This window comes from Arthrobacter sp. 05L428, assembly GCF_056397665.1.
Genome location: NZ_JBFTNW010000001.1, coordinates 165,840 through 221,804, shown reverse-complemented (window position 1 = coordinate 221,804; position 55,965 = coordinate 165,840). Strand labels below are relative to the sequence as shown.

Annotated in this window: 49 protein-coding genes and 1 pseudogene (1 of these 50 cut by a window edge); 13 read left to right on the top strand and 37 right to left on the bottom strand. The window is 68.3% G+C overall.

All coding sequences use genetic code 11. The features are described 5' to 3' along the window. Positions 1 to 508, bottom strand: partial view of a hypothetical protein gene (locus AC1DH3_RS01070; protein ID WP_441416928.1) — the 5' portion only. Its footprint begins 29 nt before the window's first position; 508 of the gene's 537 nt are visible here — the first part of the coding sequence; the start codon lies at positions 506 to 508; its stop codon lies beyond the left edge, outside the window. A gap of 171 nt (positions 509 to 679) precedes the next feature. Here AC1DH3_RS01070 and AC1DH3_RS01065 point away from each other — a divergent pair, with 171 nt between their 5' ends. Then, positions 680 to 1,546 carry a DUF1206 domain-containing protein gene (locus tag AC1DH3_RS01065; RefSeq protein WP_441416927.1) on the top strand — a complete coding sequence of 289 codons (867 nt, stop codon included), beginning with the start codon at positions 680 to 682 and terminating at the stop codon, positions 1,544 to 1,546. 126 nt (positions 1,547 to 1,672) lie between these two features. Then, on the top strand, positions 1,673 to 2,254 hold the full coding sequence (locus AC1DH3_RS01060; protein WP_476908422.1) for a hypothetical protein: 582 nt from the start codon (positions 1,673 to 1,675) through the stop codon (positions 2,252 to 2,254). Between the two features lie 27 nt (positions 2,255 to 2,281). Here AC1DH3_RS01060 and AC1DH3_RS01055 read toward each other — a convergent pair whose 3' ends face one another. The 4 genes from AC1DH3_RS01055 to AC1DH3_RS01040 all read right to left on the bottom strand — a co-directional run bounded on the left by AC1DH3_RS01055 (position 2,282) and on the right by AC1DH3_RS01040 (position 6,649). Further along, positions 2,282 to 3,271 (bottom strand): DNA topoisomerase IB, encoded by a 990-nt coding sequence (locus tag AC1DH3_RS01055; RefSeq protein WP_441416925.1) that lies wholly within the window; start codon positions 3,269 to 3,271, stop codon positions 2,282 to 2,284. A 159-nt stretch (positions 3,272 to 3,430) separates the two neighbouring features. Next, positions 3,431 to 4,885 (bottom strand): FAD-dependent oxidoreductase, encoded by a 1,455-nt coding sequence (locus AC1DH3_RS01050; protein ID WP_476908421.1) that lies wholly within the window; start codon positions 4,883 to 4,885, stop codon positions 3,431 to 3,433. A 41-nt stretch (positions 4,886 to 4,926) separates the two neighbouring features. Continuing rightward, complete coding sequence (cobA, locus tag AC1DH3_RS01045) at positions 4,927 to 6,204, bottom strand: uroporphyrinogen-III C-methyltransferase (protein ID WP_441416923.1); 1,278 nt, start codon at positions 6,202 to 6,204, stop codon at positions 4,927 to 4,929. Positions 6,205 to 6,352: 148 nt separating this feature from the next. Further along, a complete protein-coding gene (locus tag AC1DH3_RS01040) occupies positions 6,353 to 6,649 on the bottom strand; it encodes a putative quinol monooxygenase (RefSeq protein ID WP_476892059.1) in 297 nt (98 codons plus the stop codon). A 271-nt stretch (positions 6,650 to 6,920) separates the two neighbouring features. On the opposite strand from AC1DH3_RS01040, the gene AC1DH3_RS01035 reads away from it, so the two are divergent. Then, complete coding sequence (locus AC1DH3_RS01035; protein ID WP_476908420.1) at positions 6,921 to 8,981, top strand: hypothetical protein; 2,061 nt, start codon at positions 6,921 to 6,923, stop codon at positions 8,979 to 8,981. Positions 8,982 to 9,062: 81 nt separating this feature from the next. On the opposite strand, the gene AC1DH3_RS01030 is transcribed toward AC1DH3_RS01035, so the two are convergent. From AC1DH3_RS01030 to AC1DH3_RS01015, 4 genes are all read right to left on the bottom strand, one after another. Further along, a complete protein-coding gene (locus AC1DH3_RS01030) occupies positions 9,063 to 10,001 on the bottom strand; it encodes an ABC transporter permease (protein WP_476908419.1) in 939 nt (312 codons plus the stop codon). Further along, positions 9,991 to 10,716, bottom strand: coding sequence for an ABC transporter ATP-binding protein (locus tag AC1DH3_RS01025; RefSeq protein ID WP_441416920.1), 726 nt, complete (start codon positions 10,714 to 10,716; stop codon positions 9,991 to 9,993). The genes AC1DH3_RS01030 and AC1DH3_RS01025 overlap by 11 nt, the downstream gene beginning before the upstream one ends. A gap of 44 nt (positions 10,717 to 10,760) precedes the next feature. Then, the gene (locus AC1DH3_RS01020) at positions 10,761 to 11,924 is read right to left on the bottom strand and encodes an ABC transporter substrate-binding protein (protein WP_441416919.1); all 1,164 of its coding nucleotides are present in this window, start codon (positions 11,922 to 11,924) and stop codon (positions 10,761 to 10,763) included. 222 nt (positions 11,925 to 12,146) lie between these two features. Beyond that, the gene (locus AC1DH3_RS01015; protein ID WP_441416918.1) at positions 12,147 to 13,313 is read right to left on the bottom strand and encodes an RtcB family protein; all 1,167 of its coding nucleotides are present in this window, start codon (positions 13,311 to 13,313) and stop codon (positions 12,147 to 12,149) included. A gap of 161 nt (positions 13,314 to 13,474) precedes the next feature. On the opposite strand from AC1DH3_RS01015, the gene AC1DH3_RS01010 reads away from it, so the two are divergent. Continuing rightward, on the top strand, positions 13,475 to 13,801 hold the full coding sequence (locus tag AC1DH3_RS01010; protein WP_441416917.1) for a GYD domain-containing protein: 327 nt from the start codon (positions 13,475 to 13,477) through the stop codon (positions 13,799 to 13,801). A 20-nt stretch (positions 13,802 to 13,821) separates the two neighbouring features. Here AC1DH3_RS01010 and AC1DH3_RS01005 read toward each other — a convergent pair whose 3' ends face one another. The 6 genes from AC1DH3_RS01005 to AC1DH3_RS00980 all read right to left on the bottom strand — a co-directional run bounded on the left by AC1DH3_RS01005 (position 13,822) and on the right by AC1DH3_RS00980 (position 20,714). After that, entirely contained in the window at positions 13,822 to 14,829 is a 1,008-nt protein-coding gene (locus AC1DH3_RS01005) for a GTP pyrophosphokinase (RefSeq protein WP_476908418.1), read from the bottom strand. A 114-nt stretch (positions 14,830 to 14,943) separates the two neighbouring features. After that, entirely contained in the window at positions 14,944 to 16,383 is a 1,440-nt protein-coding gene (locus AC1DH3_RS01000) for a sulfate adenylyltransferase subunit 1 (protein ID WP_476908417.1), read from the bottom strand. Continuing rightward, positions 16,383 to 17,453: a sulfate adenylyltransferase subunit CysD gene (gene cysD, locus AC1DH3_RS00995; protein ID WP_476908416.1), complete on the bottom strand. Its 1,071-nt coding sequence runs from the start codon at positions 17,451 to 17,453 to the stop codon at positions 16,383 to 16,385. Before cysD ends, AC1DH3_RS01000 begins: the two co-directional genes overlap by 1 nt. After that, positions 17,450 to 18,160 carry a phosphoadenylyl-sulfate reductase gene (locus AC1DH3_RS00990; RefSeq protein ID WP_476908415.1) on the bottom strand — a complete coding sequence of 237 codons (711 nt, stop codon included), beginning with the start codon at positions 18,158 to 18,160 and terminating at the stop codon, positions 17,450 to 17,452. Before AC1DH3_RS00990 ends, cysD begins: the two co-directional genes overlap by 4 nt. Next, positions 18,157 to 19,902 carry a nitrite/sulfite reductase gene (locus tag AC1DH3_RS00985; protein WP_476908414.1) on the bottom strand — a complete coding sequence of 582 codons (1,746 nt, stop codon included), beginning with the start codon at positions 19,900 to 19,902 and terminating at the stop codon, positions 18,157 to 18,159. The genes AC1DH3_RS00990 and AC1DH3_RS00985 overlap by 4 nt, the downstream gene beginning before the upstream one ends. Positions 19,903 to 19,976: 74 nt before the next feature. Further along, positions 19,977 to 20,714: a sirohydrochlorin chelatase gene (locus tag AC1DH3_RS00980; RefSeq protein ID WP_476908413.1), complete on the bottom strand. Its 738-nt coding sequence runs from the start codon at positions 20,712 to 20,714 to the stop codon at positions 19,977 to 19,979. 60 nt (positions 20,715 to 20,774) lie between these two features. On the opposite strand from AC1DH3_RS00980, the gene AC1DH3_RS00975 reads away from it, so the two are divergent. Both AC1DH3_RS00975 and AC1DH3_RS00970 read left to right on the top strand, forming a co-directional pair. Beyond that, positions 20,775 to 21,446, top strand: coding sequence for a trimeric intracellular cation channel family protein (locus AC1DH3_RS00975; RefSeq protein ID WP_441416910.1), 672 nt, complete (start codon positions 20,775 to 20,777; stop codon positions 21,444 to 21,446). A 13-nt stretch (positions 21,447 to 21,459) separates the two neighbouring features. Further along, positions 21,460 to 21,888 carry a hypothetical protein gene (locus AC1DH3_RS00970; RefSeq protein ID WP_175321387.1) on the top strand — a complete coding sequence of 143 codons (429 nt, stop codon included), beginning with the start codon at positions 21,460 to 21,462 and terminating at the stop codon, positions 21,886 to 21,888. 122 nt (positions 21,889 to 22,010) lie between these two features. Here the strand turns inward: AC1DH3_RS00970 and AC1DH3_RS00965 are convergent, their stop codons facing one another. The 5 genes and pseudogenes from AC1DH3_RS00965 to AC1DH3_RS00945 all read right to left on the bottom strand — a co-directional run bounded on the left by AC1DH3_RS00965 (position 22,011) and on the right by AC1DH3_RS00945 (position 26,446). Further along, the gene (locus AC1DH3_RS00965) at positions 22,011 to 22,445 is read right to left on the bottom strand and encodes an endonuclease domain-containing protein (RefSeq protein WP_476908834.1); all 435 of its coding nucleotides are present in this window, start codon (positions 22,443 to 22,445) and stop codon (positions 22,011 to 22,013) included. Between the two features lie 252 nt (positions 22,446 to 22,697). Beyond that, positions 22,698 to 22,814, bottom strand: a pseudogene (locus AC1DH3_RS00960) (type IV toxin-antitoxin system AbiEi family antitoxin domain-containing protein); the annotation flags it as partial. 390 nt (positions 22,815 to 23,204) lie between these two features. After that, complete coding sequence (locus AC1DH3_RS00955) at positions 23,205 to 24,305, bottom strand: polyprenyl synthetase family protein (protein ID WP_441416909.1); 1,101 nt, start codon at positions 24,303 to 24,305, stop codon at positions 23,205 to 23,207. After that, positions 24,302 to 25,642, bottom strand: coding sequence for a geranylgeranyl reductase family protein (locus tag AC1DH3_RS00950; RefSeq protein ID WP_476908412.1), 1,341 nt, complete (start codon positions 25,640 to 25,642; stop codon positions 24,302 to 24,304). Before AC1DH3_RS00950 ends, AC1DH3_RS00955 begins: the two co-directional genes overlap by 4 nt. Before the next feature lie 12 nt (positions 25,643 to 25,654). Continuing rightward, positions 25,655 to 26,446, bottom strand: coding sequence for a demethylmenaquinone methyltransferase (locus tag AC1DH3_RS00945; protein ID WP_476908411.1), 792 nt, complete (start codon positions 26,444 to 26,446; stop codon positions 25,655 to 25,657). An 87-nt stretch (positions 26,447 to 26,533) separates the two neighbouring features. Here AC1DH3_RS00945 and AC1DH3_RS00940 point away from each other — a divergent pair, with 87 nt between their 5' ends. The 4 genes from AC1DH3_RS00940 to AC1DH3_RS00925 all read left to right on the top strand — a co-directional run bounded on the left by AC1DH3_RS00940 (position 26,534) and on the right by AC1DH3_RS00925 (position 30,620). Continuing rightward, entirely contained in the window at positions 26,534 to 27,859 is a 1,326-nt protein-coding gene (locus tag AC1DH3_RS00940) for an isochorismate synthase (protein WP_441416906.1), read from the top strand. Between the two features lie 257 nt (positions 27,860 to 28,116). After that, positions 28,117 to 28,923, top strand: a complete 807-nt coding sequence (locus AC1DH3_RS00935) for an ABC transporter substrate-binding protein (protein WP_441416905.1) — start codon at positions 28,117 to 28,119, stop codon at positions 28,921 to 28,923. 103 nt (positions 28,924 to 29,026) lie between these two features. Further along, the gene (locus AC1DH3_RS00930) at positions 29,027 to 29,818 is read left to right on the top strand and encodes an amino acid ABC transporter permease (protein ID WP_056737689.1); all 792 of its coding nucleotides are present in this window, start codon (positions 29,027 to 29,029) and stop codon (positions 29,816 to 29,818) included. Between the two features lie 4 nt (positions 29,819 to 29,822). Beyond that, complete coding sequence (locus AC1DH3_RS00925; RefSeq protein ID WP_175321393.1) at positions 29,823 to 30,620, top strand: amino acid ABC transporter ATP-binding protein; 798 nt, start codon at positions 29,823 to 29,825, stop codon at positions 30,618 to 30,620. A gap of 100 nt (positions 30,621 to 30,720) precedes the next feature. Here the strand turns inward: AC1DH3_RS00925 and AC1DH3_RS00920 are convergent, their stop codons facing one another. The 6 genes from AC1DH3_RS00920 to AC1DH3_RS00895 form a co-directional block, all read right to left on the bottom strand. Next, entirely contained in the window at positions 30,721 to 31,674 is a 954-nt protein-coding gene (locus tag AC1DH3_RS00920; RefSeq protein ID WP_476908833.1) for a hypothetical protein, read from the bottom strand. A gap of 214 nt (positions 31,675 to 31,888) precedes the next feature. Then, entirely contained in the window at positions 31,889 to 33,592 is a 1,704-nt protein-coding gene (menD, locus tag AC1DH3_RS00915) for a 2-succinyl-5-enolpyruvyl-6-hydroxy-3-cyclohexene-1-carboxylic-acid synthase (protein ID WP_476892044.1), read from the bottom strand. A 20-nt stretch (positions 33,593 to 33,612) separates the two neighbouring features. Next, on the bottom strand, positions 33,613 to 35,364 hold the full coding sequence (argS, locus tag AC1DH3_RS00910) for an arginine--tRNA ligase (protein ID WP_476892043.1): 1,752 nt from the start codon (positions 35,362 to 35,364) through the stop codon (positions 33,613 to 33,615). 139 nt (positions 35,365 to 35,503) lie between these two features. Then, positions 35,504 to 37,594 carry a PhoX family protein gene (locus AC1DH3_RS00905; protein ID WP_476892042.1) on the bottom strand — a complete coding sequence of 697 codons (2,091 nt, stop codon included), beginning with the start codon at positions 37,592 to 37,594 and terminating at the stop codon, positions 35,504 to 35,506. A 158-nt stretch (positions 37,595 to 37,752) separates the two neighbouring features. Continuing rightward, the gene (locus AC1DH3_RS00900) at positions 37,753 to 38,787 is read right to left on the bottom strand and encodes an o-succinylbenzoate synthase (protein ID WP_476892041.1); all 1,035 of its coding nucleotides are present in this window, start codon (positions 38,785 to 38,787) and stop codon (positions 37,753 to 37,755) included. A gap of 9 nt (positions 38,788 to 38,796) precedes the next feature. Continuing rightward, positions 38,797 to 40,077 (bottom strand): glycoside hydrolase family 32 protein, encoded by a 1,281-nt coding sequence (locus tag AC1DH3_RS00895; RefSeq protein WP_476892040.1) that lies wholly within the window; start codon positions 40,075 to 40,077, stop codon positions 38,797 to 38,799. A 131-nt stretch (positions 40,078 to 40,208) separates the two neighbouring features. Here AC1DH3_RS00895 and AC1DH3_RS00890 point away from each other — a divergent pair, with 131 nt between their 5' ends. Then, the gene (locus AC1DH3_RS00890; protein ID WP_476892039.1) at positions 40,209 to 41,132 is read left to right on the top strand and encodes a phosphatase PAP2 family protein; all 924 of its coding nucleotides are present in this window, start codon (positions 40,209 to 40,211) and stop codon (positions 41,130 to 41,132) included. A 182-nt stretch (positions 41,133 to 41,314) separates the two neighbouring features. Then, positions 41,315 to 42,553, top strand: coding sequence for an aminotransferase class I/II-fold pyridoxal phosphate-dependent enzyme (locus AC1DH3_RS00885; RefSeq protein ID WP_476908410.1), 1,239 nt, complete (start codon positions 41,315 to 41,317; stop codon positions 42,551 to 42,553). Between the two features lie 4 nt (positions 42,554 to 42,557). Here AC1DH3_RS00885 and AC1DH3_RS00880 read toward each other — a convergent pair whose 3' ends face one another. The 8 genes from AC1DH3_RS00880 to hisD form a co-directional block, all read right to left on the bottom strand. Further along, positions 42,558 to 43,772: an MFS transporter gene (locus AC1DH3_RS00880; RefSeq protein ID WP_441416895.1), complete on the bottom strand. Its 1,215-nt coding sequence runs from the start codon at positions 43,770 to 43,772 to the stop codon at positions 42,558 to 42,560. Positions 43,773 to 43,830: 58 nt separating this feature from the next. Then, on the bottom strand, positions 43,831 to 44,565 hold the full coding sequence (locus tag AC1DH3_RS00875) for a GAF and ANTAR domain-containing protein (RefSeq protein WP_476908409.1): 735 nt from the start codon (positions 44,563 to 44,565) through the stop codon (positions 43,831 to 43,833). Between the two features lie 16 nt (positions 44,566 to 44,581). Beyond that, positions 44,582 to 45,844: a MinD/ParA family ATP-binding protein gene (locus AC1DH3_RS00870; protein ID WP_476892037.1), complete on the bottom strand. Its 1,263-nt coding sequence runs from the start codon at positions 45,842 to 45,844 to the stop codon at positions 44,582 to 44,584. Positions 45,845 to 46,103: 259 nt separating this feature from the next. Continuing rightward, positions 46,104 to 46,919, bottom strand: a complete 816-nt coding sequence (locus AC1DH3_RS00865) for an MBL fold metallo-hydrolase (protein ID WP_441416892.1) — start codon at positions 46,917 to 46,919, stop codon at positions 46,104 to 46,106. Between the two features lie 136 nt (positions 46,920 to 47,055). Continuing rightward, on the bottom strand, positions 47,056 to 47,892 hold the full coding sequence (locus AC1DH3_RS00860; protein ID WP_441416891.1) for an amino acid ABC transporter ATP-binding protein: 837 nt from the start codon (positions 47,890 to 47,892) through the stop codon (positions 47,056 to 47,058). Then, complete coding sequence (locus AC1DH3_RS00855; RefSeq protein ID WP_476908408.1) at positions 47,885 to 48,538, bottom strand: amino acid ABC transporter permease; 654 nt, start codon at positions 48,536 to 48,538, stop codon at positions 47,885 to 47,887. Before AC1DH3_RS00855 ends, AC1DH3_RS00860 begins: the two co-directional genes overlap by 8 nt. An 87-nt stretch (positions 48,539 to 48,625) precedes the next feature. Then, a complete protein-coding gene (locus tag AC1DH3_RS00850) occupies positions 48,626 to 49,441 on the bottom strand; it encodes an ABC transporter substrate-binding protein (RefSeq protein WP_476892035.1) in 816 nt (271 codons plus the stop codon). 27 nt (positions 49,442 to 49,468) lie between these two features. After that, on the bottom strand, positions 49,469 to 50,788 hold the full coding sequence (gene hisD, locus AC1DH3_RS00845) for a histidinol dehydrogenase (RefSeq protein ID WP_441416888.1): 1,320 nt from the start codon (positions 50,786 to 50,788) through the stop codon (positions 49,469 to 49,471). A gap of 171 nt (positions 50,789 to 50,959) precedes the next feature. Here hisD and AC1DH3_RS00840 point away from each other — a divergent pair, with 171 nt between their 5' ends. Further along, a complete protein-coding gene (locus tag AC1DH3_RS00840) occupies positions 50,960 to 51,892 on the top strand; it encodes a LysR family transcriptional regulator (protein WP_441416887.1) in 933 nt (310 codons plus the stop codon). Positions 51,893 to 51,901: 9 nt separating this feature from the next. Here AC1DH3_RS00840 and AC1DH3_RS00835 read toward each other — a convergent pair whose 3' ends face one another. The 3 genes from AC1DH3_RS00835 to pdhA are packed head-to-tail and all read right to left on the bottom strand — an operon-like array spanning position 51,902 to position 55,916. Then, entirely contained in the window at positions 51,902 to 53,545 is a 1,644-nt protein-coding gene (locus AC1DH3_RS00835) for a dihydrolipoamide acetyltransferase family protein (protein ID WP_476908407.1), read from the bottom strand. 2 nt (positions 53,546 to 53,547) lie between these two features. Beyond that, positions 53,548 to 54,660 (bottom strand): alpha-ketoacid dehydrogenase subunit beta, encoded by a 1,113-nt coding sequence (locus AC1DH3_RS00830; RefSeq protein ID WP_476908406.1) that lies wholly within the window; start codon positions 54,658 to 54,660, stop codon positions 53,548 to 53,550. Continuing rightward, positions 54,657 to 55,916: a pyruvate dehydrogenase (acetyl-transferring) E1 component subunit alpha gene (gene pdhA / locus AC1DH3_RS00825; RefSeq protein WP_441416884.1), complete on the bottom strand. Its 1,260-nt coding sequence runs from the start codon at positions 55,914 to 55,916 to the stop codon at positions 54,657 to 54,659. The genes AC1DH3_RS00830 and pdhA overlap by 4 nt, the downstream gene beginning before the upstream one ends. Positions 55,917 to 55,965: the final 49 nt, after the last annotated feature.

Genomic DNA, 55,965 nt, shown 5'->3' with positions numbered 1-55,965 from the left:
TCGGCCGCTGCATTTCGCCGTGCTTGGCGCCCAGGACGATCACCCAGCCCGCGAAGACCGGGATGGCCCACTGCAGGATCTTCAGCTGCTGCTGGGCGGAGCGAAGTTCCTCCGAGGCGCCCGGCTTGGGCTCGGTGGCGCCCTCGGCACCCTCGGCGGCGAGCTTGTCCACCTTCGCGCCCTGCAGTCCGGCGTACAGGGTCACGGCTGCACCGGCCAGGGTGACGATCGACTTGTAGATGCTCAGCCGGGTCACGCCGTCCTGCTTGGTCATCCGGCCCTTGTTCTCCCACATGATGGCGAGGCCGGAAAGGAAGTGCGCGCCGAATGCGGCCGTCTGGTACGGGGCCCACTTCTTCCAGCCCAGGCTGGACAGACGGGTGCGCTCGGCGGGATCCTTGGCCTCCGCCGTCGCGCCGTTCAGCCCGATGGCGCCCATCAGCGAACCGCCAAACCACGCGCCGGCGGTCAGGTCGTGGATGGATCGGGCAACAAGATTACCTGCCATGGTGAGCTTCCTATCGTGTGAATTCGAATCCGGAATGGTGCGGCCACATGCGACGCCGCACCCCGGACATAGTAAGCACACTTACCAACAAGTTGGTAGTCCCGGTTTCGGGCCGCCGACCGCCGGACGGAGCTTCCAGGCAGCCGATCCGTTACGCGTAAGCTCGAAGCAATGGAAGAAATCAGCAGGGAGCTCCCGCAAGGGCAGGCCGTGCCGCGCCACGCGGCTGGCATCGGCGAAGCCGCCGATGCCGCAGAGGCCGCCTCAAACAGCAGGGTGCTCGACGTCGTCGCGCGGTGGGGGTTCGCCGTGATGGCGTTGCTCCACATTGTCATCGGCGTGATCGCCGTCGCGCTGGTCCTGGGGGCGCCGGGCCAGGCCGAACCCACCGGAGCGATCGAGCAGCTCGCCGCCAACCCCTGGGGTCCGGCGGTGTTGTGGCTCTGCTTCACCGGCTGCGCCGGACTCGCCCTGTGGCAGCTGAGCGAGGCGACCCTGCGGGCCAGGCACCTGCCCCGCGGCGAACGGCTGGGCAAGCTGGTCTCCTCGGGCTTCCTGGCCATCGCCTACGGCAGCGTCGGCTTCACCTTTGCCAGCTTCGCCCTGGGTTTCCGCAGCGACTCGGGGGATTCCACCGCGGCCTTCAGCGAAGCCCTGATGAACCGGCCGCTGGGCGCACCACTGCTGATCGGACTGGGACTGACCGTGGGTGGGATCGGCGTTTTCTTCGTGGTCAAGGGCCTGGGCAAGAAGTTCAAGGAGGAGCTGCGCCACTTCGAAGGCACGCACCGCGGCCACCTCATCAGCGGCCTGGGCGTGGCCGGCCACGTGGCCAAAGGCCTGGCGCTGGTCCTGACCGGTCTGCTGTTCGTGATGGCCGCGGCCACCAATGACCCCGGCTCGTCCACCGGGCTGGACGGAAGCCTCAAGGCGCTGCAGCACCACCCGTTCGGGCCATACCTGCTGCTGGCCATTGGCGCAGGGTTTATGGCCTACGGGGTTTTCGCCCTGATCCGCGCCCGGTTCGGCCGGATGTAGCGCAGGTTTCCTCCCTTGTTGCCGAGCGGAGCCGGGGATATCGTTTTAGCTACCCGGCACGGCGTTCCCTTCTCTTCCGACAGGTGCCGCGCACGCCCCCGGTGGTCGGTTCTTCGAGGTATGGCCATGAGCTACGTCCCAGTCAGCAGGCGCACCATCCGGCGCCACCGTGAGTCCGAGCGGTCCACCCGGCGCCTGGTGATCGTCCTGTCCGCGGCGGCGGCAGTGGCGTGGCTGCTTTCGGTCACGATGTCCACGGCGGTCCGGGTGGGCGGCTACGCCCACGGCCTGGCCGTCGTCCTGCACGTCCTGTCCCTGGTGGTGTCTTTCGGCGCCATCATCCTGGTCGACTGGCACGGCTTCCTGTGGCTTATCGGCCGCCGCAAACTGGCTGAAACCATCCGGCTCGACGGCGCTGCCACGCCGCTGATCTGGGCCGGTCTCGCCGGCCTGCTGGCCACCGGCGTGTTCCTGAACCCGCACCTGACCAACCCGATGACAGACGTCAAACTGGCCGCCGTGCTGGTTCTCAGTCTGAACGGCATCATGCTGATCCCGCTGATGCGGCGGCTGGTTCATCTTCCTCCGGAAACCCCGTTCCGGGGCCTAAGCGCCGGTCAGCGGACCCACCTGCTGGTCTGCCTGGTTATCTCGCAGGCGTGCTGGTGGACGGCGATCATCATCGGATTCATCAACGCCGAGTTCTGACGCGCCGGGTCCTGAGCGTCACACCGGTCAGCGCAGCGGGACGACCGCACCCTCCTGGTACAGCAGCGCCCGGATCTCCGATTCGGCCGAATCCAGCCGCTTCGGATCGATGGTCTCCCCCGCCGCGAAGTGGTCCAGCAGGCGCGGATCGACGTAGCTCTTTCGGGCGATCGACGGCGTGTTGCCCAGCACCGCCGCGGCGTCGACCATGGCGCGGCTCACGGCGCGCTTCCGGGCCGAGACCTTGGCCTGCGGGCCGCTCTTCGCCAGGCTCACGGCCGCCGCGACGGTGCCGCGCAGGGTGCGGAAGTCCTTCGCGGTGAAGTCCGCGCCGGTTCGTTCCTTGACGTACTCGTTGATCTCGGCGCTGGTGACCGGATGCCAGCTGCGGCCGTTCTTGTAGGCCAACAGCCGGGCGTTGCCGCCGCGGCGCTTGAGCGAGCGCACGACGGCGGCGAGGTCGGCGTCGTCGATCCGTGACTCCCAGGTCTTGCCGCTCTTGGCCGGGAAGCTGAGCCGGAGTTCGTCTTTGCGCACGTTCACGTGGGCGCAGAGCAGGGTGGCCAGTCCGTGGCTTCCGTTCTCGTTGGTGTACCGCTCGGAGCCCACGCGCAGCGATCCGCTGTCCAGCATCCTGAAGGCGGCCGCGAGCACGCGCTCCCGCGTGAGGCCTTCGGAGCGCAGGTCCAAGGTCACCAGGCGGCGGGCCGACGGCAGGGTTTCCGCGAGTTGGAGCGAACGGTCGAACTTCAGCCGGTCCTTCCGCTCCCGCCAGCTTGGGTGGTAGATGTACTGGCGCCGGCCGACGGCGTCGACGCCGGTGGCCTGGATATGCCCGTTCTCATACGGCGCGATCCAGACGTCGGTCCAGGCCGGCGGGATCCCGATGCTTTCCAGCCGCTCCCGCACCGGGCCGGCCGGCAGGGTCGACCCGTCCAGGTCCTTGTAGCTGAACCCGCTCCCGGCGGGAACCCGGCGGTAGCCGCGGCCGGACGCGTTGCTGTGACGGAGCCTCATCGGCCGGATCCTGGGTGCCTGGCAGTGTCCATGACGGTAAGCCTACTGACTACCCGCCGGGAATGCGCCGTTAACAACCAACGTGGGGTCACTTCGCGCCCGTCCCGGAGGGGATTTTGGGCGCGATGTGACCCCGCGTTGCAGTTGTGAGGCGGCCGCTTAGACCTCCGCAGCGACTCCGCCGCGGGAGATCTCCACCATGTCCTCGCGCGGGACCACCTTGATGCGTTCGCGCTGGACGCTGCCCGCGCCGGCGCTTGCCTTTTCGCCGAGGGACCGCTCGTGCGCGTCCAGGGCCAGCCAGCCCTCCCAGCTGGTGAACTGCACGCCCCGGTTTTCCAGCAGTCCGACGATCGCCTCCGGCGCGGGTGCCGCCGTCGGCGGCAGGCTGCCGCGGTCCTCCAGCAGGTAGGTCACGGTTTCCAGGGCGTCACCCTTGGTGTGCCCGATCAGGCCCACCGGGCCGCGCTTGATCCAGCCGGTCGCGTAGATGCCGGGCACGTGGGCTCCGGAGGCGTCCAGCACGCGGCCGCCGTCGTTCGGGACAACGCCCTTGCTGTGGTCGAACTCGACCTCGGGCAGGGCCGAACCGAAGTAGCCGATGGCGCGGTAGACGGCCTGGACCGGGTAGTCGATGAACTCGCCGGTGCCGCGGGCGTTGCCCGTGCCGTCCAGTTCGGTGCGCTCAAACTTGATGCCGGCGACGCGGCCGGGGGCGGCGGCGTCGTCGAAGATCTCGACCGGGCTGTGCAGGAAGTGCAAGTGCAGGCGGCGGGACGCGGTGAGCTCGGAGAGATCCTCCGGCTGCTCGGCGATCCAGTTGGTGAGCGTGCCCACCATGGTCTTGGTCTGGTTGTTGCTTTGGATCTGGCGGTCAGATTCGGCGTCGAACTCGAAGTCCTCCGGGTAGAGGACAATATCGACGTCCTTGGAGTGGGAGAGTTCGCGCAGTTCCAGCGGGGTGAACTTCACCTGCGCCGGGCCGCGGCGGCCGAAGACGTGCACGTCGGTGACCGGGGAGTCCTTCAGCGCGCGGTAGACGTTGTCCGGGATCTCGGAGACCAGCAGGTCATCGGCGTGCTTGGAGAGCATCCGGGCGACGTCCAGGGCCACGTTGCCGTTGCCGATCACCGCGATTTCCTTGGCCTCCAGCGGCCAGCCGCGGGACACGTCCGGGTGCCCGTCGTACCAGGAGACGAAGTCGGCCCCGCCGTAGGATCCCTCAAGCTCGATGCCCGGGATGTTCAGGTCCGCGTCCTTGATGGCGCCGGTGGCGAAGATGACGGCGTCGTAGTGGGTCCGGAGGTCCTCGAGCGTGAGGTCCGTGCCGTAGTCCACGTTGCCGAAGAACCGGATGTCGCCGCGGTCCAGGACCTTGTGCAGGGCGTTCACGATCCCCTTGATCCGCGGGTGGTCCGGCGCCACACCGTAGCGGATGAGCCCGTAGGGCGCCGGGTAGCGGTCGAAGAGGTCGATGCTGACGGTGAGCTCGCCGCTCTTGACGGCCTCGCTTTTGGTCAGGATGTCCGCGGCGTAGACGCCGGCGGGGCCGGAGCCGACGACGGCGACGCGCAGCGGGCGGGCGGCGGTTCCTACAGGGGTGTTCGTTGACACGGCTGTGTTCCTTTGGTTCGATCCGGGTGCTGCGGGTGAAACTAGCGGGCGGCGACGCGCGGGGCGTTCGGGGAGGTGGTGCTGTAGTCCGCGGTCTTAAAGTGCGACGGCGCGAACGGGCTGACGCGGACCACGTCGCCGATCACGATCACGGCAGGATTCGCGACGCCTGCTGCCTCCGCCTGGTCCGCGATGGTTTCGAGCGTTCCGATGGTCACCCGCTGGTTGGGCAGGTATCCATTCTCTACGATGCCAACAGGCGTCCCGGCTGGCAAACCGGCGCGTTCCAGCGAGGCCGCGGAATCGCGCAGTTGTGCCACGCCCATGAGCAGAATCACGGTGTGGTCGGAGCGGGCGGGCACCTCGGAAAGCTCCTCGTGGCCGGTGACTACGCTGAAGCCCTTGGCGAGGCCCCGGTGCGTGACCGGGATCCCGGCGGCGGCGGGGACGGAGATCGCCGAGGTGACGCCGGGCACCACTTCAACCTCGACGCCGTGCTGCCGGCAGAATTCCGCTTCCTCGCCGCCGCGGCCGAGGACGTAGGGGTCGCCGCCCTTTAGCCGGACCACCCGGTGGCCGGCGAGGGCTTCGTCGACGAGGATCCGGTTGATTTCGGACTGCGGGACCGGGTGGTGGCCGGGGGTTTTGCCGACTTCGATCACGCGGACGTCGGGGGCCAGTTCGCCCAGGAGCTCACGCGGGCCGAGCCGGTCGGCGACGACGACGTCGGCCTGGCCCAGGAGCCGCCGGCCGCGGACGGTGATGAGTCCGGTATCGCCCGGCCCGCCGCCCACGAGCGCCACCGTACCGTCCCCGGCGCCTGGGCCCGTGCCCGAAGCGCGGTGTCGGCGCAGCGGCAGGTCTCCGGCCGCCAGGGCGGTGGCGACGGCGTCGCGCAGGGCCATCGCCCGGCGCGGGTCTCCCCCGGCGTTGACGGCGATCTTGACGTCATCCACGACGGCGACGGCCGGCGTCCAGGCGGCGGAGGCCTCGTGGTCGGAGGCGTTGACGCACCAGATCCGCTGCGCCTCGGCGTCGGCGGCGACCTGCGCGTCCACGCCGGCGTCACCGGTGGCGGTCTGGACGAACCAGACGCCGTCGACGTCGGAGCTGCGGTAAGGGCGGGGCTGCCAGCTGAGGAGCCCGGCGTCGGCCAGGTCGTTCAGGGCCGGGCAGGCAAGCGGCGCCACGACGGTGACTCGGGCGCCGGCGTCGAGCAGTCCCCTGGCGCGGCGTGCGGCGACGGGTCCGCCGCCTACGACCAGCACGGGCCGGCCGAGCAGGCGCAGCGCGGTGGGGTAAATGTCCTGAATTGCCATGCATCGACGATAGGGCGGCGTCCGAGAGCGGAACAACGGTGCGGAAACACCCGTTCACGCAGGGTAACGGGGCGTAACCTGGGGCTCCGCCGGCTGGCAGTCCGGCCGATGTTTGGGTGAGGCGACGAGTTCTGAATAGCCCTCGTCCCTACTTCACCGCAATGACTTCGACCAGTTTGATGTCAGGATCCTTGGCCAGCAGCTCCGGGCCGTGTTGGCCGAGGGCAGCAGGAATGGCCCCGTTGAGGTGGGCCTGCCGGTCCTCCTCGGTGTCAAAAGTGTCGAAAATGCCGAAGGTGTTCTCGTTGACCCGGAACGCGTACCAGGTCCTAGTGCCCGGCTCGGTGAGCACGATCTCCCTGCCGCCGTTGAGGAAGTCCCAGACTTCCTGTTCCTTCCCCGCTTTCGCTTCGACCAGTGCCAGCACTCCAAATTTCGGTGCCACGGCTACCTCCTTGGAATTGGGATGGTTTGGCCGGCAGCCCGGCCTATAGCCGTGAGTGTAGGCACGCGGTCGGGGCGGAGCAAGGGGGTGGCGGCGTTAGAGCGATGTATCGGTCCAGGGCAGGCAGTGGCTGCCCTCTGCGGGTGCATCCGCTCATTGTCGCCACTCCCCAATACAATTGCTCCGACCGGGCTAGCCGGTCCCGAAATGGGGGAAGGGGACTTAGTTGTCTCTGCACGAAAACGTCCGTACTCGGACGCGCCCTGGCCGAATGACCAGGGCAGTAGCCACAGCCGGGAGCATCGCACTGCTTGCCGGTCTTCTGATGGCTCCGGCAGCGCAGGCGCTGCCGATGGAAACTGACATCATCGCCGAACAGCCGACACCCGCACCGGCACCTGCGGACACGCCTGCCGAAACACCGCCGGCGGAAATAACACCCGTCGAAACACCGCCGGCGGAAGTAACGCCCGCCGCTCCGCAAAACGTCAGCCCGCCGGTTATCGAGGGTGACCCTGTCGCGGGAGGCACACTCACCTCGACAGGCGGCCAGTGGAACGGCGCCGGCTGGATCAAGTACAGCTGGATCGTCGAAGGTGTCACAGTTCAAGCCGCCGACCACGCGGTTGGTGAAGCTGACGTGCTGCACCTTGACCCGTCCATGGCAGGCAAATCGGTCCAACTGACGGTGATGGCCTCACTGGAGGCCCAGGGACCCGGCACCGAGCTGGCGGCGACGCCGGTAACGGTTCGTCCGGGAACTTTCGCGGGGGTCAGCTGGAACAACGCCGTAGCCGGCAAACCCGTCGTCGGGCAAGCGCTGTCGCTGAGCGCACCGACGTGGAGCGACGCCGCCGTCCAAGGTGCAGCAATCGGCTACCAGTGGTACCGCGGACTTGACCCCATCACTGGTGCGACGGGGCCGAGCTACACTGTCGCGGCCGCCGATGTCGCACAGAAGCTGTGGGCCAAGGTGATGCTCTCCGCACCGGGCTTCACCTCAGTGGAACTCACTTCCGCCCAAGTCACCGCCGGCAACGGAAGCTTTGTGGCCGCGCCGGTTCCGACAGTCAGCGGTGTAGCGAAAGTGGGCCAGTTGCAGAGCGCCAATGCCGGCACGTGGGCGCCGACCGGGGCCACGCTGTCCTATCAGTGGTATCGCGGAACGGGAGCCATCGTTGGCGCAGTCGGCCGCACCTACGCCACAACTGCACTCGACTACAGGAAGACGCTCAAGGTCAGGGTGCGTGCAGCCAAGCCTGGCTTCACAACGCTGGACCGCTACTCCGCCGCCCGGTCGATTGCTGCCGGAACCATCGCGGCCACCCGGTCGCTCACGGTAACCGGAACCCACCGCTATGGGCAGACGGTGAGAGTTTCTCAGGGTTGGACTGCCGGTTCGACCATCCGATACCAGTGGTACCGGAACGGCGTCGCTCTCAGGGGAGCTACGGGGTCCGCCCTGCGACTCGGCGGCGGCCACGTCGGCGCTCGGGTCGCTGTGAAGGTGACCGTCACGAAACCGGGCTATGCCGCCCGCACCGCCGTCACCAAATCCGTGGTGGTTGGTAAGGCGCTCATGACGGTCAGGTCCGTCCCGAGAATCAGTGGCGGGCGCGGGCTGGGCGGCACGCTGACAGCGGCGCCTGGTAGCTTTGCTCCGGCTCCGACGTCCTTCGCATACCAGTGGTACCGCAATGGAGCTTCCATCCCCGGCGCCAGGTACCGCACCTACAGGGTGGCTGCAGCGGACAACGGTCGGTCCATTTCCGTGAAAGTCTGGGCGGCCAGGCCTTATTACGAAACCCGGGCCGCCTCTAGTGCAGCAATAAAGCTTCCCGTCTGGGCTGTCACCGTGCTTCGCGGCGACGGCACGTACCGTGTCGGAGTCAACATCAGGCCAGGCCTGTACAAAGCTACGGGGACGGGCAGTGGATGCTACTGGGAGAGGCTCAGCGGCTTCTCCGGAAAACTCAGCCAGATCAAGGCCAACAACTATGGATCGGCGCGGACTTACGTCCAGATCGTTCCAGGAGATGTTGGATTCAGCTCGGACGGCTGCGGCTCCTGGACGACCGTCCCGTCCACCGGCGCCCGGTCCAGCCGGATCACTACCGACGGCACCTACCGCGTCGGCATCGATATCCTGCCGGGCACCTACTACGGCTACGGGGCAGGGAAGTCCTGCTACTGGGCCACGCTCCGCGGTTTCCGGGGTACGTTGAGCGATATCATCGACAATTACTACGGTGCGGCCAGAACGATCGTCACCGTCCCCGCCGGAACTAGTGGCTTCGAAGTCAGCGGCTGCGGCACGTTGACGCGTCGCTAGTACCTCACCACCACGACACCAGAAAGCCCGACGGCGAGTATCGCCGTCGGGCTTTCTTGTTCAGTCTGGGGCGCCAGAGACCTAACGGGTGCTGCCGGCGAGGAGGCCGCGGCGGCGGAGCAGGCGCTTCTCGATCGGGGCGAACACCAGCAGTTCGATCAGGATCCCGACGCCGAGGATCAGCAGGATGGCGGACATGACGATGGTCATGTCGGAGAGGACGCGGCCCTGGTCCAGCATCGAGCCGAGGCCGAAGCCGATGGTGCCGCCAACGGCGATGATTTCCGCGGCCATGAGCGAGCGCCAGGAGAACGCCCATCCCTGTTTGAGGCCGCCGAGGTAGCCCGGCAGGGCCGCCGGCAGGATGATCTGCAGGGCCAACTGGAGTCGGGAAGCCCCCAGTACTTTTCCGACGCTGCGGTACTGCGGTGGAATCTGGTCGACGCCCGAGACCAGCCCGTTGATGATCGACGGGATGGCACCCATGAACACCACGAAATACACGGTGGCATCAGTGATCCCAAACCAAAGAATGGCGGCCGGCACCCAGGCCACAGACGGCAGGACTTGCAGGCCCGAGATCAGCGGCCCGAAGGCGCGCCGCAAGGGTGCCACCTGCGCCAGCACGAGCCCCACCGGCGTGGCAATGACCACGCTGATCAGGAAGCCCAGCACGCCGCGCTGCAGCGAGGTCCAGACAGCCTCCTGCAGCTTGCCTTCGCTCCAGAGGGTGCCGACCTGGCCGATGACATCCAGCGGCCCGGGCACGACGTCGCGCCGCTTGAAACCGAGGGATACGTACAACTGCCAGAGGATCACCAGCACCGCGAGCGCAGCCACCGGCAGCAGGATCCGGCCCCAGTCGATACGGGCCCTGCGGAGGGCGTCGGACTGCAGGGAATCGAGGCCTGCTTCGAGCTCGCGCAGGTCTTCCTTTCCGCTGGAGGAACGGGTCAGGGCGGCGGTGACCTTGCGGGTCTCGGCCGGAGCTTCCGCCACGGGAAGTTGGCTATTTGGCATGGCGACGGATTTCCTCTCGCAGCCGGGCGGTAATTTCGCCGGTGAGCTGGCCGGCCAGGCCGGCGTCGGTGCGGTGTTCCTCGCTGACCTGCCATTCGCGCACCACGCGGCCGGGCCGGGAGGAGAGCAGCAGCACGCGCTGGCCCAGGCGGACGGCTTCCCGGACGTTGTGCGTGACAAAGACGATGGTGCGGCCGGTTTCCTTCCAGATCCGTTCCAGTTCGTCGTGGAGCAGGTCGCGGGTTATCGCGTCCAGGGCCGCGAAGGGCTCGTCCATGAGGAGCAGTTGCCGGTCCTGGGCCAGGGAACGGGCCAGGGATACCCGCTGGCGCATCCCGCCGGAGAGTTCGTGGGGCCGTTTGCCGCCGGCGCCGCCCAGGTGCACCAGGTCCAGCAGCTCCCCCGCCCGGATCCTGCGCTCGGCTTTCCCGATGCCTCGCAGCTTCAGGGCCAGCTCGATGTTTTCCCGCGCGGTCAGCCACGGGAAGAGTGCCGCGTCCTGGAACATGAACGCCGCGCCGTCGCTGGGCACTTCGAGCGCGCCCGACGTCGGGGCTTCCAGTCCCGCCATGATGTTGAGCAGGGTGGACTTGCCGCAGCCGGACGCACCGAGCAGGGCGACGAATTCGCCCTGCCCGATGGCGGCATTGACGTCGTCCAGTACCGGGGCGCCGTCGCCGAAGCGCTTGCCCAGGTTTTCCAGTACGACTGGCATGGTCGGGTCCTTACTGTTGTGGCGGGTGGCTGGAGGCTAGGGAGCTAGTCCTTGCCTAGCCCTCCGGCGGAGATCTTTTTGCCGGCCGCAGTCTCGCCCAGGACACTGTTGAGCGACGTGAGGTCGAAGATGCCGTTAATGTCAGCCTGCTTGGTGGTTCCGGCGTCGACGCCGTCCTGGAGCAGTTTCTTGTAGGTCCCGGCGAGCGGGTCGGTGGTGAAGACGATGTTTTTCAGGGACCGGTCGATGACGTCGGCCGGCAGCGCCTTGCCGGCGGCTGCCTTGAGTGCGTCGTTGAGGACGGTGGCTTTCTCGGCGGCGGGAGCCGCGTTCAGCCAGTCGACGGATTCAACATGGCCCTTGAGGAGCGCCTGCACGGTGGCCGGGTGCTCGGCCGCGAACGTCTTGTTGACGATCAGGACGGTGGTGACGAACTCGCCCTTCTCCCACAGGTCCTTCTCATCGACCAGGACCGTCGCGCCGGCCTGGAGCACCAGGCGTGACGCCCACGGCTCCGGCAGCCAGGCGCCGTCGAGCTTGCCGTCCTGGAAGAGTTTGAGGGTCTGGGCGTTCTCGGTTGGGTTGATCGTGACGTCGCCGCTGCCGTCTGTGGAGGTCTTGAACCCCTGATGGCCGAGCCAGGCGCGCAGGGCCACGTCCTGGGTGCCGCCGAGCTGCGGCGAGGCGAGCGTCTTGCCTTTGAGGTCGGCGGCCGAGTTGATGCCGGGTTTGACCACCAGTTGCGCACCGCCGGCCGTGGCGCCGGCGATGATGCTGATGGATTCGCCTTTGCTCTTCACGTAGGAGTTGATCGCCGGGTTGGGGCCGATGTAGGTCGCGTCGATCGCGCCGGCGTTGAGCGCTTCGATCGCGGCGGGGCCGGCGTTGAAGACCTGTGTGCTGAGTTTGGTTTGGCCCAGTTCCTTGGCGATGAACCCCTTGGTGACGCCAATCAGGGCCGGGCCGTGGGTGATGTTGCCGAAGTAGCCGAGCCGCAGTTCCGCCGCCGGGGCGGTGCCGGCGGCCGGTGCTGCACCGGCGTCGTTGGTGCGGGACACCGTCGAGGCGACGGCTGCGCCGGCGCCGATCAGCAGGGCGAGGCCGACGGCGACGCCGATTTCGACGGTGCGCCTGCGTTTCGGCTTGGCCGATTCGCCGGCGACGATCCGGGTGGTGCCGGGGGTGGGGTTCTTGGGCGTGGATGACATGGGAGGATCCTGTTCGTGGGGTGCGGGTGGGCCGGGCGGGTGGTCAGCGCCGGCGACATCGCCCCTGGAGTGCCCTGAGGAAGGGGCTGTTGAACCGTTCCGGAGTAGTCATGGACTCACCCTAGGGAGGGTCACGAACCGGGTTCAATGGTGCGGAAACCCGGGGTCACGCAAGTTCATGCAGCGTCATATGCGGAGCCTGCATTCGCACCCGGCCGGGGCTCAGTCGCCTTTGATGTTCACGAGCTGCTGGAGCTTGTGCCGCACCCTGACCAGGTCAGTAGAGTCGCGCATCACCAGGTCGATGGGCTTGTATGCGGCCGGGATCTCGTCGATGAAGGCCTCGCGGGGCCGGAATTCGATGCCCTGCATGGCGGTCTTCAGCTGCGCGAGCGAAAACGCTTTCCGCGCGGCGGTGCGGGAATACTCCCGGCCGGCGCCGTGCGGTGCGGAGTTCAGCGACGCCTGGTTCCCCCGCCCGACGACGATGTAGGACGCCGTGCCCATGGACCCGGGAATCAGCCCGGGATCCCCGGCCTGGGCTCTGATCGCGCCCTTGCGCGAGACCCAGACGGACTTACCGTAATGCGTTTCCTGCGCGGTGAAGTTGTGGTGGCAGTTGATCCGTTCGAGTTCCCGGACCGGGCCGCCGACCCAGGACTCGAATTGCTGGACCACCCGGTCCATCATTTCCTCACGGTTCAGCAAGGCGAAGTGCTGCGCCCAACGCAGTTCCCGGAGGTACCGGACGAACTCGGGGGTGCCTTCCTCGAGGTAGGCCAGGTCCCGGTCCGGCAGGGCGATGTGCCGGCGCAGGGCCATGCTCCGGGCTTCGGCGATGTGCCGCTGCGCGATCTTGTTGCCCACCCCGCGGGAGCCCGAATGCAGGAACAGCCACACCGCGGCGTTCTCATCCACGCACACCTCGATGAAGTGGTTGCCCGAGCCCAGCGAGCCAAGCTGCAGCTCCCAGTTCGCCGCGTACTTGGCCGGGTCAAAGCCCGCTTTCGCCGCCAGCCGCCGCAACTCGGCGAGCCGGGGTCCGGCGGTGGCGGAGATCCTGCGGTTGAAGTGGCCGGCGGACAAGGGAATGGCGCGCTCGATTGCCTCGCGCAGCCGCTGCAGGTCCCTGGGCAGCTCCTTGTGCGCATACTGGGTGCGGACGGCGATCATGCCGCAACCGATGTCCACGCCCACGGCGGCCGGGATGATCGCGCCCACGGTGGGGATGACGGAGCCCACGGTGGCCCCCTTGCCCAGGTGGGCGTCCGGCATCAGCGCCAGGTGCGGGTAGATGATGGGCAACTGGGCCGTGGCGAGGGCCTGCCTGCGGGTCTCGTCGTCCAGGATCGATGCCCAGCTGAAGAGACGGCTGTTGATGGCTTCCAACGCTCTGCCCTCCCACGACGATGATGGTCCGCCGGGGGCCGGGTGGCAAGGGACGACCGTTGCGGCGACTTGGCCGGCTTTGACGAGCCCCGCGGCCATTGCTGGCCACGCAGCCGACTGCCATTCTTACTGAACCGGGACACGCAGGAAAGGACGAGACGATGCCCCTCTATCTGTCGAAGTTCAGCTACACACCCGAGACTTGGGCGAGACTGATCAGCAAACCGGAGGACCGCAGGAAGGCCGCCCAGGCCTACATCGAATCGGTGGGCGGGAAGCTCCACGGCTTCTGGTATGCCTTTGGCTCCCACGACGGCTACAACCTGTGGGAGGCGCCGGACAACGTATCCATGGCCGCCGTTGCACTCGCAATCAGCGGAGGCGGCGCACTTAGCTCCTTCGAGACGACCGTGCTCCTGACGGTCGACGAAACAATGGAAGCACTGGCCAAGGCCGAGCAGATCAAGTACCGGCCGCCGGGCACCTGATTGTTTCGGGTGCGGCAGGCTCAGTCCTGCATCCGCTCCAGCCGGTACGTCAGCTTCGCCTCCCGTTTGGGGTCGCCGCCCAGGGACTTGGTCCGCGCAATGTAGTCCGTTCCCCACGTCTTGAGCAGGAAGTCGTCGGCAATCCGGACGTGGCCGGCGGGGAATTTATAGTCCATCCGCTTCGCCACGCCGGACCAGTCGGCGGCACCGAACAGCTCCTCGGCGTCGGCCACGGTCCGCACCCCATTGGCCGCCAGCACGTCCCCCAGCCAGCCGTACTGCCGGGCCTGGCTTCGGGGGTGTTCGGGGAGCAGCCGCGCAAGCATGTCGTGGAGGATGTCCCCGGTGAGCTCGGTGGCGGGATTCGCGGCGAACTCGGCCGTGCTTTCGGCCTGGCGGCGTTTGACGATGTCGTTGATTGCCGAGAACTGGGCGTCGGCGAGTTCGATCAGGGTCGACGCCATGGTGAACGCCCGGTCCACTTCCGCGTTGGCCTCCGCGAGTCCCTTGTACCGGATGTCATGCTCGAAGGCCGCCCAGGCGTGCTGCAGCACCGTCCGGATCTGGACTTCGAAGCGCTCCCCGATGAACGTGTGGCAGCCCACCGGCACGTTGCCGGCAGGGACTTCGAGGACGAGGTGCCGGCCGGCGTAACCGATCTGGCCGTTCCGCCGCTGGGAGCTGGTCTTGTCGTCGTCCTCGCGGCAGTCGAATTGCCCCTTCAGCGCCGTGGCAACGTCCGCGATGTCGGGTTCCAGGAACATGATGATCCGGACACCGATGAGGTCATCGAGCTGCTCGAGCCCGCGCTCGTATTTGAATCTGCCGTCGGCGGTGAGGCGGTCCAGCTTTTCCTTGACCGAGCCTGGGTCCTTGACCCGGGCCTGCACGGTGTGGTGGTTGAGACCATCGTCGCGGAGCCGGGCGCGGATGGCATCCCCGATCGCGTCCGAAGCCGCATTCAGCCGGGGCAGCAGAACACTGTACTGCTCCAGGGACCTGGCAACAACGGAATCATGGTCTTCCAACCGCTCCCCCTCGGATCAACGCGCAGCGCCTCTACTCAGCAGGGTATCCAAGGGCGCCGGTTTGAGCTATCGCAAAGCCTAGAACAGCAGGACGGCGTCCCGGACCGGTCAGCCTCAGATCGAGTAGCGCTCGTCCTCGTGGTCGCCCGGGTGGTCCTTGACGAGCCCGGCGGCAAGCGTGTTGCCGTCCTGCGGGTCGATCACCAGGAAGGCCCCGGTCCGCCGGTGGTGCAGATAGTTTTCCAGCGGCAGCGGCGCTGCGAGCCGGAGCTGGGCGTGGCCGATGTCATTGAGCTCCAGCGTGCTGGTGGGCTCAAGCTGGAAGTTGGCGAGGTCCACCTTGCCCGTCACGTTGCGGACCAAGGCCTGGACCGTGCGGGTGCCGTGCTTCACCAAGACCTTCGCGCCCTCGCGGAGCGGCTTGGGCGAGAGCCAGCACAGCGCCGCGTACAGGTCGGCGGAGGAGCCCGGTATTTCGCCCCCGGCGGGCCCCGCGGCCGCGATCGTGTCGCCGCGGGCGACGTCGAACTCGTCCGCGAGCCGGAGCGCTACGGACTGCGGTGCCACGGCCTCGGTAAGTCCGCGGCCCGCAAAGTCGATCCCGGTGACGGTGGTGGTGCGCGGCGCCTGGCCCGGGGTCAGGACACTGACCTGATCCCCCACCTGTACCGAGCCTTCGGTGATTTGTCCGGCGTAGGCCCGGTAGTCACGGTAATTCTCGACGTCGAGTCCGCCGGCGACGGCGTCGGGCGCCAGTGCACCCTGCGGCCGAATGACCAGCTGGACCGGGAAACGGAAGCTCTCCAGGTGGCTTTCGAGTTCGTCGGCGGCGGGCAGCGTCTCGAGGACCTCCAGCAGCGCCGGGCCCCGGTACCAGGGGGTGCGGTCCGAGCGGTCGACGACGTTGTCGCCGTCGAGCGCGGAAACGGGGATGACCAGGAGGTCGGTGATGCCATCGGCGCCGAGCCCCAGTTCGCGGCCGACCTTCTGCACGTCGGCCTCGATCCCGCGGAACACGTCCTCGCTGAAATCCACCAGGTCGATCTTGTTCACGGCCACGACCACGTGGGCCACACGCAGCAGTTGCAGCACGGACAGATGCCGCCGGGTCTGCTCCAGGACACCCTTGCGGGCGTCGATGAGCACGACGACGGCGTCCGCGGTGGACGCGCCCGTGACGGTGTTCTTGGTGTACTGCACGTGCCCGGGGCAGTCCGCGAGGATAAAACTGCGCCGGTCCGTGGCGAAATAGCGGTAGGCGACGTCGATGGTGATGCCCTGTTCCCGCTCGGCCCGCAGGCCGTCGGTCAGCAGCGCCAGGTCAATCGCTTGAACACCGACTGCGCCGGCCCCGCCGAAGCCACGGTCCGCGGAGGTGCGGGCAACGGCGTCGAGCTGGTCGGAAAGGATCGCCTTCGAGTCGTGCAGCAGCCGGCCCACCAGGGTGGACTTGCCGTCGTCGACCGAGCCGGCAGTCGCGAACCTAAACAGTGAAGCGGATGAGAGCCCGAGGCTTGCTGCGGCGGATTCAGGCACAGTTGCGGTGGTGCTCATTAGAAATAGCCGTCCTTCTTGCGGTCTTCCATGGCGGCCTCGGAGATCCGGTCATCGGCCCGAGTGGCCCCACGTTCGGTGATGGTGGAGGCTGCGACTTCAATGACGACGTCGCGAACGGTGGCGGCCGCGGATTCCACGGCGCCGGTGCAGGACATGTCGCCGACGGTCCGGTAGCGGACCGTCTTGGTGATGACTTGCTCATTCTCGCGCGGCCGGGAGACCTCGCCGACCGCGCGCCACATGCCGTCGCGGGCGAAGACCTCGCGCTGGTGGGCGTAGTACAGGCCCGGCAGCTCGATGTTCTCGCGCTCGATGTAGCGCCACACATCCAGTTCGGTCCAGTTGCTGATCGGGAACGCGCGGACGTGCTGGCCCACGGTGTGCCGGCCGTTGTAGAGGTTCCACAGCTCGGGGCGCTGGTTGCGGGGGTCCCACTGGCCGAACTCGTCGCGCAGGCTCAGGATCCGTTCCTTGGCCCGGGCCTTGTCCTCGTCCCGGCGGCCGCCGCCGAAGACGGCGTCGAACTTGTTGCGCTGGATCGCGTCCAGCAACGGCACGGTCTGCAGCGGGTTGCGGGTTCCGTCCGCGCGTTCGGCCAGCTCGCCCGAGTCGATGAACTCCTGGACACTGCCGACGACGAGCCTGAGGCCCAGCCGTTCCACCGTCCGGTCACGGAACGCGATCACCTCCGGGAAGTTATGCCCGGTGTCCACATGCAGCACCGGGAACGGCACCTTCCCGGGCCAAAACGCCTTCGTAGCCAGGTGCAGCATCACCACAGAATCCTTGCCGCCGGAGAAAAGCAGCGCCGGCTTCTCAAACTCGGCAACCACCTCGCGGATGATGTGAATGGCCTCGGACTCGAGCGTGTCCAGGGACGAGAGGCGGGCCGGCGCTGCGACGCCGATTGCCGCCCCCGCCCCTGCGCCGCGCGGCTGATCTTCGATCAGCCCAGCGCGCGGCTCCGACAGGACCGATGCCACTCCCGGGGCGGCAATCGGCGTCTCAGTAGCGTCATGGTCCATCCCGGACAGCTCCAGGTCCTCGTTGGTGATTTGAGTGCTCATACGTGTAGTCCGCATTCTGTCTTGTCGGTTCCTGCCCAGCGTCCGGCGCGGGGGTCCTCGCCGGGCGCCACCTTGCGGGTGCAGGGCTGGCAGCCAATGGACGGGTAGCCCTGGGGAAGCAGCGGGTTGACGGGCAGGAGATTGTCATCGGAGTACTGCACCAGCTGGTCGAAGCTCCAGGCCGCCACCGGGTTGACCTTGACCAGGCCGTTGGCTTCGTCCCAGGTGACCAGCGGGGTGTTGGTGCGGGTGGGGGCCTCGTCGCGGCGGACTCCGGTGAACCAGAGCTCGTAGCCGGCGAGGGTGCGGCGCAACGGCGCCACCTTGCGCAGGGCGCAGCACTGGGCGGGGTCGCGGGCGAAGAGGTCCTTGCCCAGGAGCCGGTCCTGCTGCTCCACGGTGGTCTCCGGCAGCACGTCGACGACGTTGACGCGCAGGCTCGCGGCCACTTCGTCGCGGGTGGCGTGGGTTTCCGGGAAGTGGTAGCCGGTTTCGAGGAACAGTACGTCGACGCCGGGGAGCTGGTCCGCGACCAGCGCCGGGAGGACCGCGTCCGCCATGGAGCAGGCGACGGCGACAGCGGGCAGCTCGAAGTTGCGGGCCACCCAGGCGATGACCTCGCCAGCCGGGGCGTCCCAGCCGAGCTCGGCGGCACCCGTCGTGGCGAGGGCCTTGAGCTCGTCGCGGGAACGGAGGGCCGCCGTCATTGCAGATCACCCTCATCGGCGGCGAAGGCCCACTCGGCGAAGGTCTGGCCCTCGACGTGGTCGGACACGAATTTCCGGACCACACGCTCCACATAGTCGGGCAGCTCTTCGGCTGTGACCTTGAGACCGCGCACCGTGCGTCCCAGACCCGCTTCCTCGCGGCTGTCCGAAGCCAGCCCGCCGCCCAGGTGGACCTGGAAACCCGGGGTGGGGTCGCCGTCGGGCGTGGGAAGCATCATGCCCTTGAGGCCGATGTCCGCGGTCTGGATCCGGGCGCAGGAGTTGGGGCAGCCGTTGATGTGGAGCGACAGGGCCTGCGGAAGCTGTCCGGTTTCGACCAGGTCGGCGAGGCGGCGTTCCAGCTCGGCCACGGCGGTGGCGGCGGTGACCTTGGTTTCCACGATGGCGAGTTTGCAGAACTCGATGCCGGTGCAGGCGATGGTGCCGCGGCGGAACACCGACGGCCGGGCGGAGAGGCCGAGGGCGTCAAGTTCGGCCACGAGCGGTTCCACCTCGTCCTTGGGCACGTCGAGGACCACGAGCTTCTGGTGCGGCGTGGTGCGCAGCCGCTGCGAGCCGCGGGCCTCCAGGGTGTCGGCGAGTCTCACAAGCTGGCTGCCGGAGAGCCGGCCGGCCACCGGGGTGGCGCCAATGAAGAACTTCCCGTCTTTCTGCTCGTGCACACCGACGTGGTCGCCGGGGGTGGCGGGCTTAGGCGCCGCGGGACCGTCGGAGAGTTTGTAGCCGAGGTATTCGTCTTCGAGGACCCGGCGGAACTTCTCCGTCCCCCAGTCGGCCAGCAGGAACTTCAGCCGGGCCTTGGTGCGCATCCGCCGGTACCCGTAGTCGCGGAAGATGCTGGTGACTCCGAGCCAGACGTCGGCGGCCTGGTCCGGCCGGACGAAGGCGCCGAGCCGCTTGCCCAGCATCGGATTGGTGGAGAGGGCGCCGCCCACCCAGAGGTCGTAGCCGGCACCGAGCTCGGGGTGGACCAGTCCCACCAGGGCGACGTCGTTGATCTCATGGACCACGTCCTGGCTGGGGTGGCCGGTGATGGCGGTTTTGAATTTGCGCGGCAGGTTGGCGAGCTCCGGGTCGCCAATGAACCGTTCGGCGAGCTCGTGGATCAGCGGCGTCGGGTCGATGATCTCGTCCTTGGCGATGCCGGCGACCGGGGAGCCAAGGATGACGCGGGGCACGTCACCGCAGGCCTCCGTGGTGGACAGACCCACGGATTCGAGGCGGCGCCAGATTTCCGGCACGTCCTCGACCCGGATCCAGTGCAGCTGGATGTTCTGCCGGTCGGTGAGGTCGGCCGAGCCGCGGGCGAAGTCCACGGAGATCTGGCCGATAACGCGCAGCTGTTCGGTGCTGAGGGCGCCGCCGTCGATCCTGACGCGGAGCATGAAGTACTTGTCCTCGAGCTCGTGCGGCTCGAGCGTGGCGGTCTTGCCGCCGTCGATGCCGGGTTTGCGCTGGGTGTAGAGGCCCCACCAGCGGAAGCGCCCGTGCAGGTCGGTGCCGTCGATCGAGTCGAAGCCGTGCTTGGCGTAGACGGACTCGATACGCTCGCGGACGTTGAGGCCGTTGTCTTCCTGTTTCCAGGTTTCGTTGGCATTCAGTGGGGCGGTGCCGTCCACTTTCCACTGCCCGTGCGGCTTGGCCGCGGGGCGGGCGGGTCGTCTGGCGCGGCCTGCGTCAGCCTGGTCCGGGGACGCTCCGGCTAGAGCTGTATCAGTCATGGATCGACTGTAGGGGTGGCCGCAATGGCGTCACAAAGGGTCAGAAACGCGGGGTCACCTAGGGCAACATTTCGTCATGAAGCGCTGCCGGCGACGGCCGCGTCATAACGCGCCAGAGCAATCTCGGCGAGCACCGGGGAGGGCAGCAGCGGTGCGGTGATCAGGTCGGCACCGGCCTTGGCGAGCTGGTCGTGGAAGAACCCCGGGGCGAGCAGGTAGGAGGCGATGACCACGCGGCCGCCCAGGTCCACCGCTCCGGCGGACAGCCCCGCGCCGGCGCCTCCCGCCGCCTCCTCGCGGAGCATGGCGACGGCGTCCGGCACCGACGGCGTCGCCGAGGCGCCGTATGCGGCCACGATCCGGTTGGAACGGAGCGAGCGCAGTTGGCCCGCGAGTTCCTCGACGTTTTCCGCGGCGGTGGCGTCGGAAGATCCCGCGGCAGCGAGGATCACGGCGTCGTTGTCGGTCACTCCGGCCTCGCGCAGCCGCTGGTCCAGTAGCGCGGCGAGCCGCGGGTCGGGGCCCAGCGGCGCCGCGGCGAGGGTGCCCGGCCGGCTCTTCACGGCCCGGGCGATGTCCACCTTGACGTGGTACCCCACGCTCAGCAGCAGCGGCACGACGACGGCGGTTTCCCCCGCCGGGAGCCCCGCCACCACGGCCGGCAGCTCGGGGTCCTGAACATCGACGTAGGCTTCGCGGACGTCGAGCCCGGGGCGCAGCGCGGCGATCCCGGCCCGCAGGGCATTGACCTCCGCGGCCCCCTGGGTGCTGGAGGTGCCGTGGGCGCAGGCGATCATGATGGGGCTATTCATAGCCGTTAGCGTAACCTTGGAGCCGCCCCATCCGCCCCCTGCAACCGACCGGGACGCTCCATGACCTTCTCCTTTAGCCTCGTTATGGTCTGGCTGGACCTGGCCGGCGTTTTCTTCTTCGCGGTCTCCGGTTCGCTGCTCGCGGCGCGGAAGCAGTTCGACATTGTCGGGTCCCTGCTGCTGGCCTCCGTGGTGAGTCTGGGCGGCGGCGTCATCCGCGACATCATCATCAACGCGGGCCCGCCGGCGGCCTTTACCAACCCGGCGTACCTCGCTCCCCCGCTGCTGGCCACGGTGTTGGTGTATTTCCTGTTCTCCAGTGTCCAGCGCTTCACCTCGCTGCTGGTCCTGTTCGACGCCGGCGGGCTGGCCCTGTTCTGCATCACCGGAAGCCTGAAGGCCCTCGCCGCGGGCATGCACCCGGTGGCGGCGGTGCTCCTGGGGGTCACGACGGCGGTTGGCGGAGGCTTGCTGCGGGACATCACCGCCAACGAAGTGCCGCAGCTCTTCGACCCCAAGGACATCTACGCCCTGCCGGCGTTTGCGGGGGCCGCGTTGACGGTGGCGTTGTCCGTCTCCGGGGTGTTCACCGCGGTGACGGCGAGTGCGGTGGCGGCCGTGGTTTTCGCCTTCCGCGTAACCGCCTGGCGGCGCCACTGGTACGTGCCGCTGGCGGTCCGCGGCTGGCACCGTCTGGGCCTGGACGCGGCCGAAAGTGGACCCCGGGATTAGCTAGGATAAGAGCATGACTGACATGTTCCTCGAGAAGTTCCGCGCGCTTGTTCCGAAGTATCTCGAAGACGAATGGCAGGAAGAGGACGGGCTGCCGGCAGACGAGCTGGATGCGGCCCTGGCCGAGCACCAGTTCCAGGTTCCGCTGGTCCTCCGGGAGTTCTACCTGGCCCTCGGCGGCTGCGAGGACCTGATGGAGGCCTACCACTACTTCTGGGACCCCGAGGAACTTGAGGTCGACGACGAGGGCTTCCTGATGTTCCTCGAGGATGAGGAAGAACAATTCACCTGGGGCTTCCGTGTGGGCGATCTCAGCGTCCCGGACCCGATCGTGTACCGCCGCAACAACGCCCGCGGCCAGTGGAAGAGCGAGGAAGGCACCTTCTCCGAGTTTGTCTTCGACATGTTCGAGTGGGCCTTCAACGAAGAGGACGAGGACTAGAGCCCCCTCCCGGCTGCCCACGCCCCGGGGCGCCGAGTTTCCCCAGGTTTGAGCCGGCCGGCCGGCGTGTTGCGCAGAACCGCCGGTCCATTGCGGCCCTTGCTGACCAAACATGGGGAGATTCAGCGGACGACCCTGCCGCGCAGCACCTGCCGCACTTCCGCGACGATCTTCTCCGGGTTGAAAACGACGTCCTGGTAGCCATACCTCAACACCGCGTACCCGGTAAGGGTGCTGGCGTTGTTGCGCCGACGGTCTTTCTTGACCTGCGCCGGTTCCAAATGCGTGCCGCCATCGATCTCCACAATGAGGAACCCTTCCAGCAGGAAGTCAACGATCCCGATCCCCGGGAGATCGACCTGGGTCTGCGTGAAGATCCCTTCGCTCCGGAACAGGAGCCTGGCTACAACTTCGATCGCGGATCCTGCCGAACCGTCCACCAATTCCAGCGCCGCCCGGGCCGAACCGTTGCGGTTGCCGGGAAGATGCCCTCTGAGATATTCGAGAGTGGTTCGACCCTGCAGGAGGGCGCTTTCCACCATGACCACGGATTCCATGGGCGGCCGACATCGCAGGGCGTGCAGCAGAGTATCCGTCAGCCCAGCCACGGGCCGCGGGAACTCCGGCGGGACCACACTGCCCCGGTGGACAACCACCCCGAAGGCCGAACCATGGCGGCAGAAAAGGTGCAGCTGCGCCGGTTCGTGGAGTCTCCAGATCCTGTGGTGTCCCGCCGCCGAGACACAGGACAGCAAGCCATTAGCCAAGACTGCGGCCACCAGGTCCGGCGCCGCACCCGGCAACGCAACGACACCATGGCGCAACCGCAGTATTTCCCCGGAGGTAAGCAAGTTGCGGATACTCCGTTCCGAGAACCCAGCCTGAAGCAGCGTTCCGGTCCGTGCGACCGAGCCGGCAAATTTCATGTAGGTCGTGACATCCATGCGTCCAGCAGACCTGCCCACACCCACAGCGGGGAGGCTGCCCGGCTGCTATGTGGACAACTGGCGGGCTGCTTCTCCCCAACTTCGGAGACGCCCGACGGCGGGTCGTCGCGACTTGCCGGTAATCCGAGGTCCGCGGCGCCCAAAACCGGGGAGAGTCCCCCGCCCCGGCCACCCAGCAAATCCGTGACAGGCAATTTACAGAATCACTAGACAATATGACACGACTGTCATAAAGTTGTTCATGGGTCACCAAATGCCTCCGGTGAATCTGATGCGAACGGAGAAATGGCCCCGGTTCCGCACAACGGACGACTCGTAACGTTGTGAGGAACCGGGGCCATTCCGGTTTAAGACCCAGGCGGGATACCGCTAGCTGCTGCGGTCCACCACGGCGTGCGCGAAGCTGGTCAGCGAATCCTTTACCACGCCCGCGGGCAGCGGCGCGAGGGCGGCAATGGCCTCGTCGGCCCAGGCCCGCGCCACAACCCAGGACTCGGCGGTGACGGGGTGTTCGCGCAGCCCGGCGACGGCGGCGGCGAGGGCCTCGTCGGAGCTGAGGTCGCCATCGATGAGCTGCAGCAGCTCCACGGCGGACTGGTCGCCGTCGGCCGCGGCCTTGCGCAGCAGCAGGACAGGCAGCGTCGGCACGCCCTCGCGCAGGTCGGTGCCCGGGGACTTGCCGGACTTGACCTTGACGCCGGTGACGTCGATGACGTCGTCGGCGAGCTGGAAGGCGACGCCGACCTTTTCGCCGTACTCCACCAGCAGCGCCTCGTAGGATTCATCCGCTCCCGAGAAGATCGCACCGAGCTGGCCGGAGGCCGCCACCAGCGAACCGGTCTTGTCCGCGATCACCGAGAGGTAGTGCGCCACCGGGTCCTCGTCCGGGCGCGGCCCCACGGTCTCGTGCAACTGGCCCAGGCAGAGCCGCTCGAAGGTGCGGGCCTGGATGCCGAGCGCCCGCGAACCGAGCTCGGAGACCAGGATGGAGGCCCGGGCGAAGATGAGGTCGCCGGTCAGCACGGCAACGGAGTTGCCCCAGACCTCGTGCGCGGTGGGGGCGCCGCGGCGGAACGGGGCGGAGTCCATCACGTCGTCGTGGTACAGGGTGGCCAGGTGCGTCAGTTCGACGACGACGGCGGCCTGCACCACGGCCGGCAGCGAGGCATCACCCAGGTGGGCGCAGAGCAGGGTCAGCAGCGGCCGGATGCGTTTGCCGCCGGCTTCCACGAGGTGGCGCGACGTTGCGTCAGCCAGCGGATCCGAGTTGGCGATGGCCTCGCGCAGTTTCTTCTCCACGCGCGCGAGGTTCGTGGTGATGGCCGGGCCGAGTTCCGGGTCCCCGGCGATGGCCGCAAAACCGGCCGGCAGCTGCAGTCCGGTGGCGATGGCGGTGGTGTTGAGGCTGGGTTCGGAGCCCGGCAGGCCGTGTCCGGCGTGCGTCCAGCTTTGGTCTGCAGAGTTGGTCACGGGTTAACCCTAACTTTTTGTTGCGGAATCCGCGGATTTGAGTCTGGAACGGGCCGGGTATTGGAGGTGGCCGGGACCAGGGCTTCCAGGACCCGGATCATCCGGTCCTCGATCCCCTTGGCCGAGGGGTCGGTCAGGTTGGCCAGCAGCCGGACGACGAACTTCATCAGCACCGGAAGGGGCATGCCCGTCCGGAGCGCCAGTTTCATCACGGCCGGCCTGCCGATCACGGCAGCAAAGGCCCGGCCCAGGGTGAAGTGCGAACCCCACTGATCCCTTACGAAGTCGGCGTAGCCGGCGAGGTGGGCGTCGGCGTCGGCCCCGTTCCAGGCCGCCGAGGCGGAGCGCGCCGCGGTGTCGATGATGAACTCGGCCGCGAAACGGGCCGATTCCATGGCGTAGGAGATGCCCTCGCCGTTGAACGGGGAGACCATGCCGCCGGCGTCGCCCAGCAGCAGCAGGCCCGGCGAATAGTGCGGGGTGCGGTTGAAGCCCATCGGCAGCGCGGCGCCGCGGATCTCGCCCACCTGGTTCTCCGGCGTGAAACCCCAGTCCGCGGGCATCGCGGCGGTCCACTCGCGCAGCACCTGCTTGTAGTCCAGCTTGCCGAATTCCTTGGACGAGTTCAGGATGCCCAGGCCCACGTTGGAGGTGCCGTCGCCGACGCCGAATACCCAGCCGTAGCCGGGCAGCAGCTTGCCGTCGCGGCCCGGAAGCTCCAGCCAGCCTTCCATCCAGTCGTCGTCGTGCCGCGGGCTCGTAAAGTAGGTGCGGACGGCCACACCCAGGGGGCGGTCATCGCGCTTGTGGATGCCGAGCGAGACGGCGGTGCGGGTCGAGTTCCCGTCCGCGGCGAGGACGACGTCCGCATTAAAGTCCCGCGTTTCGCCGGTCTTGCGGCCAGCGTCGTCAAGCAGCGCGGCGCGGACGCCGGTGACCCGGCCGTCCTCGGAGCGCAGCGCCTCGGTGACGCTGTGGCGTTCCAGCACGACGGCGCCGGCCGACTGCGCGTGCCGGGCCAGCTCCTCGTCGAAGCCGAGGCGGGTGCGGATCAGGCCGTACTGCGGGAAGTCGGAGACCTCGGGCCAGGGAAGTTCGATGGTGCGGCCGCCGGCAATGAGCCGCAGGCCCTTGTTCCGCCGCCAGCCCTCGCTTTCGGGGTGCGGCAGGCCAAGCTTCTGGATCTCCCGGACCGCGCGCGGGGTCAGCCCGTCGCCGCAGACCTTTTCCCGCGGAAAGCTTGTCTTCTCCAGCACCGTGACGTCGAGGCCGGCCTGGGCAAGGTAGAACGCGGCGGTGGATCCTGCCGGACCAGCGCCGACGATCAGTACTTTCACGGCAGCTGTCGGCTAACGTTCGGGCCGGGTGATGTTGCGGCGCAGCTTGGCCACGGGGCCGGTGTGGTTGGCAAGCGCGGAGGCGCCCGCAGCGGGTCCGGCAGCCGGGCCCGCGGGCTTCTGGGCGCGGTGGACGGCGACGATGCCGCCGCTGAGGTTGCGGTACGTGACGGACTCCCAGCCGGCTTCCTGCAACCAGGCGGCGAGGTGGTCTTGGTCCGGCCAGGCGCGGATGGATTCGGCAAGGTAGACGTAGGCGTCCGGGTTGGAGGAGACCTTGACGGCGATCGCGGGCAGCGCGCGCATCAGGTACTCGGTGTACATGGTGCGCCAGAGCGGCACCACCGGCTGGGAGAACTCGGCGATGACCAGGCGGCCGCCGGGCTTGGTGACCCGGAGCATCTCGGCAAGGGCCTTCTTGGGCTCGTTGACGTTGCGCAGGCCAAAGGAGATGGTGCTGGCGTCGAAGGTGTTGTCCGCGAACGGCAGGCGGGTGGCGTCACCGGCGATGAAATCGATGTCCGGGCGGCGGCGCTTGCCGACCTTGAGCATGCCGAGGGAGAAATCGCAGGCGATCACGTCGATGCCGGCGTCGGCGTACGGCTCGCTGGACGTGCCGGTTCCGGCGGCCAGGTCCAGCACGCGCTGGCCGGGCTTCACATCCATGGCTTCAACGACGACCCTGCGCCAACGGCGCGTCTGTCCCATGGACAGGACGTCATTGACGACGTCGTATTTGGGGGCGACGTCGTCAAACATCGTGGCTACTTCGTCCGGACGCTTATCCAAGGATGCTCGGTTCACCCCGTTATTGTCTCAAATCTTCGACGCACCCCCTAACCACGGGCCGGGCCGGGGCGCGGCGCGAGGCGGGAGTAGTGTTATCTCATCATGACGAGCGCGTTCCATACCAGAATTATCAGGACCCTGACAGTCCCCCTCGATGCCGATTCGTTCCCCGGGGGGCTGCCGTCGTTTCTGGTCCGTGACGACGTACTCTGCTGGACGCGACGCGAGGCCGGCCTGGTCGGCTTCGGCGAGGTGGCCCGGTTCAGCGCCACCGGCCCCGAGCGGTTCCTCGAGGCGGACATCTGGTGGCGGCACCTGGTCCTCGAGGCGGACATCACCGACGCCGTCGGCTGCCCCGGCACCGGCCCGGTCGCCTTCGGCTCCTTCGCCTTCTCCAAAGTTTCCGAACACGCCTCCCGGCTGATCGTCCCCGAAATCGTGGTGGGCCTGCGCGACGGGAAAGCCTGGCTCACCCAGCTCACGTTCGACGACGGCGAGCTCACCGAGGCGGGCGCCCGCGCCGCCCTGCGGCGCTGGCTCGACGTGGACGGCGCAGCGGCGCCGGGGCAGACGCCGTCGCGGGAAGCCAAGCTCAGCACCGGGTCCCTCACCGAGGCCGACTGGATGGCCGCCGTTGCCGAGGGCGTCGCCGAAATCCGCACCGGGGCGCTGGAGAAGCTGGTCCTGGCGAGGGACATTGTGGCCACCCTGCCCGACGGCGTGGACGCCGCCGAGATCCTGCGCCAGCTCGCGGTCCGGTACCGCGAATGCTGGACCTATGGCGTGGACGGGCTGGTGGGATCCACCCCCGAAATGCTGATCCAGGTCGAGGGCCGCACGGCTCAGGCGCGCGTCCTGGCCGGGACCCTGGACCGGCGCGACGCCGAGGGGATGGCCGGCTCGCCGATGGAGTTTGCCGAGCGCGTGCTGGCCGGGTCCGAGAAGCAGCGGCATGAGCACGACATTGCCATCCAGTCGCTCACCACGCAGCTGGCGCCCTTCTCCGAGGCCATGAATGCGCACAGCGAGCCGTTCATCCTGGAACTGCCGAACGTCTGGCATCTGGCCTCGGACGTGAAGGCCGAACTGACCGAGGTGGAAGGCCATGTGCCCACCTGCCTGGCCCTGATCAACGCCCTGCACCCCACGGCCGCGGTCTGCGGCACCCCCACCACCGTGGCCGGAGCCCTCATCCGCAAACTTGAGCACCTGGACCGCGGCCCGTACGCCGGCCCAGTCGGCTGGCTCGACGCCGCCGGCAACGGCGAGTGGGGCATCGCGCTGCGCGGCGCGGTCATCGAGGGGCCGGACACCGTCCGGCTCTATGCCGGCTGCGGCGTCGTCGAGGGCTCCGTCCCCGAGGCCGAACTGGCAGAGACGTGGGCCAAGTTCCGGCCGATGCTGGAATCCCTCGGCATCAGCAGCTAGCCATCAGCAGCTGGCCCTGGGCCCCGACGGGCCGCTTGGCCCGCTTGGGCCGCCTCGGCGGGGCCGCCCCGGCCCGCGCGCCCCGGCCCGCGCGGGAATCCGTAATCACAGACAACCGCCGGGTGCGGCCCCTTGATATTTGGCGGCAATTAGTTATCCAATAGTGAAACTAAGTTTCCTGTGATGCACATCTCTTATTCGGCGATAGACTACAAGTCGTTTTGGACTCGCATGCCCCTGCAACAAAAGGTAAAGAAATGCTGATCTCCCGTTCCTTCCTGGCCGGCTCCGCGGCCAAGGCGGCTGCCCTCGTGGCCGTCGGCGCCCTTGCCCTGACCGGCTGCAGCTCTTCCGGCGGCTCGACGACCACCGATTCCGGCGTCAAGCTGATTGAATCCGGCAAGCTCACGGTCTGCTCGGACATCCCCTACGAGCCGTTCGAGTTCGTCAAGGACGGCAAGAACGTCGGCTTCGACATGGATCTGGCATCCGAGATCGCCAAGGATCTCAAGGTCGAGCCGAACGTCCTGACCGTGGCCTTCGAGGGCATCCAGTCGGGCCAGGCCTTGAACACCAACCAGTGCGACGTCGCCATCTCGGGCATCTCCATCACCGATGCTCGCAAGACCGTCATGGACTTCTCCACCCCGTACCTCGACGACGACCTCTCGCTGCTCGTGACGAAGGCGTCCGGGCTCAAGACCCTGGCCGACCTCAAGGGTAAGAAAGTCGGCGTCCAGCAGGGCACCACCGGCGAAGAATACGCCAAGTCCAAGGGTCTGGAGACGATCCAGTACGAGAACACCGGCCTGCTGATCCAGGCGATCAAGACCGGCGGCGTGGACGCTGCCATCAACAACCAGTCCGTTCTGGGCTTCGCCGCCAAGGGCGACAACAGCCTGGTCTTCGCAGAGACCTACAAGACCGGCGAGAAGCTGGGCGTCGCGATCAAGAAGGACAACAAGGCCATGACCGAGTCCGTGGACAAGACGCTCAAGCGCCTTGCCGACGACGGCACCATGACCAAGCTCAAGACCACCTGGTTCGGCGAAGCCGCCAAGTAACCCACCCGCCCGGACCGACCACAGCAGGGCGGTTCCGGATCAGTCGTTGGCTCCGGCCGACTCCTGGCCCGGAACCGCCCCGCAACATGTAAAAGGCAATCACATGGCAATGACTGTTCGCCAACGGGCCCGCGTCAGCCGGTCCGTTCAGTACGGACTGCTGGCACTCGCCGTCGTCCTGTTCATCCTCTTCGCCGACTGGGCCTCCATCGGCAAGGCGTTCTTCAACTGGGATTCCGCGGTCAAGCAGTTCCCGGAGATCATCACCCTGGCGCTGAAGAACACGCTGATCTACACCGCCTTGAGCTTTGTGGTGGGTCTCTCCGGCGGCCTGCTGCTGGCGCTGATGAAGCTCTCCTCGGTGGCCGTTTGGCGCTGGATCGCCACGCTGTACATCGAGTTCTTCCGCGGCGTCCCGGCCCTGCTGGTCTTCATTGCCTTCGGCTTCGGCATTCCGACGGCGTTCGGCGTCCGCTTCGACATCTACGTCACCGTGATGCTCGCACTGGGCATGGTCGCCGCGGCGTACATCGCCGAAACCCTGCGGGCCGGGCTGCAGGCCGTGCCGAAGGGGCAGCTCGAGGCCGCCCGCTCGCTGGGCATGCCCCACTGGCGCGCCATGGTTTCGATTGTCATCCCGCAGGCGTTCAAGATCGTCCTGCCGCCGCTGACCAACGAGGTCATCCTGCTCACCAAGGACTCCTCCCTGGTCTACCTCCTGGGCCTGGCAGCGTCGCAGTACGAACTCACCAAGTTCGGCCGCGACGGCATCACGCAGCCCAACGCCGGCCTGACCCCGCTGGTGATCGCCGGCGCCTGCTACCTGATCATCACCGTTCCGCTCGGAATTCTGGCCCGCCGCTTTGAATCCCGCACCGCCAAGACGAAGGGCTAGGACCATGACTGAATCAACGTCATCGGCTGCCGCGAAGCAGATCCAGGCCGCCGGGGTCTCCATCAAGGACCTCCGCAAGTCGTACGGCGCCAACGAGGTCCTGAAGGGCATCGACCTCGAGGTCGCTCCCGGCGAAGTCGTGTGCCTGATCGGGCCTTCGGGCTCCGGCAAGTCCACCCTGCTGCGCTGTGTCAACCTGCTGGAGAAGCCCAACGTGGGCACCATCCACGTCGGCGGATTCGAGTCGACCGACCCGGACGTGGACATCGACAAGATGCGCCGCAAGGTCGGCATGGTGTTCCAGCAGTTCAACCTCTTCCCGCACCTGAGCGCGCTGCAGAACTGCACGATCGCGCAGACCAAGGTGCTCAAGCGCAGCCAGGCCGACGCCTCCGACGTGGCCCGGAAGAACCTGGCCCGCGTGGGCCTGGACCACCTCGCGGACAGGTTCCCGGACCAGCTTTCCGGCGGCCAGCAGCAGCGGGTGGCCATTGCACGGGCGCTGAGCATGGACCCCGAACTGATGCTGTTCGACGAGCCCACCTCGGCCCTGGACCCGGAGACCGTGGGCGATGTGCTCGCCGTCATGCGGAACCTGGCCAAGGAAGGCATGACCATGCTGGTGGTGACCCACGAGATGGGCTTCGCCCGCGAAGTCGCCGACCGGGTGGTCTTCATGGACGGCGGCGTTGTGGTGGAGGAAGGCGCAGCCGAGCAGGTCGTCAGTGCCCCCACCCAGCCGCGCACCAAGGAATTCCTCCGGCGCGTGCTCGACCCGACGCACATCGACATCGCGGAGTAAAGCGGCGGAATCCGCTGGGCGACGCGCAAAAGCCCCTGCGCTACCGGAATTCGGTAGCGCAGGGGCTTTTGCGCGTCGTGGAATGGTTTGCGCATCACCTTCAGCATGCGGAGCGCGCACGACGGCGGGGCACGCCGGCGGCTGCCAGCTTTCGTTCCAGCCGGGCTGGCTCCATCAGGTCCGACCAGACCCACCGGACCACGCCGTTTCCCTGTGCCCGGATCCGGTTCTCCCTGTCTTTCTCGGCGACGACGGCCTGCGACGGGGTCCGGCCCAACAGAAACTCGGGCTTGACGTACTTCTCGACGCCGTCGAACTCGCCGGCAACCCGGACTCCGCCCCAGAAGTAGTCCGCGTAGCCCACGAGGCCCGCACCATCGCGAATCGCATACTGGAGTTCCGGCGCCTGGAACCCGGCTATCCGCATGAGCGCCCGGCTATATGATTCGCCTGCGGATCCGGATCTCGGATCCGCAAAATCCAGTGCCGTCAGGATCCGCCGCCGTGCCGCGGCCGAGTAATTTCCCTCGATTCCGGCCGAAAGCTGCTCCTTCGTCAAGGCTGGCAGGCGCTGCTCGACCTCAGGCCTAAGCACGTGGTCAAGCGGCACCACTGCCTCGGCAAACGGTGTAAAGGCGGCAATGTCCAGCACTGTGCGCACCCTTCCGGTCACCAATAGCCCGTCCCGTTCGACGTACTCCAATCCGGCCGGCGGCGCATAGTGCCGCAGCACGCCGGCCCGGGAGCGGCCGCCGTCGTTCTGCAGGGTTAAGGCGTGAACGGGGTGCCGGAGTCCAATAGTCGGAATCCTCCATACTGAAGCGGCGGAATGCCGGGCAAAGATCGTCGGCGCAATAAACGTCTCCGCGGCCGCACTGACCCGGACCCGGTATTGGTCCCAGGGACTCAACGCCCGCCAGGCACCCCCATCAACGTAGACGCCCTGGCGCACCCGGACCAACGCACCCGACCGGCAGCGGCTAGCCAACTCCTTGGGAGCCATTCCCCGCTGGATGTGATCGCGGGTGAGGATCAGCCTGGGCAATTCATTCATGGATCGACGGTCCCAGTCCTGCGGCGGCCGCACCATCCCGCGGCGCCAGCATGTGGACAACACGACGCGCTTCTCGTTCCGCGCTGCGCAAAGCAACTGGCGCTGCTGGTATTCGGGCCTCGCAAGGTATTTCGCGCGTCGCCATGCTCGGTGCGCGTCGCCAGGCTCGGGGCGCCGCGCCGGGCCGACGGCGAGTCGTAGCGAAAACCGGGTGCTACCGGCCCAGGACCCCGGCCACGGCGGCGGAGACGGCAGTGCGGATGCGCCCGTGCAGCTCGCGGAGGCCGTGGCGGTCCGTCCGCACTTCGATGATGCTGCGGCCCACCACGGGCTCCCCGAGTGCCGCCGCAAGGTCCGCCGTCGTACTGACCGCGCGGTGCGCGACCCCGTACGCGGCGGCGAGGGCGGCAAGGTCAACCGTGTGCGGGGTGCCAAAAAGGCGCTCGACGGCGGTGCCGTAGCGCCCGGTCCGTTCGACGGCGCCGTGCTCCAGGAGCCCGAAGATGGCCCCGCCGGCGTCGTTCAGGACCACGATCCGCAGCGCCGGCACGGTCTCCCCCGCGCCCAGCAGCAGCCCGCCGGCGTCGTGCAGGAAGGTCACATCGCCCAGCAGCACGGTGGTTTCCTGCCGGCCGCCGACGGCGATGCCGGTGGCTGTGGCGAGGGTGCCGTCAATCCCGGCCAGGCCCCGGTTGGCGAACACCGTGGCCTGGGGCTCCTGGGGCGGGGCGCCTGCGAGGTCGACGTCGCGGATCCCGTTGGAGGAGCCCAGCACGAGCTGCCCGCGGACGTGTTCCCAGACCAGGGCGCCGACCGCCGGGCCGGTGGCGGCGGGACCGGTGAGCACCAGGTCCAGGGTGTGCTGGGCGGCGGCGCCGGCCAGCAGCCAGGCATCGAGCCAGGACGCCGGGCCCCGGCCGGCGAAGTCGGCCAGGTCGGCGAGGGTCTCCAGCGGCAGTTCGGTGCGGCGGCCGGGCTCGTACCAGGCCACCGGAACGGGCTGGTAGAGGGCGGACGGGACGTCGGCGCGGGCGAGCAGGGCCGACACCGGCCGGGACAGCGTGGGGCGCCCGAACAGTACAACCCGTTCGATCGGCTGGGCGGACTCCGGGCCGAAGTGCTCCAGCAGCAGCCGGTAGGGGCCCACCGCGTTCGGACCAAACCTGGCGTTGGAGGAGGGCTCGGCGAGCAGCGGCAGGCCATGGGCGCGGGCGAACGCCTCGGCGACCGGGCCGGCGTCGTGCCCGGCCAGGACCACGGTGCGCCGCTCGGGCAGCGCCGCGGACGCGGCCGGGAAATCCAGGGCGAGCGGATGCCGCGCGGCCTGGTGGATCCTGCGGCCGGACGCTTCCCCCAGGCCGTCGCCGGCGGCCGGGACCAGCGGGTCACGGAACGCCAGGTTCAGCTGCACCGGCCCGGGCGGGATGTCCTCGAAGGCTCCGGTGGCGGCGCTCAGCGCGGTCTCGACGGCGCGGAGCGGATTGTCGCCCGCGGGCACGTCGGCGGCGAAGCGCACATGCTCGCCGAAGAGGTCCGGCTGGACGGTGGTCTGGTTGGCCCCGGTGCCGCGGAGTTCCTCGGGCCGGTCGGCGGAAAGGACCACCAGGGGCACGGCGGCGTGGTTGGCCTCCATCACGGCCGGCAGCAGGTTCCCGACCGCCGTGCCGGAGGTGGTCAGCACGGCCGCGGGGGCGCCGGTGGACAGGGCCAGGCCCAACGCGGTGAAGCCTGCGTCGCGTTCGTCGATCCGGACCAGCAGCTCCACCCGGCCGGCGGCATCGGCCTCTGCCAGGGCATAGGCCATCGGCGCCGACCGGGACCCCGGGGCCACCACGACGTAGCGCACCCCCGAGCCGATCAGGGCCGCGACGGCCACCCGTGCGGCCTCGACCGCCCCCAGCCCGCCGCCCGCAGGCACGGCCGGTTCCCCGGCCGGGCTCACATGTTCTCCGGCGTCTCGATGCCCAGCAGCTCCAGGCCGCTGGAGAGCCGCCGCAGGACCAGTCCGCACAGGGCCAGCCGCGATTCCCGGACCGTTTCGTCGGCCTTGAGCACGGGGCATTGGTCGTAGAAAGAGGTGAAAAGCTGCGCGAGCTCGAAGAGGTAGGCGCACAGCCGGTGCGGTTCGAGCAGTTCGCCGACTTTCTGCAGCGTCGCGTCGTATTCGAGCAGGTGCAGGGCCAGGGCGCGTTCGGCGGGTTCGACGACGGCGATCGCCGCCGCGGGCGCTGCGGACGCGGCGGCGGCGCCGTCGAGGTGCTGGTCCAGGGCCCCGGCCTTGCGCAGGATCGAGCGGATCCGGGCGGCCGCGTACTGGACGTACGGGCCGGTGTTTCCGGTCAGCGCGAGCATCCGGTCGAAGTCAAAAACGTACTCGGTGTCGTGCCCGGTGGAGAGGTCGGCGTACTTGACGGCGCCGATGCCCACCTGCCGCGCCGTGACCGCCCGTTCGGCGTCGCTGAGCTCGGGCCGGCTGGCGTCGATGACGGCGCGGGCCCGGTCCACGGCCTCCTGCAGCAGCGCCATCAGCTTGACCGGGTTGCCGGCGCGGGACTTGAGGATTTTGCCGTCCTCGCCGAGCACGTTGCCGATCTGGACGTGGGTGGCTTCGACCGTGTCCGGCAGCCAGCCGGCGTCGCGCGCGGTGGCCATAACCATCCGCAGGTGGACGTTCTGCGGCGCGCCCACGACGTACAGCACCCGGTCCGCCTCCAGTTCGCGGACCCGGTACCGGATCGTGGCGAGGTCGGTGGTGCCATAGCCGTAGCCGCCGTCGGACTTGCGGATGATGAGCGGCAGCGGATCGCCGTCCCGCCCGGTGAAGCCGGCCGGGAAGGTGCAGAGCGCGCCCTCGCTGATCCGGGCGATGCCGCGCTCCTCGAGTTCCTGGCACAGCTGTGCCAGGTGCGCGTCGTAGGAGCTTTCGCCGGCAATGTGGTCGTCGGTGAGGCTGATGCCGAGCATCGCGTAGATCGCGTTGAAGTAGCGCTTCGACTGGGCCACGAGCCGTTGCCAGACCGCGAACGTCTCAGGGTCCCCGCCTTGCAGTGCCACCACGCGGAGCCGGGCGCGGGTGGCGAAGCCGTCCGGGTCCGTGGCGGAGGCGTCGAACTTCGCCCGCGCGGCCTGGTAGAAGGCGCTCGGGTCATCGACCAGCAGGGCGGCCTCGGGCGAGTCCTCGCCCACCTCGAGCCAGTGCTCGATCAGCATGCCGAAGGGGGTGCCCCAGTCGCCGATATGGTTCTGCCGGATCACGGTGTGCCCCAGCGCCTCGAGCACGCGCACGATGCTGTCCCCCACCACGGTGGTGCGCAGGTGCCCGACGTGCATTTCCTTGGCCACGTTCGGGGAGGAATAGTCGACGACGACGCGGTGCAGTGGCGCGGGCTGCGCACCCCCGCCGGTGGGGGCCGGAGCGTTGAGCAGCTCCTCGATCCAGGTGCCGTCGAAGGTGAGGTTGATGAAGCCTGGCCCGGAGATCTCCACCAGGCTGCAGACGCCGTCGAGGTCCAGGGCCTCCACGATCCTCGCCGCGGCGTCGCGGGGCGGCAGGCCGACTTTCTTGGCAAGGGCCATGGCGGCGTTGATCTGGATGTCCGCGAACTGCGAGGGCCGGATCACCGGGTCCGTCTGGCGGAACTCCTCGCCGAACGCGTGGGCAATAGCTGCCTGGACTCTGGGGACAACCATTTCGGCCGGATTATTCACACTGTTCAAATTATCAGTTCCCGCCATGCCCGGACGCTCCCGCAGAAGCAACGCGGGGTCACTTCGCGCCCATCAGGCCCCCCGGAATGGGCGCGAAGTGACCCCGCGTTACTTTGAGGGGCTAGTCGTCGGCCCGGAAGACCTGGACGACTGAGGGACGCGGGATCCGGGCCTGGCCGGGCTTCGGCGTCGCACCGGCGGCGACGTAGTCCGGGAAGCGGGAGTTCTGCGCCTCAAAGCTGCCGTCCTCGCCCGGGTGCTGCACGGCGACGAAGACGTGCCGTTCCTCATCGTGGATGATGGGTCCGCAGGTCTCGGCGTCGCGCGGCACGGCAAGGAACTGCTCCACGCGGCCGCGCTCCGCACCGGCCAGGGTGACCTTGAAGAGACCGTCGGCGTAGCCGGTGGTCGAGGGCGCGCCGTCGGTGGAAATCCACAGGTTGCCGACCGAGTCGAAGGCCAGGTTGTCCGGGCAGGAGATCGGCGAGACCTGGCTGGCCGGGAAGCCGGCGAAGTACGCGGACGTGTTCTTGGCCGGATCGCCGCAGACCATCAGCAGGTTCCAGTTGAACTTCGTGGACGTCTGGTCGCCGGTCTCGGTGATTTCCACGATGTGGCCGTCACGGTTCAAGGTGCGCGGGTTGACCTCGGTGGCGCCCTCCTTGCCGGTCTTGCCGCGGTCCGTGTTGTTGGTGCACGCGACGTAGACCTTGCCGGTATGCAGGCTCGGCTGGACGTCCTCGCAGCGGTCCATCTTGGTGGGGCCGACCTTGTCCGCGGCGAGGCGGGTGTAGACCAGGACTTCCTCGACCGACATCCCGGACACCGTGGACTTGCCGCCCACCACCAGCGGGAGCCATTCCCCGGCACCGTCGAAGGCGCCGTCCGCGGGCAGCTTGCCGGAGCCGTCGATCTCGGCCGCCGGGGAGTCGCCGCTGAATTTGGCGACGAAGAGGTCGCCCTCGGAGAGCAGGGCCATGTTGTGCCGGCGGTCGGCCGCGGTCGTCCCGGGACGGTACTTGTCCCTGGAGACGAACTTGTAGAGGTAGTCGAAGCGCTCGTCGTCGCCCATGTAGGCGACGACGTGCCCGGAGGCGGCCACGATCACGTTGGCGCCTTCGTGCTTGAAGCGGCCCATCGCGGAGTGCTTCTTCGGCGTCGACGTCGGGTCCTGCGGGTCCACCTCCACGATCCAGCCGAAGCGGTTGCTTTCGTTGGCGTAGCCGGGGTTGCGGGTATCAAAGCGGGGGTCATCGAGCTCCCACTGGCGGGCCGTGGGCTTGCTGGTCAGGCCGTAGCGCTTGTCCGCGGCGGACGTTCCGGCGGAGACGAAGTAGCCGTTGAAGTTCTCCTCGCCGGAGAGGATGGTGCCCCACGGAGTGGTGCCGCCGGAGCAGTTGCCCAGGGTGCCCTTGATGGTCCGCCCGCCCGGGTCGGCAACGGTGGTGACGAGCGCGGTGCCGGCAGCGGGGCCGGTGAGTTCGTAGCTGGTGTCACTCAGGAAACGGCGGTTCAGCGGGGCGCCCTGGACGTAGCGCCACGGCTGGTTCTTGTTCTTGCGCTCCAGTTCGACGACGGTGAGGCCGTGGGCGGCGCGCCCGATGGCCCGGGTCTCGGCGGCGTCGAAGCCGGCCGGGAGCATGATGCTCTCGTTGGTGTACTCGTGGTTGGTGAAAAGCACGGCACGGCGGCCCTTGGCGTCGAGCGGCAGGATGTCCGTGTAGTCGTTGTTGTAGCCGAACTGGCGGACCTGCGCGGCGGCGCTCTGGCGGTCCACGTCGAAGGCGGGCGAGTCGTTAAAGAGCGGGTCGCCCCAGCGGATGATCGGCTGCCAGCTGAAGCCTGCCGGCACCGTGAACGCGTCGACGGCGGCGTCCACCGGGGCAATGGCGGTGAACTGCAGCTTGGACTTGCCGAAGCCGGACTTGGCGGCCGCGGCCAGGCCGGGGCCACCGGCGGCGGCCGGTTCCGCAGAGGTCACGGCGTTGCCGAAGACGACGGCGAGCGCGCCGGCGGCGCCGAAGCCGAGGGCGGCGCGGCGGGACATCGTGGCGGAGGCAATGTCGCGGAAGTAGCCGTTCGAGCTGCTGTTGCAGACCTCGCCGGAGCAGGCGTTGTCGCACTTGAGTGCACAGGTCACGGGGCTGCGCTTGCCCTTGGTGTGGCCCAGCATGGGCAGCAGGGAGAACTTGCGTCCGGAGGAGACAGACATGGGTGGGACCTTCCAGGGCAGAGGGATGCGTCCCCCCACCCTGCCAGCGCCGGACAACGCGGAGCAGTCCCCAAGGTGAAAATCGGGTGAACGCTCTCGGTTCCCGCGAAGCCCGCCGGTTGCGTCGTAAACGCCCTTTTCGGCGCCGATAAGGGCCGTTACGGAGCAGTCGTTGCTGCCAGGAGGGCGTAGACGCGCCGGAGCCGGTCCAGCCACCAGTCCCTCCGCTCCGGCGCTGCGGCGTATTCCGACAGCAGGCCCGGGTCGACGGCGACGTCGCGGAGGCGGATGGCGCCGTCGTCGGGGACCAGGGAGTCACGGGTGACATCGGCGGCGAGCAGCGACACGGTCCCCAGCCCGCAGGCGTAGGGCAGTTCAGGCAGGGCGGCGGCGAGCGCCAGCCCGGCGCGGATCCCCACGGAGGTGTCCAGGGCGGAGCTGACGACGGCGGGCAGGCCGGCCCGTGCCACGATGTCGAGGGCACGCCGCACTCCCCCCAGGGGTGCCACCTTCACCACAACCAGGTCCGCGGCGCCGGCGCGGGCCACCTTGAGCGGGTCTTCCTCCTTGCGCACGCTCTCGTCCGCGGCGATCAGCACCGGAACGCCGGCGGCCCTGAGCCGGCGGCGCACCTCCGCGAGGCCGGCGATGTCCGGCACCGGCTGCTCGGCATATTCCAGTCCGACGGCGGCCAGCCGGGTCAGTGCCTCGACGGCCGCGGGGACGTCCCAGCCCCCGTTCGCGTCGACCCGGATCGCGGCGTCCGGCAGCGCGGCGCGGACGGCGGCCACCCGGGCGGCGTCTTCGTCGAGCGTCTGGCCGGTCTCGGCGACCTTGACCTTGACGGCGTCCACCCGGCCGAAGCGGGCCAGGATGTCCGGCACCCGGTCGGCAGCGACCGCGGGAACGGTGGCGTTGACCGGGATGCTGTCCCGCAGGGGTTCCGGGAAGCCCTGCCAGCCGGCCTCGACGGCGGCGTAAAGCCAGCGGGAGGCCTCGGCGTCGCCGTACTCGGGGAACGGGCAGAACTCCCCCCAGCCGAGCGGGCCCGGGAGCAGCAGGGCCTCGCGCTCCATGATGCCCCGGAATTTCACCCGCATCGGCAGGGTCACCACCCGGGCCAGGTCCAGGAGCTCCTCCACGCCGCCGGGATTCAGGCCGGAAGGGGTGGGGCGGTCGGCAGTGATGGGCATGGCTGTACTCTACCCGCGGCTCCAGCTGCCGCCCTCGCGCCGGACGGTTCCGGGCTGCTCGAGGTCCCAGACATCGGCAGCCGCCCCGTGCGGCAGTTCCAGGCGCCATTCCTCACCCGGCGCCGGGTAGGCGCGCACCGTCGCCGGAACCGAGCCGTGACGGTAGACCTCTACGATCGATCCGTCCACGAAGATCCGCAGTTCGTCCCCGCCGGCCACGGTGTCCGCGAAGACTGCCCGGACCTGCTCGGTCGAGGCCAGGACCAGCCGGATCCGGCCCTCCCCGCCGGTGACCGCGGTTTCCGTCTGGCCGGGCAGTCGCAGGGTTCCCGCGGCACCCTTGGCGCGCTGGCGGCCCCGGTAGCCGCGCAGCTCCGGTGCCGGTTCGACGGCGAGTGCGTCCCCGTGCACCGCCAGTTGCCGGGGGAAGGTCAGCAGGCCGGCCCAGCCCGCGGCGTCCGCGGCCGGCTGGCCGCGGCCCGTGCGGCCGTCCGGGCCCGACACCTCGTCGGACCAGCCCCACAGCAGGGCACGGTCCGGCAGGGCCAGAATCTGCGGGGCGTAGAAGTCCGGCCCCAGGTCCGCCTTGCCGCCCCGCGCCGGGGTGAAGACCGGCAATCCGCTGGCGGTGTCCTCGGCGAGCGATCCCAGCAGGTAGCCCACGCCGCCGGCATGGTGGCGTTCGTCCGGGGCGGGCCGGAGCGAAGCCATCAGGAGCCAGGTCTCGGCTCCGGAGGAGTCCGGCACGCGGACCAGCTGCGGGCACTCCCAGATTTCGGCCGGCAGGTGCTTGGCGGCCAGGGTGTCCTCGGTGGTGAACCAGATGCCCTCATACCGCCAGTCGTGCAGCTCGTCGGGGCGGTAGAGCAGCACGGCCGCGTGCCCCGAGGCCAGGCCCGCCCCCCGCAGGGCAAAGCGCCGGCCCTGGAAGGTGAAGAAGGACGGACCGCGCACCGCGGTGACGTGGGGATCCGGCGGCACCCGCGCCGCGTTCTGCCCGTCCTGCCGCCAGTCGTCCGTTCCCGGGAGCCGGGGCCGGAGCGCGACCGGGTGTTCCTCCCAGCGGAGCAGGTCCGGGGAACTCAGGTGCCCCCAGCAGACCAGGCGGGGCAGCGCCGAGTCCGGGTTGAACTGGAAGAACACGTGGTACCGGCCGTCGAGGAAACACAGGCCGGCGGGACCGCCGACCCAGCCCTGCGCCGGCCGCGGATGGAAGCGGGGAAAAGCAGCGTCCGGGTGGCGTGCCGCAACCACCGCGGCGGTGGGTCCGCGGCGCTCCTGGTTGTTCATGGCATGACTCTCGTACCGTTCGCGGCGCCGGTCAATCCTCCCCGACACCGCCAGCTTCCCCTCAGAAGCCTCGCAGCGTTCTGTGGGAACCTGTAGGGGTGAGTTTTCGGCAGACACGCAGCATTCAACCCATGTCAGCGGGTGCACCGGACGTGAATCCCGCGCCCGGCCCGGCGCCCCGCGGACCGGGCAGGGCCACCGGATTCCTCTTCCTGCTGGGCACCCTTGGCTGCGTGGCTGCCCTCGCCGCCACCTACTACTTCTTCGTGCGCACCACCACCGGCCAGTTCATCGACGAATCCGCGCTGGTGGAGGCCGTGGAAATCCACGGCGCGGCCGGGAAGGCGAGCAACAAACTCCTGGACTGGCTGCCCGCGCTTTCGGCGCTGATCGCGTCCGTGGTGGTCATCTTCGTGACCGTGGCACGCCGCCGCTGGGCGGCCGCGGGCATCGCCATCGCCGCCGCTGCGGGCGCCAACGTCGCCACCCAGGTCCTGAAGGACCTGGTCCCGGTGCGGCCGTTCCGCGGGATCGAAACACTGGAATTCAATTCCCTTCCGTCCGGACACACCACCCTGGCCGCCTCAGCCGCGGCCGCGGTGTTCCTGATGGTCTCGCCGCGCTGGCGGCCGCTGGCCGGCTTCCTGGGCGGCAGCTTCGCCGTCGCCACCGGGGTCTCCACGCTCATCAACCAGTGGCACCGGCCCGCCGACGTGGTGGCCGCTTTCCTGGTGGTCGGGGTGTTCATGCTGCCGGCTGGCTGGCTGATCATGCGCAAGGGTCCCAGGTGGAACGTGTGGGACGGCTACAACGGTCACTGGGCCTCCGCCCGGCTGTGGGTTGCCGTCCCGGTGCTGGCGGGGCTCACCTCCGCAGCGGTGGCCACGTACTCGCTGCTGAAGATCGCCCCGGGACCGGGGCAGGAGGGCAGCACAACGAACTACTTCTGGGCCGGCACCTCGCTGATCGTCATCACCGGCTACCTCGCCACGGTCGCCGGTGTGTGGCTGTTTGGCCACGCCGCACGACGCCGACGCGCGGCCTCCGGCGCCTGAGCGCCCGCCCCACGCCGGGGGCCGTACCGGCCGGCAGGCCCGGTGCTGCCGCCGTCGTTCCCTTTACAACCGTCCGGGGCAGGCCCAGAATGATCACCTCCGGAGTCTCCACGGGCTCAGCAGCGCCCTGACTCCTTTCGGTTTTGCTTGCCTTCATCCTGCCCAGACCAAGGGGACGCGCCATGAGCTACAGTGATGCATCACCGGCATCCCGGCGGGCCACACGGCTGGCCTCTGTACCCTCCCAACTGCGGATCAACGCCTACCTCACAGGCTCCGTGTACGCCCGGCGCCAGGACGACCCGGGGGTCTGCGACTTCACCTTCGGCAACCCCCACGAGATGCCCGATGAAAGCTACGTGGACGCGCTCCGGGAGGTCATCACCCCGCGCAATGAGAAGTGGTTTGCCTACAAAACCAACGAAACCGCGGCCCGGGCCGCCGCGGCCGACTCGCTGCGGACGCATGTGGGGGTGGACTTCGGAACGGAAGACATCTTCCTTACCACCGGCGGGTTCTCCGCCATCAGCGTGGCCCTGAAAGCCGTCGGCGATCCCGGTGACGAGGTGATCTTCAGCCTGCCGCCGTGGTTCTTCTACGAACCCCTCGCCGTGGAGGCCGGGCTGGTGCCGGTGAAGGTCCCGATCGACGCGGACAGCCTGGACCTGGACCTGGCGGCCATCCGCTCGGCCGTCACGGAGCGCACCCGCGCGGTGATCGTGAACTCCCCGAACAACCCCACCGGACGGATCTATCCGCCGTCCCTCCTGGCGCAGCTGGCTGAGCTGCTGGAGGCCGAGTCGTCCCGCATCGGGCACCGCATCTACCTCGTGTCGGACGAGGCTTACAACCGCATCATCTTCGACGGAGCCCGCTTCCACAGCCCGGCCGAATACTATCCCCACACCCTGCTGGCCTACACCTACGGCAAGACCCATCTGGCCCCGGGGCAGCGGATCGGCTACCTCGCGGTGTCCCCCGCCATGCCGGACAGCGCCGCGTTGCGCGGGGCCATCGCGGCCTTGCAGATGGCCGGCGGCTGGGTCTTTCCGAACGCCGTCATGCAGTACGTCCTGCCGCGGCTTGAGCAGTTTTCAATCGACATCGGCCGGCTCCAGCGCAAGCGGGACGTGTTTGTGGACGCGCTCACCGCGATGGGCTACCGGCTCCGGCCGCCCGAAGGCACGTTCTACCTTTTCGTGCGCACCCCCGGCGGGGGCGACGACGACGCATTCGCCGACGCGCTCGCGGAGGACGGGGTTTTTGTGCTGCCCGGCACGCTGTTCGAGACGCCGGGGTTCTTCCGGATCTCGCTCACCGCGAGCGAGGAAATGATCGAGCGCAGCCTGCCGCTCTTTGCCGCCGCGTTCCGGCGCGCAGGCGGCGCCGGCCCCCTGCCGGCGTCCCCGGCGAGTACCTGACACCTCAGTAGTTGCGGCGGTGTTTGAGCCGCGGAATGGTGATGGCGAAGACGGCGGCCGCGGCGAAGCCGAGCACGCCGGTGGCGCCCACGCCGGCGCCCAGCGACGCCGCGGCCGTGACGCCGGAGAGCAGCACCGGCCCGCCGGTGGCGCCGGCGTCGGCCATGAACCGCCAGATACCCAAGAACTGCCCGCGGCCGTTGTCCGGCGAAAAGTCGGCTCCGAGCGTCATGTTCAGCCCGGAGCTGATGCCGTTGCCGAAACCGATCAGGAGTGCGGCGAGCAGCAGGCCCACGAATCCGGTGCTGAGTGGGATCAGCAGCATGGCCGTGCCCATGATGAGCGTGGAGGGCACCGCCACCCATTGGCGGCCCTTGCGGTCCATCAGCTTTCCGGCAGGGTAGAAGACCAGCATGTCGATGGCCCCGGAGATGCCATAAATCAGCGAGGCCTGGGTGGCGTCCATGCCCAGGTGTTCGGCCCACAGCGGGATGACCACTTGGCGGGACGCGCGCAACGCGCTGAGCAGCAGGACCCCGACGCCGACGCTCAGGAACACACCGGCGTGGGAGGCCGCGACGCTGCGCAGCGTGGGTTGCGGGGCCGGGGTGCCGGCCGTCGGCCCGGCCGCCACAACGAGGTCCGGGATGGTGACGGACAGGCATGCCGCGGCGGCCATTGCCACGACGCCGGCCCAGTAGGCGGCGGTGATGCCGCCGAACTGCATCACCGCGGCGCCGATGAAGGGGCCAATGAAGATGCCGATCCGGTTGACCCCGCCGAGGGTCGAAAGGGCCCGGGCGCGGAGGATGACCGGAACGGCTTCGGTCAGGTATTTCTGCCGGGCCAGGCTGAAGACGCTGGCGGCCATGCCGACCACCACCATCGCCGCGGCCAGCAGCCAGATCCCGGCCGGCACCAGCGGGGAAACAGCGGCGGCGGCGAGGGCGACGGCGCTCGCGGCTGCCGCCCCGACGATCGCCCAGCGCTCGCCGAACTTCAGGGTGATCAGTGACGCCGGCAGGTTAAAGAACCACGAACCGAGTCCAATGAGCGTGACGACCAGGGCCGCGACCGCGACCGAGGCGCCCAGGTCCCGGGCAGACAAGGCCACCACGGGCAGGATCGCGCCTTCGCCGATGCTGAACAGCAGTGCCGGGCCGAAGGCGGGGACGGCGATGCTGCGGAGGCTGAAGTCGGCGGGGCGTGTCGTGGTCATCCCTTCCATCCTAGGTCCGGCTGTGCCCAGCCGGCCGGAGGTTCAGCCGGACGGAGGTTCAGCTGTCGAAGTGGGTGTGGATTTCGCCGCCCGTGACGTTCTTCAGCACATCCGCCGCGACGTCGCGCAGCTTCTGGTTCCGGTTGCTGGAAACCCGGGTAAGGATGGCCATCGCCTCGTCCTGCGAGCAGCGGTTCTGCGCCATCACGACGCCGCAGGCCAGGTCGATGGAGGTGCGGTGTTCCATGGCTGCCTGCAGGTCCTCGGCTCGGGCCTGGGCGGTGCCGATCCGGACGGCCAGGCGCAGCGCCCGGCCGGCGAGGTCCGCGAACCCCGAGGCCTCGGCCACGATTGCCGCGGTGAAGACTCCGGTCGAGGACGCGAAGAAGTTCAGCGCGGCCGCCGAGTCCTCGCCGATTTCCAGGGGTACGCCGAGGGTGCTGCGGCAGCCGTGGGCGGCGAGCTGCTGCTGGTATTCGGGCCAGCGCGGGTCCGTGTCCACATTGGCCAGGAGCACGATGCCCCGGGTCCGCAGCGCCTCGATGCAGGGGCCGTCGCCCAGGCTTTGCTCGATCCGGTCGAGCATGACGGCGTTGCTGCTGCTGCCGGCCACGGTCATGGTTTTCTTCCGCCGCTGCAGCGTCACGCCGCATTCGATGTCCGCCCCGACCGAGTGGCTCAGGGTGGACGCGGAAAATTCCGCGAGGCGGTCGAGGACGTCCTCGACGTTCTCGGTGCCCACAATGAGGTCCTGCAGCTGGATGGCGGCGTCGTTCCCGGCGTACTTGCTCATGGCCTAAATGTAGCGGCTAAACGTAGCCGTCGACGATCGCGGCGGCAATCTCCCGGTATGCCCGGCGGGTCTCGGGCCGGAGGGAATCGAGCGTGACGAGGTCGCCGTCGGCCACGCCGCGGTCGTGCGGGACGGCGATCAGCTGGCGGCAGATGCCGGAGAGGTGGTCCTCGATGGCGTCCTTGTCCACGCGCGAGGAGACTTCGTCCTTGTCCGTGATGACCACGACGGCGTTCCGTGCAAGGTCCTCGTAGCCGTGGCTGGCGAGCCAGTGCAGGGTGCTACGTGCGCGCTTGGCGCCGCTGACGGCGTAGCCAGCGGCGATGATCAGGTTGTCCGCGGACTGCAGGATCCCGCTCATCGCGTTGTGCGTGACGCCGGTGCCGCAGTCGGTCAGGGCCACGGAGTAGTAGCCGGAGATGAGCTTGCGGATCCGCAGGTACTCCTCCGCGGTGAGCGAATCGGACACCTCCGGATCCTGTTCCCCGGCGATCAGGTGCAGGCGGCCGGCATGGTGCATGTAGCGGGCCAGGGCCGTCAGCGAGTCGATGGATTCGACGTTGCGGAGCAGGTCGCTGATGGTCCGCGGGGCCTGCTGCTGGTAGATCCCCTCGCCGAGGGCGCGCTCCACGAGGTCGCCCGAGTCCGGGTTGGCGTCGATCGCGCAGGGCGGATCGCCGCGGTATTCGGCCAGGGTCAGTCCGACGCCCACCGTGGTGGAGGTCTTGCCGATACCGCCCTTGAGGCTCAGCACGGCGGTGTTGTAGCTGCCCTGGAGCTGGCGGGAAATCCGGCGCGCGAGCTCGTCCTCCTCGCGTTGCCGGGCACTCGGTCCGAGGTTCAGGCTGCCGCCCGTGAGGTTGTAGAGGGCGCCGCGGAAGCCGCCGACCGGACGGGGCTTCTGTTCGCGGACAAAGAGGCCTGGCGAGCTGATGAAGTCCGGCATCGGCGCGTCGGCCAGGGCGGCGGCACGGCTGGCCGAGCGGGTGGCGCGGGTGGGCTGCGGCGGCACGGAGGCGGCTGCGGCGTCGGGGACGGGGACGGCCAACTCTTCCGGCTCCTGCGGCACTGCCGGCGCCGCCGACGTCGGCGGGGCGACGGGCGGCCGCGGCGCCGCCGGGACCTGGCTGATCACCGGAGTGGCTCCGGTAGCAGGGTTTCCAAAGCGTTCATCGGCGGCCTCGGCGGCCTGGGCCCAGGAGCTGCTGCGCGGCGGGGCCGGACGGGCAGGGGCTTCCGAGGGCTCCGCGGGGATGCTGCGGGGGTTGACGACCGGCATGGTTCCTGTCCGGACAGCTGGATTCTCACCATCGGCACGACGCAGGTCGCGGCGACGGCGAAGTTCAGGCTGTCCTGAGTTTTCAGCAGTGGCAGCTGAGTTGTCTTCCACCGATTCGGGCATCTTTTGGTTTCTCCCCCAGGACTCACAGCGGAGCACGCTGCGGCGCTTGTTGTGACTTCTTTCAAAGAGCCAGTCTAGGCGCAGTCGCCAGCACGCTTAGCTTCGGCCGGATCCGTGGCCCGTCTTGGGGCCCGCCTCAGTGGTGGGCGCGGGTCTCCTGCAGACGCCGGATGAACCACCGGGACTGCTCCGGTCCGTACGGAAGGATCGGTACGGCTTTGGTGGCGTCGTTCGGCGTCTCGCGGGTGGCCTGGGTGGCCTGCCGCACGGCGGTGCTCATGGTGTTGGCCATGGTTTTGACGAACTGGTCGCTGCACGGTTCGCCGTGGCCCGGGATCAGGAATTCGTAGCGGTGCCGCAACGCGGACAGGTGCCGCAGGGCATCGGCCCACTCCTCCGGGAAGGAATCCTCGAAGGACGGGTGTGCGCCCTGTTCCACCAGGTCACCGGCGAACAGCGTGGTGCCCGTCCCCACGAGCAGGTCGCCGTCGGTGTGCCCGCGTCCCAGGTAGAACAGTGTTGCCGTCTGGCCGCCCAAGTCCACCAGGACGGGCTGGTCCTTGACGATCGCGTTCGGCACCACCAGCTCCACCGAGCTGCCCTCGCCGGCAGCCATTTCCGGTTCCGCCGCCGCGACGAAGTGCCGCTGGGCGTCGCCGTTCTCTTCGATGTCCGCCGCGCAGTTTTCGTGCCCCCAGAACTCGGTCACGCCGTCGTCAGCGAAAATGGCGTTGCCGAAGAAGTGGTCGTAGTGGGCATGCGTGTTGACGACCACCAGCGGCAGCTGCGTCTTTTCGCGCACGGCATCGAGGATCTCCCGGCCCTGCCGGGGCCCGCCGCCGGTGTCGATCACCATGGCTCGTTCGGTGCCCACAACCAGGCCGGTGTTGAGCAGGGATCCTTGGGTGGTCAGTACGTAGTTGTCCTGACCGACCTCGAGCCATCGTGACATGAAATCTCCGTATTCCGGCGGTGCGCCGGCATGGTTGGTGCGATGTTCTGGCCTCGATTCTACCCGCGGGGCAAACGGAAAGCCCGGAAGCGGCACCCGTCCGCGTCCGGCAACTTGCCCCCTGGGATCCAGCTGTCTAGGCCGGCAGGATGCCCGAGCGGCTGAGGAGCGCCCGTGTTTTCGGATGCTGCGGCGCGGTAAAAATCCGGCTGGGCGGCCCCTCTTCCACGATGACTCCCTGATCCATGACAACGATCCGGTCTGCTATGTCCCGGGCGAACTGCATCTCGTGGGTGACGATCACCATGGTTGTGCCCTGCTGGGCGATTTTCTTGATCACGGACAGAACCTCGCCCACCAGCTCCGGATCCAGGGCGGAGGTCGGCTCGTCGAACAGCATGACGCTCGGCTCCATGGCCAGGGCCCGGGCAATGGCCACCCGCTGCTTCTGGCCTCCGGAGAGCTTGCTGGGGTAGTTGTCCATCTTGTCGCCCAGGCCCACCATTTCGAGGTTGGGGACAGCCACTTTCCTCGCTTCCGCCGCTGAAAGCTTCTTGACGTCGCGTAACGGCGCCATGACATTCCCCAGCGCCGTCTTGTTCAGGAACAGGTTGAAGTGCTGGAATACGAAGCCGATGTCCGTTCGCTTCTGCGCGGTGATGGACGCCTTCTCGGCGATGAGTTCGCCACCGCGCTCCTCGTAGCCGATCAGGTGGCCGTTGACGTAGATGCGTCCCGCGTCGATGGTTTCAAGCTTGTTGATGCAGCGCAGCAGGGTGCTTTTGCCGGATCCGCTGGAGCCCAATATGGCGATGGTTTCGCCGCGGTGCACCACGAGGTCCACGCCTTTGAGGACTTCCACCCGTTTCTGCACGTGCGGTTTGCCGGAAAGCCTTCTCCACAAGGTCGGTTTCGTCTCGGAAACGAACGTCTTGTGGACGTCGCGGACGTCGATGATGGTCTCGTCAGCCATTGGCCCGTGCCTTTCGTTCAAGCACCACCACGACGCGTGAGAGTGGGAGGCTGATGATCAGATAAAGAAGGGCCGCGGCGGTATAGATGGCCGTGGTCTGGAATGTCTGGCTGTTGAGGATGTTGGCGGTCTTCAGGATCTCCGTCACGGCGATCACCGACGTCAGTGCGGTGTCCTTGATCATCGCTATGAAGTAGTTGCCAATCGGCCCCATGGAGACCACGAAGGACTGCGGAATAACCACCTTCCACAGCGTCTTGGAGGGCGTGTAGCCCAGGGACAGCGCGGCTTCGGTCTGGCCATGCTCCACGGAGAGGATCGCGGAGCGGAAGACCTCGGACAGGTAGGCCGCGTAGTTGAGGCCCAGGCCCAGGATGCCGGCCGGGACAGGTTCGATGCTCACGCCGATGCTGGGAAGGACGAAGAAGATGTAGACAAGCTGCACCAGCAGCGGAGTCCCCCGGATCACTTCCAGGTACACCGTGGCGATGCCGCGGAGGATTTTGATCGAGGAGATCCGGGCCAGGGCAATCAGGAGGCCCAGCACGAGGGCCAGCGCCATGGCGCCAAGCGCCAGTTGCACGACGACGGGAACGGCCTGCAGGAGTGCCGGGAACACGGCCATGGCGTTGGTAATAAAGTCCACTGAAAATCCCTAGGTTAGGGTCGGGCGGGGCCGGCGTGCTCCGCGGTTGCGGATCGCACGCCCGCCGGCCCCGCATGAAGCTGGAACTTATTTGACGGCGTTGGCTTCGGTCAGCCCGTATTTCTTGAGGATCTCCAGGTACTTGGGGGTCTTCTTGAGGTCAGCCAGCCCGGAGTTCAGGTCCTGCAGCAGCTGCGAATCCTCTTTGCGGACGCCGGCCCCGATGATGCCCGGGTAGAACGGCTTATAGGGTGAGACGAGCTTCAGCTTGGGGTTCGGCTTCTGGACCAGGCTGTAGCCGATCACGGCGCTGTCGGTGAAGACCGCATCAACCTGCTTATTTTCCACGGCCGCAAGCAGTGAAGCCTGCGAGTCGAACAGCTTGACCTGGCTGCCGCCAAGGCTGTCAACGAGGTCCTTGAACACGGTGCCCGTCTGGGCGCCAAGAACCTTGCCCTTCACGTCGTCGCGTGAGGCCAGCGTTGAGTCCGCCGGGACCACCATCGCTTCACCTTCTGTGTACCAGGGGTCGGTGAAGTTGATCTGCTTCTTGCGGTCGTCGGTGATATACATGGCGTCCACGATCACGTCGGCTTTTTTGGCGTTGAGCGCGGCGATCAGGGTCGCGTATTCGGAGGTGAAGACTTTGATCTTCCAGCCCTTGGCCTGGGCGATGGCGTTGATCATTTCCCCGTCAATGCCCTTGAGCTCGCCGGAGGCTTGATCTGTGAAGGAGAAGGGGGCGTCGTTGGACGTGGCGATGGTGATGGTCTTCTGCTCACCGCCGCCGCTGGCCCCGCCCCCGCCGCCTCCGGAGCCACAGGCGGTCATGGCGAGGGCCACAGCAACGCCCATGGGCACCAATGCAGCGAAACGCTTGCGGAGGATTTTTGTATTCATCATGAGGCGCCTTTTGCTAGTGATGGATTTCTACCGGTTGAAGCGGTCGAGCCGCAGAGTGGCAGTGGCCTTATGGGCTGCCATTCCCTCGGTGTCGGAGATCGTGGTGACGTAGTTGGCCAGCCGCGGGGTTGCACTTTTTTCGACCCGCTGGAAGGTAAGGGGTTTGAGGAACCGGGACACGGAGAGCCCGGCGGAGGACCGGGCGCCGCCTCCGGTCGGAAGCACATGGTTCGTGCCGGAGGAGCCCTTGTCCGAGTAGGCCACCGTGGACCACGGGCCCAGGAAGATGGAGCCGTAGTTCTGCAGGTTCTGGTGGTAGTAGACGTCGTCCGAGGTCTGGATTTCCAGATGTTCCGGTGCCAGCAGGTCCATGATCCGCACTGCCGTTTCCCGGTCCTCGGCCACATACACGGTGCCGTAGTCCCGCCAGGCCGGCCCTGCAATGTCCCGTGTGGCCAGCGTCCGCAGCTGCTTGCTGATGTGCCTGATGACCTCTTCTCCCAGCTCGTGGGAGGTGGTTACGAGGGAAGCCGGCGACTGCGGGCCGTGTTCGGCCTGGCCGAGGAGATCAGCGGCCACGAGCTCCGCATCGGCAGATTCGTCGGCGATCACGGCGACCTCGGACGGACCCGCCAGCAGGTCGATGCCGACACGTCCGAACAGCTGCCGCTTGGCCTCGGTCACGTACGCGTTGCCGGCGCCGACCAGAATGTCGACCGGTTGCTCCCCCAGGAGCCCAAAGGCCATGGCGGCCAGGGCCTGCACCCCGCCGAGGGCAAACGCCCTGTCCACGCCGGCCAGGTACGCGGCGTACAGCACTGCGGGGTTGCCCCCGCCCTGGGCGGTTGGCGGCGTGCAGGCCAAGACGTTGGGAACGCCGGCGGCCTTGGCGACCCCCACCGTCATGAAGGCGCTGGCAAGGATGGGAAACCGGCCTGCCGGGAGGTAGGCGCCGACGCGCGCCACCGGCACGTACTTTTGTCCGGTAAAGACTCCCGGGATGAGCTCGACTTCAAAATCGGTGAGGTGTTCGCGTTGCTCTACCGCGAACAGCCTGGTCCGTTCGGCGCTGGCCAGCAGGGCCTCCCGAAGCTCCGGGGAGAGCGACTCACCGGTCTTTGCCAGCTCGTTTTGGCTGATCTCCAGGTTCGTGCCCTGCCACCCGTCCAGGTCCCGGGCGTACTCGGTGACCGCGTCCATTCCGCGGGCCTCGATCTCGCCGAGCATCGCGGATACCGTTGCCACCACTTCGGGAAGCCTTTGCGCCGGCACGTCCTCGATGGCGGGCGCCTTGAGGGTGGTGAAGTTTCCCGGAATGTGAGCCTTGTCACGCTGGGTGATGTGCATGGCCTAAAGCTACTGACGCGTGTGCCATCGCACAACGGGACCCAAACATGTGCCTCATACAGGGTGGCCCTATGCTTAAGCCAGCTGATTTGGCCCGCGCCACCCGAGCGGTCCACCCCGCACCATTGTCCGCAAACCTGCCGAATGTCTTACTGAGAGCCAGGGTTAGCCATGACACTCGCGCAACTCCGGGCCTTCTTAGCGGCCTACGAACTCGGTTCCTTCACCGCTGCGGCACGAAAGCTGGAAACAAGCCAGGCCTCTGTCTCCGAACTCATCAGCCGGCTCGAACATGAGCTGCAGCACAGCCTGTTCACCCGCGGCGGCCGGCGGCTCATTCCTACCACGGCGGCTGTGGAACTGCGGGTCCACGCGCTGCAATCGGTCACCTCGTTCGACAACGGAGTCGAGGCGCTGAGGTCCATGTCGGCGCTGGAGGGAGGCGTCTGCACTTTTGGAGTGCTGCGGTACGGAGCCCACTACGACCTCGCCGACCTGGTGCAGCGCTTCCACCGCCGGTACCCCAAGGTCAGGGTGCGCCTCGTCGGGTTGAACTCGGTGACCGTGGCCGAGTCCGTGGCGTCGGGCGAAATCGAGGCCGGGCTGATCGTGCTGCCGGTGGCGGAAACGGGCCTTCAGGTTCGGCCGCTCTTCCGGGACGAAGTCTTCTTCGTGTCGGCCACCCGGCATCCTTCACGCGGCCCGGTCACCATTGAGGAGCTCGCTGAGTCGAAACTGGTCCTCTATGACGCCTTCGCCGGCTGGCGTGACCCCACCCGCCGGCAGATTCTGGAACGCGCCCATCTCAAGGGGCTGAAAATCGATCCGGCCATCGAGGTGGAACATGTCGACACCGCCCTGGGCCTGGTCGCCGCAGGGGCGGCTGACTCTTTTGTCCCCCAGGCGATTGTCAGAGGACCCGGTTTTCCGAAAAACGTCCATGCCGTCCCTTTCGCCGAGCCCTTGTTCGACACGATCGCCCTCATCCAGCGGGAGGGCGCCTACTTGTCGCCGGCGACCCGGAAGATGGCCCAGATGGCAGCGCGGACGTTGCTGTCCAAAGTGCCGCCGGGCCAGGTCCCGGGCCGCGGCACCGTGCACTAGCCGGCAGTCTCAGAGATCGGCCAGCACGGCCCCCGGGTTCTCGATCGCATCGGCGACGTAGCGCAGGAAACCGCCGGCGGTTCCGCCGTCGCACACGCGGTGGTCGAAGGTGAGCGTCAGCTCGGTGACCTTGCGGACGGCAAGCTCCCCGTTGACCACCCACGGCTTGTCGATGATGCGTCCGACGCCGAGGATGCCCACCTCGGGGTGGTTGATGATTGCCGCGGAACCGTCCACGCCGAAGACGCCGTAGTTGTTCAGCGTGAAAGTGCCGCTGCCCAGCTCCGCAGGCGTGGCTTTACCGTCGCGGACGACGGCGGTGAGCCGCCGGATCTCCGCATCCAGTTCCCGGGCGCTGAGTTTGTCCGCGTTCCGCACGGAGGGGACCATCAGACCCCGGTCCGTCTGCGCCGCAAACCCCAGGTTGACGCCGTCGAAGGCCACGATTTCCTGGCTGGCCCCGCCCGTGGTGTCCTCGGTGGTGACGATCCGGGTGTTCAGCTCCGGGAACTTCTTGAGCCCGGCGGTGACGAACCGGGCAATGAACGCCAGCAGCCCCGGGGCGTGGTGCGGATCCGTCTTCTTCAACGCGGCACGAAGCTCCACGAGCGCCGTGGCGTCCACGTCCACCCACACGGTGGCTTCGGGAATCTCGGAACGGCTGCGGCTCATGTTCGCGGCCACGGCCTTGCGCACGCCCCGGACCGGGGTGCGCCCGGAAATGCCCAGCCCGGTCCGCGCATCGGTGCCACCGGCGGCGGGCAGCGCCGTTTCCGCCGGCTGCGCCGCGGGTCGCCCAGCTGCCGGAGCCGGCTTGATCAGGGCCTCGACGTCGCGGCGCATGATCAGCCCGCTCGTCCCGGAACCCTGCAGCTCCCCTAAATCAACCCCATGGTCCCGCGCCATCCGCCGGACCAGCGGAGAAATCACGGCCCCCAGCTTCCCCGGAACCCGCGTCCGCATCAGCAAGAGATCGTCCGCAGCCTTCTCCGCCGCAGACACCTGAGCCACAGGCTCGGCCAATACGGCCCGCTTAGGTGCCCGCGTCCGCCGAGCAACCCCGTGCCCGCCCGGAGTCCCATACCCAATCAGCACATTCCCGGACCCGGCTTTCTCCTCCTCGCGGTAGGTCTCAGCAGCAGGAGAGGAAGCACCCACAGGCGAATCTGGCGACAAATCAGCAGCAGGCGAGCCGGAAACACCGGCAACAGCGGCGGGTGAGCCGACAGCGTTCCCAGCCGGCGCAGGCAATGCCGCCCCGGGAGTGGCATCGGGCCTTCCGGAGCCGGACGGCATGCTGCTTGCAGCAATGCCGTCCGGCGAAGGGGCGGGGGCGGCATTGCCTGTGGCGGCGCCACCCGCACCAGGGGCGGCATCATCCGCGGCGGCCCCACCGGAGATAGCAGCACCAACCGGCAGGACAGAAATCAGCGGCTTGCCGACGTCGAGCGTCTGGCCGGGCTCGCCGTGCAGCACGGCGACGGTGCCGGCGTACGGCGAGGGGACCTCGACCATGGACTTGGCCGTCTCCACCTCGGCGATCGGCTGGTCGACGCGGATCTCGTCACCCACGGCTACGAGCCAGCTGACGAGCTCGGCTTCGGTGAGGCCTTCGCCGAGGTCCGGCAGGAGGAATACTTTCGGTTCGGTCATGGTCAGTCTTCCCACTGGAGGTCGTCAACGGCGTCGAGGATGCGGTCCACGCCGGGCAGGTAGTAGTGCTCGAGTTTCGGCGCCGGGTACGGCACGTCGAAGCCGGTGACGCGGCGGATCGGCGCGGCCAGGTGGTGGAAGCAGCGTTCCTGGACCCGGGCCACGATCTCGGAGGCCACCGAGGCGAAGCCGTGGGCTTCGGCGATGACAACGGCGCGGCCGGTTTTGCGGACCGAGGCGCAGACGGTCTCGTCGTCGAACGGCACGATCGAGCGGACGTCGATCACCTCAAGTGAGCGGCCCTCCTCGGCGGCGGCGGCCGCGGCGGCGAGCGCCGTCGGGACGGACGGGCCGTAGGCGATCAGCGTGGCGTCGGTGCCGGGACGGGCGACGGCGGCGCGGCCCTCGGAGGAGGTCCCGCGTTCGGCGTTCGCGGCGTGCTCGGCCCGCAGCGCGTCCAGGTCCACCTGGTCCTTGGACCAATACAGCTTCTTGGGCTCCATGAACATCACCGGGTCGTCCGAGTCGATGGCTTCGCGGAGCATCCGGTAGCCGTCGGCCACGGTGGCCGGGGTGAAGACCTTGAGGCCAGCGGTGTGGGCGTAGTAGGCCTCGGAGGAGTCGCAGTGGTGCTCCACTCCCCCGATGCCGCCGGCGTACGGGACGCGGATGACGATCGGCAGCTTCACGGTGCCTTTGGTGCGGTTGTGCATCTTGGCGACGTGGCTGACGATCTGTTCGAACGCCGGGTAGGCGAAGGCGTCGAACTGCATCTCGATGACCGGGCGCATGCCGTTCATGGCCATGCCCACGGCCATGCCGACAATGCCGGATTCGGCCAGCGGGGTGTCGAAGCAGCGGCTCTGCCCGAAGGTCTTGGTGAGCCCGTCGGTGATGCGGAAGACGCCGCCGAGCGTGCCGACGTCCTCGCCGAAGACCAGCACCGAGGCATCGGCGTGCATGGCGTCGGCCATGGCGGTGTTCAGCGCCTTGGCCAGGGTGATGGTCTGCGGGCCGGTCTTTTCGGCTTCAACGGCGGCCTTGGCTGCGGCCCGGGCCGTGGCGGCACTGACGTTGTTGTTCGCCTCGGAGGAGGTGGTGACGGTGGGGCTCATTGTGCGGACTCCTCGGAAGTCGTGGCGGAGGCGGCGTCGCGTGCCAGTTCGTCGGCGAGCATGGCGGACTGTTCCTTCAGCTGCGGGGTCGGGGCGGAGAAGACGTACTTGAAGAGGTCCTGGGGATCTACGGGGACATCCTCGCCCAGGCCCTCGCGCAGCTGCGCGGCTACGGTTTCGGCCTTTTCCGCGATCCGGGCGGCGCCGTCGTCGTCGAGCAGTCCGCGCTCCGTCAGGTAGGTCTTCATCCGGCTCAGCGGATCCTTGGCGACCCATTCGGCCACCTCGCTGTCCTGCCGGTAACGGGTGGCGTCGTCGGCGTTGGTGTGGGCCTGCATCCGGTAGGTGTGCGCTTCCACCAGGAGCGGGCCGGAACCGTCGCGGGCCAGTTTCACGGCCCGGCCGAGTACGGCCAGGAGCGCAACAATGTCGTTGCCGTCCACGCGTTCGCCGGCCATGCCGTAGCCGACGGCCTTGTGCGCGAGCGACGGCGCGACCGACTGGTGCGCGAGCGGCACGGAGATGGCGTACTGGTTGTTCTGGACGAAGAAGACCACCGGGAGGTGGAACACGGCGGCAAAGTTCAGCGCCTCGTGGAAGTCGCCCTCGCTGGTGGCGCCGTCGCCGCACATGGCCAGGACAACGGTGTCCTCGCCGCGGAGTTTGGCCGCGTGGGCGACGCCGACGGCGTGGAGCAGTTGGGTGGTCAGCGGCGTGCACTGGATGCCGACCTTGTGCTTGGCGGGGTCGTAGCCGCCGTGCCAGTCGCCACGGAACAGCGTCATGGTCTGGACCGGGTCCACGCCGCGGGCCATCACGGCCACCGAGTCGCGGTAGGTGGGGAACATCCAGTCCCCGTCGGAGAGGCAGAGCGCCGCCGCGACCTGGCAGGCCTCCTGACCGTGGCTGGAGGGGTAGACGGCCATCCGGCCCTGGCGGACCAGCGCGGAGTTTTGGTCGTTGACGCGGCGGCCGACGACTAGCTGCTCGTAGGCGGCCATCAGTTCCGCGTCCCCCGGGAGGCCGTATTCGTGGCCGGGCTGGGCGCCCTGCTCCGTGTGCGCGTTCGGCGCGCCGTCGGGTCCCACGATCTGGATCGGGTGCCGGGCGGGAAGCATGTAGTCCTCGACCGTGATGCCGAACTTGCGCACGGCCTCGCTGGCGGGATTTTCCGTCGCGGCGGAGGCCGCTTGCCCGGGGGCCGGCTGCTGCGCGGCCACAGGCTGCTGCGCAGGGTGGTCTGCGGAGATCGTCATTGGTCCGTCTTTCTGTAGCCACTATTCGCTCCCAGTATGGTCCCGGGGA

Excerpts from the sequence above, each read along its gene's own strand:
- AC1DH3_RS01030 (WP_476908419.1), bottom strand. The coding sequence starts at position 10,001 with ATGCCAAATAGCCAACTTCCCGTGGCGGAAGCTCCGGCCGAGACCCGC.
- AC1DH3_RS00990 (WP_476908415.1), bottom strand. The coding sequence starts at position 18,160 with ATGACGGCGGCCCTCCGTTCCCGCGACGAGCTCAAGGCCCTCGCCACG.
- AC1DH3_RS00980 (WP_476908413.1), bottom strand. The coding sequence starts at position 20,714 with ATGAATAGCCCCATCATGATCGCCTGCGCCCACGGCACCTCCAGCACC.
- AC1DH3_RS01010 (WP_441416917.1), top strand. The coding sequence starts at position 13,475 with ATGCCCCTCTATCTGTCGAAGTTCAGCTACACACCCGAGACTTGGGCG.
- AC1DH3_RS00930 (WP_056737689.1), top strand. The coding sequence starts at position 29,027 with ATGGCAATGACTGTTCGCCAACGGGCCCGCGTCAGCCGGTCCGTTCAG.
- AC1DH3_RS00905 (WP_476892042.1), bottom strand. The coding sequence starts at position 37,594 with ATGTCTGTCTCCTCCGGACGCAAGTTCTCCCTGCTGCCCATGCTGGGC.
- AC1DH3_RS00850 (WP_476892035.1), bottom strand. The coding sequence starts at position 49,441 with ATGATGAATACAAAAATCCTCCGCAAGCGTTTCGCTGCATTGGTGCCC.
- AC1DH3_RS01020 (WP_441416919.1), bottom strand. The coding sequence starts at position 11,924 with ATGTCATCCACGCCCAAGAACCCCACCCCCGGCACCACCCGGATCGTC.
- AC1DH3_RS00860 (WP_441416891.1), bottom strand. The coding sequence starts at position 47,892 with ATGGCTGACGAGACCATCATCGACGTCCGCGACGTCCACAAGACGTTC.
- AC1DH3_RS01025 (WP_441416920.1), bottom strand. The coding sequence starts at position 10,716 with ATGCCAGTCGTACTGGAAAACCTGGGCAAGCGCTTCGGCGACGGCGCC.
- AC1DH3_RS00975 (WP_441416910.1), top strand. The coding sequence starts at position 20,775 with ATGACCTTCTCCTTTAGCCTCGTTATGGTCTGGCTGGACCTGGCCGGC.
- AC1DH3_RS00985 (WP_476908414.1), bottom strand. The coding sequence starts at position 19,902 with ATGACTGATACAGCTCTAGCCGGAGCGTCCCCGGACCAGGCTGACGCA.
- AC1DH3_RS00830 (WP_476908406.1), bottom strand. The coding sequence starts at position 54,660 with ATGAGCCCCACCGTCACCACCTCCTCCGAGGCGAACAACAACGTCAGT.
- AC1DH3_RS00865 (WP_441416892.1), bottom strand. The coding sequence starts at position 46,919 with ATGTCACGATGGCTCGAGGTCGGTCAGGACAACTACGTACTGACCACC.
- AC1DH3_RS01035 (WP_476908420.1), top strand. The coding sequence starts at position 6,921 with ATGACCAGGGCAGTAGCCACAGCCGGGAGCATCGCACTGCTTGCCGGT.
- pdhA (WP_441416884.1), bottom strand. The coding sequence starts at position 55,916 with ATGACGATCTCCGCAGACCACCCTGCGCAGCAGCCTGTGGCCGCGCAG.
- AC1DH3_RS00870 (WP_476892037.1), bottom strand. The coding sequence starts at position 45,844 with ATGCCGGTCGTCAACCCCCGCAGCATCCCCGCGGAGCCCTCGGAAGCC.
- AC1DH3_RS01000 (WP_476908417.1), bottom strand. The coding sequence starts at position 16,383 with ATGAGCACCACCGCAACTGTGCCTGAATCCGCCGCAGCAAGCCTCGGG.
- cobA (WP_441416923.1), bottom strand. The coding sequence starts at position 6,204 with ATGGCAATTCAGGACATTTACCCCACCGCGCTGCGCCTGCTCGGCCGG.
- hisD (WP_441416888.1), bottom strand. The coding sequence starts at position 50,788 with ATGCACATCACCCAGCGTGACAAGGCTCACATTCCGGGAAACTTCACC.
- AC1DH3_RS00840 (WP_441416887.1), top strand. The coding sequence starts at position 50,960 with ATGACACTCGCGCAACTCCGGGCCTTCTTAGCGGCCTACGAACTCGGT.
- AC1DH3_RS00925 (WP_175321393.1), top strand. The coding sequence starts at position 29,823 with ATGACTGAATCAACGTCATCGGCTGCCGCGAAGCAGATCCAGGCCGCC.
- argS (WP_476892043.1), bottom strand. The coding sequence starts at position 35,364 with ATGGTTGTCCCCAGAGTCCAGGCAGCTATTGCCCACGCGTTCGGCGAG.
- cysD (WP_476908416.1), bottom strand. The coding sequence starts at position 17,453 with ATGAGCACTCAAATCACCAACGAGGACCTGGAGCTGTCCGGGATGGAC.
- AC1DH3_RS00895 (WP_476892040.1), bottom strand. The coding sequence starts at position 40,077 with ATGAACAACCAGGAGCGCCGCGGACCCACCGCCGCGGTGGTTGCGGCA.
- AC1DH3_RS00890 (WP_476892039.1), top strand. The coding sequence starts at position 40,209 with ATGTCAGCGGGTGCACCGGACGTGAATCCCGCGCCCGGCCCGGCGCCC.
- AC1DH3_RS01065 (WP_441416927.1), top strand. The coding sequence starts at position 680 with ATGGAAGAAATCAGCAGGGAGCTCCCGCAAGGGCAGGCCGTGCCGCGC.
- AC1DH3_RS01060 (WP_476908422.1), top strand. The coding sequence starts at position 1,673 with ATGAGCTACGTCCCAGTCAGCAGGCGCACCATCCGGCGCCACCGTGAG.
- AC1DH3_RS00875 (WP_476908409.1), bottom strand. The coding sequence starts at position 44,565 with ATGAGCAAGTACGCCGGGAACGACGCCGCCATCCAGCTGCAGGACCTC.
- AC1DH3_RS00965 (WP_476908834.1), bottom strand. The coding sequence starts at position 22,445 with ATGGAATCCGTGGTCATGGTGGAAAGCGCCCTCCTGCAGGGTCGAACC.
- AC1DH3_RS00940 (WP_441416906.1), top strand. The coding sequence starts at position 26,534 with ATGACGAGCGCGTTCCATACCAGAATTATCAGGACCCTGACAGTCCCC.
- AC1DH3_RS00835 (WP_476908407.1), bottom strand. The coding sequence starts at position 53,545 with ATGACCGAACCGAAAGTATTCCTCCTGCCGGACCTCGGCGAAGGCCTC.
- AC1DH3_RS01055 (WP_441416925.1), bottom strand. The coding sequence starts at position 3,271 with ATGAGGCTCCGTCACAGCAACGCGTCCGGCCGCGGCTACCGCCGGGTT.
- AC1DH3_RS00970 (WP_175321387.1), top strand. The coding sequence starts at position 21,460 with ATGACTGACATGTTCCTCGAGAAGTTCCGCGCGCTTGTTCCGAAGTAT.
- AC1DH3_RS00920 (WP_476908833.1), bottom strand. The coding sequence starts at position 31,674 with ATGAATGAATTGCCCAGGCTGATCCTCACCCGCGATCACATCCAGCGG.
- AC1DH3_RS00935 (WP_441416905.1), top strand. The coding sequence starts at position 28,117 with ATGCTGATCTCCCGTTCCTTCCTGGCCGGCTCCGCGGCCAAGGCGGCT.
- AC1DH3_RS00880 (WP_441416895.1), bottom strand. The coding sequence starts at position 43,772 with ATGACCACGACACGCCCCGCCGACTTCAGCCTCCGCAGCATCGCCGTC.
- AC1DH3_RS00885 (WP_476908410.1), top strand. The coding sequence starts at position 41,315 with ATGAGCTACAGTGATGCATCACCGGCATCCCGGCGGGCCACACGGCTG.
- AC1DH3_RS00900 (WP_476892041.1), bottom strand. The coding sequence starts at position 38,787 with ATGCCCATCACTGCCGACCGCCCCACCCCTTCCGGCCTGAATCCCGGC.